Below are 57671 nucleotides of genomic sequence, written 5' to 3'. Positions count from 1 at the left end.
ACAAGGTTAAAGTTGGTTGATTAAGAACCCTATCTGGTAGTGTGTGACTTGATTATTGAAGATGCAAAAAATATTTACCTTTGGTATATGGAAAAAAATCAGACCACTCAATTGCCCAAAATCTGGCTCGACTTTGAGGTAAGGGCTTATGAGGTAGATATTTATAACCGGGTATCGCCAGTAACGATTGCCAACTATTTGCAAGAAGCTGCCGGGCAACACGCTGACCATCTGGGGGTGGGGGTGACCGACTTACTAAAACATCGCCTGACGTGGGTGCTTACTCGTATAAAAATTGACATGCAGCAATACCCTTCCCGGTATGAACCAGTGCGGGTACTTACTTACCCCATCGGCTATGACAAGTATTTTGTATACAGAAACTTTCAGTTGTATAATGCACAAGGCAAGCAAATAGGGCAAGCTACCAGTACTTGGGCAGTCATGGACATACAAGCCCGCAAAATGGTGGGTGTACCCCAATTAATCACGAGTTTGCCTATCCCTGATGATGAAGATTTTATAACCCGTACCAAGGGTAAAATTGCCAAAGTAAATGCTCCACTCTCTGAAACACTTTTTAGGGTACGTTGGAACGACCTGGACACCAACCAACACACCAATAATGCTTATTACTTGCAGTGGGCTATAGAGTCGTTGCCCGAAGAGGTGCTCAAATCACGGCAGTTGGCATCTATTGATTTATTGTATCGCCTCGAAACCACCTGGAAAGAGGGTGTAGTGGCTCGTACCGAACAAACCAGTACCCAACCATTGTCTTTTATTCATCAACTCATCCGCGAAAGCGATCAAAAAGAGTTGGCACAAGCCACTACGGTTTGGGTATAATATGCCAATAGTCCATAGTATTTAGTCGATAGTCCATAGCCGATTCGAGTAAATGTTCACCTTGTTAAATACTGTAAACCAGTATTTTATATTAAGATTGAGTACTCACTTTATTTTTAAAAGTGTTTCGGTTGTATGCCTAAACACCCAATTAAATAGTTTTTAAATTCATCAATAACTGATAACCAGCAAATAACTTTGACTAAAATCACTGCGGAGTATTGATATGCAAAAGAAACTGTTTGATCGCCCAGGCAACAAATACCCTACTTGCACCCACTATTTTATCATTGAAATAACACTGCTAAGTGTTTACTACAAAAAAAATTGGACTATTTGCCCAAAAACAGAGATACGAAAGCTTTGAAAACTAATTTTTACCCTGCAAAATTTCTATACTTGCAAATTAGTAATTTTGGCAAAACCATTTGCCCACACTAATACCGATGAACTGTTGCTTGTTGCAACCCCAATACTTGTAGGCAACCACTATGCATCAATGGTGTTTTTGTTGCTTGCTATTAGAAGCTAATTTGAAAGAAAATGGATAAGAAAGTAATTTTAATGATTTTGGATGGCTGGGGCATTGCCACCAACCCTAAAGTATCGGCAGTAGACCACGCCAACACTCCATTTATCGACCAACTATATACCCAATACCCATATAGCCGCCTGGAGGCTTCAGGGCTTGCCGTAGGACTGCCCGAAGGTCAAATGGGCAACTCTGAAGTAGGTCACATGAACATAGGTGCAGGCAGGGTGGTTTACCAAGACCTGGTACGAATTAACCGGGCTGTTGAAAATAAAGAACTGAACGAGAATACTACGCTTAAAGAAGCTTTTGATTATGCTAAAACCCACCACAAAAAGATACACTTGATGGGGTTGCTCTCTGACGGTGGGGTGCATTCGCATATCGACCACCTCAAAGGTTTATGTAGCATTGCCCATGAGCAAGGAGTAGAGGAGTTGTTTATTCATGCATTTACCGATGGGCGCGACACTGACCCTAAGGGAGGCAAGGCATATCTTACTGACTTGCAAAAGCATTTAGGCCAAACTACCGGACAGGTGGCTTCTATCATTGGGCGATATTATGCCATGGACAGGGACAAGCGCTGGGAACGGGTAAAGTTAGCGTATGATTTGTTGGTAAATGGCAAAGGCAAACCAAGCCAAAAAATGACAGAGGCCATACAAGCGTCTTACAATGAGGAGGTAACAGATGAGTTTATCAAACCTATAGTAAAGGTTAACGACGAAGGGACACCCATTGCAACTGTTGATGAGGGTGATGTGGTGCTATGCTTTAACTTCAGAACTGACCGGGGAAGACAAATTACCCAAGTGCTTACCCAAGAAGATTTTCCAGACGAAGGAATGCATAAACTGTCGCTTCAATACCTTACAATGACTAATTATGATGATACTTTTGAGGGAGTAAAGGTATTGTTTGACAAGCCCAAACTGGTCAATACATTGGGCGAAGTATTGGAAAAAGCCCAAAAACAACAAATAAGAATTGCTGAAACCGAAAAGTACCCTCATGTTACTTTCTTTTTTTCGGGAGGGCGCGAAAATGAATTTAAAGGAGAAAGTCGCATTTTGTGTCCATCGCCCAAAGTAGCCACTTATGACCTGCAACCCGAAATGAGCGCAGCAGATATTCGTGATGCCATTGTGCCTGAGCTTCACCAAAAAGCGGTTGATTTTGTATGTCTTAACTTTGCCAACCCTGACATGGTAGGACATACGGGGGTATTTGAGGCAGCGGTAAAAGCCTGTGAAACAGTAGACCAATGTGCCAAAGTGGTAATAGATACTGCACTGGCAAATGACTATGCCACCATTGTTATAGCTGACCATGGCAACTCCGACATTATGCAAAACCCTGATGGATCGCCGCATACAGCCCATACAACTAACCTGGTACCTTGCATTTTGATAGATAAAAACAATGATGCTACATTAAAAGATGGTAAATTAGGTGATATTGCTCCAACTATATTAAATTTGATGGGCATCAATCCACCTGAAGATATGACAGGAGACAATTTATTGCAGTGATATTACCCTCCTACAAACAAGCTTTTGGTCATTGACCTGGGGCGTATCAGAAAAAGGAGTGCCACTTTAGGCTCAGAAACACCACACCCACCTGAGGTGGCTACTTTGCCAGCAATGAAGACTTGCCAACCAGTAAGCTCTAGTGCTTTGGGTACTAAACCCCTTACACTTCTTTCGGTCTCTTTTGCCTGCTGACTTCACCTAAAAAAACTCACGTAGCTTAGGCTATGCTCGTTTTTTGTAGGTTTGACAGCCACCAAAATAAACTCGAAATAATGTAGAATTTACTTAGTTCCTAAAGCACTAGTAAAACGATATAAATTTAATCATACAATTAATCATACCTAATGAAACGTATTGTCGTTTTTATTTTACTGGTAGCCAATGTATACCTGGCTATCAATCAATACCTAAAATACCGCAGGTACAACCCAGGGCGGGATTATAACTATATTGCAAAAACCAAAGAAATAGATGCCAACTATCACGATACAAAGCTGGTAACCGAATATTTTGAGTTGGCACACAAAGCCGGAAGTTTTGCTCGCAAAGTATGGTATAACGAAGGTATAGACGTGTTGTATGAAGACCAAACCAACCCCCAGAGCCAAAATGCAGTGCAGGCATACAACCAAATGCTGGCAAGGATAAAACACCTGGAAGCTAAACTCATTGCGTCAAAGAAAATGAAAGCCCAGGGACTGGACAATAAAGCGATTAAATTTGTAGAAAAAAAAGGCATTACTCCCAAAAACTATGAGCTTTTTCAACGCATAGAAAAGCAACCAATCATCAAGGGAGATACTACTTTGCTTACCTGGGAGGTACAAAATCAATTGATAAAAAAAGGGTATAAAATACCACTTGATGGTAAGTATCGCGATGTAACAGAAGAGGCCATTATGAAGTTTCAGATAAAGAACAAAATATTTGCTTCGGGAAAGGTGGATGAACGTACATTACGTTTGTTATTAAAATAATTATTGTATTTTTGAATCAAATTCGTTATTGTATAGCATAACTACCAATAGAAGTTTATTTTAAGTTGGGTATTGTTAATTAATACTCCACTGCTTTTTTCGGTTGGTTAGTTTCTTTAGTCAAACACATAGCACTTTACCACAATTTGGCTATCAAACTATCAACAACAAACTACCGACTAAACGCTGTGGGTGATTGTTCAATGCTTTGCTTAACGAAACGCTAATTGTAATTGAAAAAGGATGGAAAACGTAAACGAGCCAAAAACTAAACTAGACGAGGTAAAAGATCTGATATTTGGGCCAGATATTAAGAGTTACAATGATCAGATTTCGGAGCTTAAAAATCATATTGGGCAAAACCGCGAAGAGGTAATGTCTAAAATTGAGGAAGTACGCAACAAGCTCATTGAAGCTATTCAAACTACTGAAAAAAACCTTAACCAACAAATAGCTGATTTGCAAAAAGCAACCGAAGCTGCGCTCGATAAACAAAAACAATCCCACGTAAGCAAGCGTGCATTGAACGATGTATTGGTTAAAATATCTGAGGGTTTGCGTTCCGACGCCGAATAAGTTTACCTCTTGGGTATTTGAGGTTTATTTATAACATACTTGTAGCCCCTACATGCCACATCGTCTAATTGATTGGGTACTACTTATATGTTCAAAAACTATCATTGTTCGGAAGCCGGGCTCGTGCTCGTTTGACTGAAAAACAACCTGACAACAGGCTAACCTGCAAAGCAGTCAAAAGATGAGCAAAATCTGCAAACGACACCGGACATTTACAACATATCTCCTAAAATATTTTTAAAGAGTCGTCATGGAAGATAAAGACAAAAAACAGGAAGAAAATATTGAAGAGCTGGGAAGCGAAGAAAAGGTGAATACCTTTAGAGAACTGATTGTAGGACCCGATAAACGAGAAATTGAAGGTCAGTTGCAAGGAATGAAAGAATTGTTTGCTACCATGTTGGTTGAAAACAAAAAAGACTATGACAATCAGGTAAATGATATGAGAAGCCTGTTTGTAAATGTGTTGGAAGAAAACCGCCGGGTTTTTCAAATGCAATTACAGGACTTGTACAAAAATCTTCCTTCTTTGATTAACAACTCTTTGCGCGAACAACAAGAAGATGGTTTTATTCTGCTTGCCGACCAACCCGAACATCAGGTAACTGATAAAAATGGGGTAGATCGTTATTCACGTTTAGACGCAGTCAAAGAAATTATTGTGGGTGGCAATATGCGCGACCTGAAACTAAACCTGGCAAGTGCCCAAAAAGAATTACTTCAAAACTACGAAGAAGACAAGAAGAAGATTCTGGACATGGCACAGGAAATTTCTGGAATGGTAGACGAAATGGAAAACCGAATCAATGAACAACTGAAGGCTTTGATCGAAGAAATCACCAAAAACGTATCTGAGTACGCGCAATCTTATGCCAACAAGCATACTGCAGCCAATAAATTGCGGGATTTATCGCAACAACTGTAAGACTCGTTTTAACGTTTTACGATTATGGACGATGTACTCAAGAAATTGAAAGAAATCTTACTGGAAGAAGATCGTAAAACTCAGGAGAAAATTACCCGAAAGGTAGATGATCTGCAAAACAACATAGATGAGTTGCGGAATGAAAATCTGAAGCCGGTCATTGAAAAAACAGTGAGAACTGAGCTCAAAGAATCAAAAGATGCCCTGATAGAGGCTATTTACCCCCTCATAGGCAAGCTTATTCGAAAGTTTGTTCAGGTAGAGTTCGAAAAACTATCAGAAAACGTAGACAAGCAATTAGATCGCACATTTTCGGTGCAAAATATAAGAAAACAACTCATTGCTTTATGGGAAGGGATAAGTCACAAAGACCTGATCATTAAGGAACTTATCCCTCCAGTAGTAGAAGAGGTTTTTGTGATAGACCAGGAGTCGGGCATTTTGCACGGCAAATACTCGCACAACAACACCATAGACCAAGACGTAATTGCAGGCATGCTCACCGCGATCAAGTCATTTATTGAAGATGCGTTTCAACAAAAAACCGGATCTTTGGACATGATTGAGTATGGTACCTTCAAAATTATGATTCAAAACTCTTATAAGTTTTATCTAACCGCCATTGTTTCGGGTTCGGTAAACACTAAATACAAAACTCAGTTATTAGACTACCTGGAGTTGTTTGCTGAACAAAACCTCACTCAATCTTTAGATAATTTGTCGGAAACTGATATATCAGAAAAGCTTAAAACATATTTTGACCAATTCAATGCAACAAATAAGTAAAAAGGTTATTTTAGTAGGGAATTTTGGCGTAGGGAAAACCTCATTGGTACGTCGCTTTGTTCATCAAACTTTTTCGGACGAATACCTCACTACACTTGGGGTACGTATAGACAAGAAAGTGGTAAATCTTGCCAATATAACGGTCAATATGATTTTGTGGGATGTAGCAGGAGAAGTATCTCAAACAAAGGTGCCCGCCTCTTATTATTTAGGGTCACACGGAGTTATTTATGTATTTGACCTGCAGCGTCCTTCATCGTTTGAAAATATAACTTCAGACATTGACTTTATCCGTTCTAAGTTGCCCAATGCCCCAATATGCGTTATTGGCAACAAAAAAGATTTATTGAGTGATGCTGAACTCAGTTCTATTCAGCAAAAGCTCTCGGTTAAAGCAAGTTATTTTACCAGTGCCAAAACTGGCGAAAATGTAGAAGCCATGTTCGAAATGATTGCCAAACAAATGACAGAATGAGTACAAAAAAGCGAACATTTTTACAGCAGTTCAAAAGCCAGTTTTCCCCTTCTGGCTTTCAATTCGTTCTTTTAGACAACCAAGGAGTGATTGTTGAAAGCTGTAATAGTTTGTTCAATTTGAACTTATACCAGGGGTTATCAGCTTTTACTTTTATCCCCTTTCTGGAAAGCATAGAAGAAACTCTGGTACAAATCACAACCAACGATGCACCTATTTACTTTCCTCGTTTAGACATTCCTTTCTTTAGTCATAGCAAAATTTACGACTTCACCTTTCAACGATTTGAACCTTCCCCTGAACACTCGTTCATTGCCTGGATCATCAGAGATAACACCACCCATTATTATTATTTGAGGCAAATTCAGCAAGAACGCAATATGGTGATTGTACAAAATGAGAGAAGCACTGCAGGTAGATAACTTTATTGACCACTGCAGTGATAACCAAGGGCTTGTAGTAACATATAATGGTGGCTTCTATCATCACTTACCACTACTCACTCAACGATAATTTTTGCTTAAGTTCAGCTACGGCAAGTTGATAAATATCTTCTACCTCTTGCAGCAATGTAGGCAACTGGTCTATATTGATCGTTTGCTTGGCGTAATTTTGTAGCTTTTCGAGGTTTTTCTCTGCCGGTTTTATACCCAATAGTTTAAAAGTTGGTTTTACTTTGTGTACCGCAAGCGCCATGTCTTCCCAGTTTTGAGCCGTCATCAAAGCTCGAACTTTATCAATGTCAGTACAGGTTTGGTGGATAAAGAGTTCTGCGATGTCGAGAATAAAACTAGAATCACCTATAGACACCTCTTCAAGGTAACTCATATCTATATAAGTCTCGCTCTTGGTAATTTGGGTCATTTGTACAATTTTGGCGTACAAATCTTCTTTTTTGAAAGGCTTAATCAAATAGTCATCCATCAGATCAAGTACCCCTTCGTTTCGCTCTTGCTGAGACACAGATGCAGTGAGCGCTATAATAGGCAATTGATCTGGCGATATTTGTAACACTTTTCTTATATAGTGAGTAGCCTCTGTGCCAGTCATTTCGGGCATATACACATCCATCAATACCAGGTCAAACGCTTCTTTTGCCTCCCCTTTTTTCAATAACTCTACCGCTTCTTTGCCATTCGAGACAGTGATCACTTTACAGTTCCACTCCTGCAGTATTTGTCGGGCAAACAATAAGTTTACATCGTTGTCGTCAGCAAGTAAAACCTTGAGAGGTACATCGAACGGAGTAAGAATAGAATGCCGGAAATCGGGCGAATTGGTCAAGGGTTCTATCTCTGGTGCAAGCTTAAGTGGCAATACAAAATTAAATATAGTGCCTTCGCCCCAACGACTGTTCACGCTAATATGTCCCCCTTGTAGTTCTATGAGTTGTCTTACGATGCTTAAACCCAGTCCAGTACCTCCATACAATCGAGTAGTTTGCTTGCTGGCTTGCTGATAGGGTTCAAAAATCTGTTGTAAACGTTCTTTCTTGATGCCTATGCCAGAGTCTTTTACTATAAAATCTAACTGTATTTGTTCTGCTTGATCAGCAGAAGGTACAGGAGCAACAAATGTTATCTCTATACTTACTTCTCCCTCACTGGTAAACTTAATGGCATTGCCTACCAGGTTATACAAGATTTGAGTTAGCCGGACTTTGTCTCCCAACACCTCTTCTGGCACATCGGTAGCTAATACTGTATTGACTTGTATGCCTTTTTGCATAAATTTTTGTTTGAAACTCAATACAATATTTTGTAACATTTCGGGCAGGTTAATATGTGTTTCTTCAAACTGCATCTGTCCTGACTCTATTTTTGACATATCTAACACATCGTTTACAATGGTTACCAGATGATTGCCGGATGATTGAATGGCTTTTAAGTAATCGGCGTGGTGTGGGTTGGTCATTACTTCCAGTAACAAATCTGTCAACCCAATGATGCCATTGAGTGGGGTACGCAACTCGTGGCTGATTTCGGCAAAAAAGTTAGACTTAAATTGTTCTATCCGTTTAAGTTCTTCATTTTTGAGTTGAAGTAGTTCTTTTTCAAGTTCGATGGAACGGTTTTGTACTGCTAACAGTTCTTTTTGAATGGCAGATTCTTTTCCTTCTTGTTGAATCTGAAAAATATACTGATGTGCGTCAGGGTGATGCTCTATTACCAGCAACAGTGTAGGTACTTGATTGTTTAAGATACATTCTATGCGACAATCCAACACTTTGAAACTGGTATCTATGCCACTGACAAAGTTTTCGAGGCGAGGAAACTCCAACGGAGGCTGTCCGGGCTCAAGCAACGCCAGGGTATCTTGCAGGCTTTCTAAAAATGGAAAAACAGGAAAAATAGATTGGTTGAGGTAAACGTTGAGGTCTAGCAATGTATTGCAGGTTTGTACAAGCTTACCCTCTGGGGTAAACAATATAAACTGGCAACGGTCGGCTAAATAACGTGCTTTATAAATATCTAAATTTTCCATACTGAACAATTCTTCGGTATGCCGTGGTGGCAAGAAGGGCGTGCAAGTTTGAGAATATCCCCTATATTATAACATTGAATTGATAAATTTAAAGCTTTTGAATATGAAAATGAAAAATTGGTCGCATAATTCATTCCTGCTTTGGTCAATTGTGACATTATGTGGGCTCATGGCTTGCGAAAATCCGAATAAAACAGCAGCGGGTACTGCCCAGCCTTACTTTGACCTGAAGGGTTTTGTTCAAACACAAATAACCTGGCTCAACCAACAACAACCTAAAGTAAAAAAACAGGTGCGCAATGAGGGTAAACTTGTAACCAAGACCCTGGCGATTAAAAACTGGGAAAAAGAGTTACGTATGTTTATCAATGCTGATATAAACAAAGCTGCTCTGATTGGTACTTATGACATTGTTAAAAAAGGGAAAATTATCAAGTATACTACAAAAGAGGAAAAGAATTCGGTAAAAGAGATGACTGTAGAATTGGGCAATGATAAAAAAGTAGCTAAATCAGTGAAAATTATTGTGGGCAATGACAATGCGCTATTTGCTTCTGGCACCAAACTTATTATCCAGTGCCAAAACAAAGGCAATGATTATCGAATTACAACATATACAATCGATGGTTTTCAGAAAATTATTATGCGCGACAAACGCCCCTATTTTATCCATGCAAAAGTGCTTTAGACCTTCACAGGGGCGAGCTTCAAGTCTTTAGGTACCAGGCAAGCTGGTACCCAAGGGCTTAAAGCTCAACACTTGTTCTTTATACTACTCTTACTCGTCTTTGAGCACTTCTATGGGGTTTACCTGCGACACTTTGAACACTTGCACACTTACTGTAAGCAAGGCAATAAGCAAGGCAAGTAAGGCAGAGAAGATAAACACAAACCAATGTTTGTATATGGGCAAATGATAGGCAAAGTTTTGCAGCCAACCATGCATCATCCAGGCACCAAAAATGCCCCCAAACAAACTTGCCCACACCACCAAACGCAAAAAGTCAAACGACATGAGGCGTAAAATACTGGGAATAGATGCCCCTAAAACCTTGCGTATGCCTATTTCTTTGACCCGTTGTTCGGCAGTAAACGAGGCAAGCCCCAATAACCCCAAACAAGCAATGAAAATGGTAATGCCGGAAAATGCCATAAATATCTGCCCTCGCACTTCATCGGCCTGGTATTGTTTATTAAACTTCTTATCCAGAAAATAGCTCTCATACGCATATTTTTTCTCGTATTTATTCCAGGTTTTTTTGATAAAATCAAGGGTTTTACCTACCCCTCCCGATTTGAGCCTTACCAACAGATACCCCATGTGCCCTTGTTTGCGTGGAGATATCAGTCTAAGGGCTAAAGGTTGTATTTTTTTATGCAACGATGTCAGGTGAAAATTCTTGACTACCCCTACTATTTTAGCATCATACCCTTTTACAAGTTTACCCAGGCTATCGGTACGCAAATAGACCTTTTTTCCCAAGGCTTTTTTCCAACCCATTTTTTTTATAAAAGCCTCATTTACCACCAAGGCTTTAGAAGTATCAGTAGTAATAGCACGTGAATAAAAACGACCTTTTTTCATTTCGATGCCCATCATATCTAAATAATCATAACCTACTGCCAATACGTGCGCCAGCGTAATCCGCATTTTGCCTTGAGCGTTTTCTACCGGAAAAGCATCAGTACCACTGCCACCATCTTGCCCTGGCACGTTACTCGTAAAAGCTACTTCTTTGACTCCTTGATGCTTGATCAAGTCTTTCCTTATCAAGGCATTTCGCTGAAGGTTGGTAGTATCACCAAAGGTTCTGATCACCACTACCCGTTCTTTGTTAAACCCCAGGTCTTTGTTACGGATAAACTGTAGTTGATTATATACTATCCAGGTACCTATGATCATGGTAATAGAAATAGAGAACTGGAAAATGACCAATCCACGGCGTAAAAAGGCGGCATTCCGACTGCTCACATACTTGCCTTTAAGCACCCTTACCGGATGAAAACTAGACAAGAAAAAAGCTGGATAGCTGCCACTAATGAGCCCCACCAACAACATAATAAGCGTCAACAGACCAAAGACTGAAGGGTCGCTGTACTCTACGACCAACTGCTTGCCTGATACATAGTTGAAATAAGGCAATGATAGCTCTACCAGGGTAATACTAATGACTAACGAGATAAGGGTAAGCAGTACTGATTCGAGCAAAAACTGTAAGATAAGTTGACTTCGGTATGACCCTACCACTTTGCGAATGCCCACCTCTTTGGCTCGCCCCGCCGATCGTGCAGTGGCTAAGTTCATGTAGTTGATGGCAGCAATGAGCAGCATAAATATAGCCACTGCCGCCAATATGTATAAGTAAGCTTTGTTTCCTTTAATGGTTTCATCATCTTCGTAGGCAAACTCAGACAAATGTATGTCTACCAAAGGGTCTACCCTAAAACCTGCAGTTGCCTTAAAATGCTTAAAATCTTTTACCATATATTTAGTAAAAACCGTTTGAACATTTTTGCGAAAGCTTTCAATTTTTGCCTTGGGTTTTAGCAATACATAGGTGTAGTAATTGGCGCTACCCCAACGATTTACATCCTTGGGGTCGTAAATGGTCGCATAAGACACCAACGCAGGAAACCGCAAATGTGAATTTTTTGGCAGGTCTTCCATTACTCCAGTCACTTTATTGCTTTGGTTGTCAAACACCTTGATTACCTTACCTATAGCGTTGCCTGCCCTGCCAAAAAACTGCTTTGCAACCGTCTTGGTCAGTACTATAGAATTGGGTTGGGTCAATACTTTGTTAGGATCACCTTTGATAAGTTTATGAGAAAACACTTTGAAATAGTTGGAGTCGGCATAGTGAATCCCGTTCAGGTATAGTTTTTTGTCTTTGTATCTGATAGGTTTTTTTTCGGTGCCCCTAAATAGCCTTACAGATTGGGCTACTTCGTTGGGAAACTCTTTAGGCAATACTGGGGCGAGGCGCTCCGACGAACTGGCAAAGTACTGTGGGGCTTTACCCTCTAACTTAAACCAGGTAGACACCCGATAAATGCGGTCGGCTTTTTCGTGGTAACGATCAAAGCTCAGCTCATCGTTGATATATAAGTACAACAACAACGCACAGGCCATTCCAATAGAAAGTCCGGCAATGTTGATAAAAGTATATATTTTGTGACGGCTAAGGTTACGTAGAGATATTTTCAGGTAATTTTTTAACATTCAATTATTTAATCCAAGGTTATCAATGGTTTTCTATGGTACTAATGGTAATTGTTGTATAAATAAGTATTGGGCTTGATTTACTTTCATTAAGTAAGTGTTTAACTTCCAATGTACTTGCACATACATAATAGATGCTAAAGTTACCCACTTGGACGCATACCTTCGCAAACATTTATTTGCTAGATTATCCACAAAAACATAACCAACTGATTATCAAATATTTTAAATAAAAAAAAAGAGATAAATTAGTTATGATTTTAAAATACGCAAAAATGCCCTCTTTCTGGTAAAATCAAGCAACAAGTTTCATTTTTATGAAAAACTGACAGGTTTAACAGTTGCTTCCATAACGTCTCATTTTTTCATAAGCTACTTTATAACCTAACGAATAGCCGTATCATTGGTTTTTTGCTCCCTTCTACTCTTACCCTGTTGCAAACAATTTTTTAGTAAGATCAATTCTTTCTTTCGTTTTTTTTATAGATTAGCAACATGGAGCACGAAAAAATTCAACAATTTATAGACTGGCTGCAATACGCCGATTTGCTGATGGTACATACGGGTGCAGGTATGAGTAAAGATTCGGGGGTACCTACTTACCGCGAAGATGGAGCTGGGGAATGGGGCAAGGTATCGGGCGAACGGGAAGGAAGTATTTTTGAGATTATGAACCCCACTTATATGGATGAACACCCTGTGTATATGTGGAAAAGATTTACCCGACGCAGTCAGCAGTTTAAAGACTTGGTACCACACCAGGGATACTTTATCTTGATGGATTGGATTAAGCGGTTTAACCTTGACTATTTTTTTATTACCTCTAACATAGATGGGCAACACCTAAAAGCAGGTGCCACTAAAGATAAGGTGCGTGAGGTACATGGCTCTATTTTTCACCTGCAGTGCTCGGTGCCTTGCCATCAGGAAGTGTGGGAAGGAGATACAAATGAGGCAATAGATGTCAATAATGAAAACCTACAACTCGAAGATTTGCCCAAATGTCCCAAATGCGGCAAAATGTCGCGCCCTAATGTGTATATGTTTCGTGACCATACCTATGTACCAGCCCGGTCGAAGTGGCAAAAAAGCAACTTGGAAAAAACCCTTGCTGCACACAAAAAAGTCTTGGTACTTGAGATTGGCTCTGGTCCTCATGTACAAACCATTCGCGCAATGACGCGCAAAATAGTACGAGAGAAAAACGCAAAACTAATAAGAATAAACCCTGATTACTCTGATGTAAGAGCCCCTCATATGGGCATTGCCGATGGTGCTATGGCTACTTTGAGCGTAGTGCACAATGAAGTGGTAAAAATGTTTTGATAATGGATGACACCATACGTATAGTGCAAATAACTGATCCTTATCTTTTAGCCAACATTCATTACCCGGAGGTGCTTCCAATACAAGTGTTTGAGAATATACTTACACACATCAACCTATTGCCCCACCCTCCCGACTTGCTGATACTTACCAGTGAAGTACTGCAGCAACGAAGAAATGACACTCTCCGGCTTTTACAAAGGTTAGATATCCCTTTTTATTGGGTGGCACATGAGCAAAACGCGTCTTTCAATGTCAAAGGCACCCACTTTATTATGCTCAATAGTTGCTCAAAAAATCATAGCCAGGGTTACTTAGGCAATGATACATTGGATTTTTTGCAAAACGACCTTGAAAACTCCTGGGCTTATCCTTGTATTGTTACTTTGCGTCATCATCCGCTGGCTATTCGTACTCTGACCCCACCTAAAGATACGCTCAAAGATGCTGGGCAATTTCTAAGTATTCTTGATCAATTTTACCACATCAAAGCAGTACTGTTTGGACATATTCACCACGACTTTATGCTCGAGCGAAACGACATTTGGTTTTTTGCCTCACCAGCCATTTGCCCGATCAGCCCCAATAACCCTGCTGTAGTCTTTCAGTACCGTCTGCTTGACTTAACCAGTGAGGGGGAGGTAGAAGTGAGCTTGATGAAGGTGTAGAGTAGTAAGTAGTTAGCAATAAGTCCTTAGATATCGATGCTACAAGTAAGACTCACCCATAGCATACCCACTTGTTAGATATATTGAATTTTGAGTGAAATAACCATACATCTTTAAAAGTCAGTACAATTGGCACTGGGTGACAAGCCAACACATATTACATATTGGTGCATAATGACCAATTAAACACAACCCTTGTTCATTTAAAAAGCTTCTCCTATCTCTAAATAAAACCCAGCTGACCCATCGCTACCTCTGCCATAGTCTACCCGGATATTGGTGCGGTTTTGTTTATCTATTTCAAAGCGCAAACCTATGCCATACGACATTTTTGCATTGGCAATGTCAAACTTACTAATGTCACTGGCTACATCGCCTACTCCAGTAAAAGCAGTCATTCCAATCCATCGCCATATTGGAAGCCTGTACTCTACTTGAGCCGCCATATAGTCATTTTGGCGGTAACGCCCCTGATAAAACCCACGCATGATAGTGCCTCCGCCAAACTCTGACAGTTCTTTATAAGGAGCGGTGCCAGTAATAAAGTTGCCATACCCCTGAATAGCAAGAATATGCTTGCGGTGGGCAAAAAGCTTGAAGTATTTCCGCAAATCAACCGTAACCGTGCTATAATCAAACTCTCCACCCAGATCAGATCCATAATTATAGTTGGAAAGCTCAAGATAAGCTCCCTTATAAGGTGCCAGAATGTTGTCGCGGCTATCGTATACTACCGCAGCTCCTAAACCTGATACTCTGGAGCCATTATAGCCAGGTACCTGACTGGTTTCGAGCAAACCACCTTCAGTAGGTCTTACCTGAAACATTTCCACATAACGATACTGCAAACCAACAAAAAGTTTTTGGGTGATTTTGCGCAATACCCTGTTTTCTACCCTTACCCTACGATAACTTACCAGTTCTTCGTTTTCTTTGGGTAGCCGATTGCCTATGCCATAATAAAACTCAGGAAAAAACAGGTAGGAAAAGCGCCCATTGATGACATATTTTTCTTCGTTGGTAAAAAGAGTATACCTGGCTGTACCATCTATTTGCCCTTGTGCAGTGTATAAAAAATAGGTTTGAAGGTTGGAAGCTCGGGTAGCTTTTTTGTTTTTACCCATCTTAAAACTCAACGAGGCAAGCGCCCCTAGCCCAAACCTGGTTTCGGGTGAGTAGTACAACACGGGTAAAGTAATCATTTTCACATTTTTTTCTTTCTTTTTTTGGGTAGTAGTATCAGTTTGCGCCTGAGACAAATTGACTTTGGTAAAGACTATCCAAACCAATAATAACACTGACAAAGCTATTCTAAATTTCATTTGTATATGGTTTTACTTCCAATAATGGTTTCTAAATCTTAGTTTTAAATTTTAGTCAACATATAAGCTACTTTTCTGAATGAAAAAACGTTTTTTCAGAAAAGCATTGCTTATGGTATAGTAAAAGTACATTTTTTTTATAGAATGTGCTTTTGTTCAAGTATTAAATTCAACATTGCTTAAAATCACTCTTTAGGTACAAAGTATTGCTTTATGTGTTGTACCTGGTTACAAAAAAACTTGTGTAACTATGGCGAATTGATGTTTTTTTGTGCCTTGTGTAACCTCAACACCAACCGGTAAAGACTTTGATGATACGCTAGACCATTGGCTTTATAAGATAATTTTCAAACCTCAGATAGTATGAACAGTATTTGTGTTTTTTGTGGTTCCAGATCTGGAGCTAACCCTATTTACCGCGAGAAAGCTACGCACGTCGGACATATTTTAGCAAAAAAAGGTCTAAAACTGGTCTATGGAGCCGGCAAGGTAGGGCTCATGGGAGCTGTAGCCGACGCAATGTTAGACAAAGGTGGAGAGGTGGTTGGGGTAATTCCACAGTTTTTGGTAGACAAAGAGGTAGCCCACGACGGTATCAATGAATTAATTATTGTGGAGTCTATGCATGAACGGAAGCAAAAAATGACCAAAATGGCAGATGCTTTCTTGATTTTGCCAGGAGGTATAGGTACTATGGAAGAGTTTTTTGAAGTATACACCTGGGGACAATTGGGTTTGCATCAAAAACCCATTGGCATACTCAATGTAGGAAGTTATTATGATTTAATGATTCAGTTTTTGAATCATACCGTAGGTCAAGGGTTTATGAGTCAATCTACTAAAGACATAGTTTTTACTGACACCAACCCTGAGGCTTTGTTAAGAAAAATGCGTAGTTATAAAGCCCCTGACATAGATAAGTTATTGAATATTGAGCGAACCTAGTACACTATTTTTTGGCGATTTATTATATCAATACTTTGCAGTGATTTTAGTCAAAGTTGTTTGCTGGTTATCAGTTATTGATGAATTTAAAAACTATTTAATTGGGTGTTTAGGCATACAACCGAAACACTTTTAAAAATAAAGTGGGTGCACAATCTTAATATAAAATACTGGTTTACAGCATTTAACAAGGTGAACATTTACTCGAATCAGCTATGAACTATTGTATATACAAGTACAAGGTAAACTTGAAATGAAATAAATGATTCGAAGAGATTACATTTTAAAGTTGATTGACCAATTGGTAATGGCGCTCAAAAAAATAAGGGGTTTAAAAGACCGTGAGTTTTACGAAGAAGCACTAGAACTGATTGCAGAAAAAAAAGAAGCTTTCCTAAAAATTGATGCAACATACCTTGATCAACTGTCGGTAGAGGATTTACAGGTATTGTTAGATAATGACATTGACCGAGGTAAGGAATTATGGACGTTTGGGGTAGATTTGTTATTTGAAGAAGCATCTATTTATGACCTGCTAGACAACGAACCACAAGTGTTTCGTGCTTACCATCAAGCGTTAACAATTTTAACCCATTTGATAAAAAAATACCGGGAGGTAAACATCAACTTGTTTGACAAATTAGCCGTTGCAGTGGCTTACTTGCGCGACTTTAGGCTACCCTGGCAAAGTTATGAGAAGATCATTGATTATTACAAAGCTACCCAACAATTTGCTCACGCCGAGGATATGCTATTTCAAATGGCTACTACCCACATTGATCAGGCAACTGCTTTGTTACAATTAGGACAAATGTTTTATGCCGAACTGCTCGCTATGGATGATCAGGTGCTTAACACAGGTAAACTGCCTCGCTCAGAGGTTGAAAGTGGCTTAAAAGCTTTTAAACAAAAAATAGGCGGATTTTAGTCCGCCTGTTTGTTTTACTTAGTAATCAAGTATACAACAGTGATTACCAATAATGCTTTACATATATATGTGTGTTATTGTTGATTGGTCGCTTCTTGTCTATAAATTTCGCGTACCTCCTGTAATGAGCTCTCAGTCAGGGGTTTGGTTACAAACTTTATTACGTGGTCATTGTCTACAATACGGGCAATGTCACGCTTGTTGTTTGAACTTGACAAAATCACAATGTTACACTTTTTCTTTACCTCTTCGGGGAAAAGTTCAAACTCAAACAAAAATACAAAGCCATCTACAATGGGCATGTTAATGTCAAGAAAAATAATATCGGGTAAATTAGATGGGTCATCCTGGTATTGTTCAAGGTACTGCAGTGCGCTTTTTCCTGAATTTCTTACTTCAACTCTTTGAGCAAATTTGGTGATTTCAATAATTCGTTTGCTGATAAAGTTGTCAGTATCATTATCATCAACCAGCAATACTAAATCTATATCTTTTTCCATTGTAATGGTTATTTAAAACTGATCGTAATATATGTAATATTTGAAGGTTTCTCTAAGGCATTCGAAATATCTAGTGACTGATAATACATAAATAGAAAATTTAACTTAGAAAAACAATTTTCAAAACACATTTCCACGGTGTTATAAGTTACGCTAATTTGCCTTAATTTTTCTGAAATAACGGCATTATTTTATCAAAAACAAAAAATATACCTATAAATCCCCTCCTTGATTTTTCCCTCATTTTCTTAAAAAAAACGAGCCATTATATCTATGTTTTAACAGCATTTTTATAAGAAATTTATATGGTTTGACAAGAAGTAAAGGTATACGTTGACCGGACAAAAGCAGTAGTAATATTTTCTGTGTTTTTTATCATTTTTGTTCTCTTCTAATTGCCTTTGTATAAACAAAGTGAAATAAATAATTAGCTGATTTATAAATAAAAAATGTATTTTTTCAACAATATCCTGCAAAGAACACCTCTATATTGAAATTCATTTTAATAAAAATCATAAAATAACTAAAATTAGAATGTATGCATTGTACAACCAATTATTCAATATTGGGATCAGGGTATGTCTAAAAATTAGTTCATGGTTTTGTTTTCAAAGGTGAAAAAAAGCAATTTTCAACTCTGAAGACAACATTTAAACATACCCTCATGACCAAAACTGATTCACTCCAAAACAATCAAAAGTACTCAAATGATACATTCCAATTACAAATTACACATTTACTTTATAGTTATCTTGCTGGCAAGCAACCTGTTTTTAGGCTGTACTAAAAAAGAAACCCTTTTACCCAAACCTAAAACTCCTGCCTCGACCAAACTAACCACAATCGCAAGCACACGGTCAGGGTCAGGTAGCGACATCATGTTGCAAGGCTTCCACTGGAACTCCTGGCAGTATGGTACTTGGAACATTGTCAAAAACAAGGCAAATGAGATCAAAAATGCAGGCTTTTCTATGGTTTGGCTTCCGCCCGTATCTAAGTCTACCGGAGGCACTGGTTACCTGCCCAACGAGTGGTATCAGATAAACTCTGACCATGGTGCAGGTAGTGAGCTAAGGGCAGCGATCAACGCCTTGAACAGCCACAACATCAAACCGATTGCCGATATTGTAGTAAACCACCGAGTGGGTACTACCAACTGGGCAGATTTTACTAACCCTTCTTTTGGCAACAATGCCAACGCTGTAACCAAAGACGATGAATGGGGACAAGGTACAGGAAACTACGACACAGGCGATAGTTATAACGCGGGGCGAGACCTTGACCATACCAACGGTTCGGTAAGAAATGAGATTAGAAACTGGCTCAACTGGCTTAAAAATGATGTAGGTTTTGCAGGATGGCGTTACGATTATGTAAAAGGCTACAGTGCGTCTTATACCGGGTTATATAATGACCAAACCACTCCTTATTTTTCGGTAGGAGAACTTTGGCCTGACATTACTGGCAATTATTATGCGTCGGGCAATGGGGTGAACTATCACCGCCAGAAAATTATGGATTGGATCAACGGTACTGGCAATAAATCTACTGCTTTTGACTTTACAACTAAATGGCAGTTGATGCTTGCCGTAGAACGAGGAGAGTACTGGCGATTGAGAGATGCTCAAGGTAAACCTATAGGCGCCATTGGTTGGTGGCCACAAATGTCGGTTACTTTTGTAGATAATCACGATACGGGGCCATCGCCCAATGGTGGACAAGACTACTGGCCTTTTCCAGCTGATAAAATAGAAGAAGGTTATGCGTATATTTTGACTCACCCTGGCATTCCCTGTGTATACTGGCCTCATTACTTTGACTGGGGTGCCCAACTGAAAAACAAGATCAAATCGTTGATTTCAATCCGAAAGTCTCAGGGGATTACGGCCACTAGTTCGGTAGTTATTCGGGCAGCCGATGGAAATAAATACGCTGCTATTGTTAACAACAACACCGCAGTAAAAATAGGAGGAGGCGATTGGTTGCCAGGCAGTGGTTGGTCGCTTGCAGAAAGTGGCCGCAACTGGGCAGTATGGAAACGATAAATTTATAATTTTTGTGCATGCATACGACACCGGGTAAACTTATTGCCCGGTTTTTTGTTGTATGTAGGCAAGCACACATTGCCTGATGAGTTTGCATTAAAAGAGGTGGAAAAGTAATTTGGAAGCCTTTTTTTGTAATTTTTATTTTTTTTAATTATGTATATATTGACCACAAATTAAATGGAAAGATAAAACAGATATTCTCCATTTTTTTAACATCAATACTGTATATTTAAAACATAAGTAGTAAGTTTCCATTATTCCTTTGAGCGCCCACAAAGCCTCAGCGAGTTTTTACGAACACGATGGAACACATTTCAAACAATTTAAAAACCAAAATTTTAAATGATGAATCAAATGAAGAAAAACTTACCAAATTTAATGTTGTCCTTATTAGTAATTTTTGCTGTAGGCTGTAAAGATCCTTTGGCAGAAATGGCAAAAATAATGGAGCAACAGCAACTTACAGTAGAGCCTAATCCTCTTGAACTGCACGGCGGCAACGTAGGATTTACTTTGTCGGCAAAACTGCCTGTAAAGATGATGAAAAAGGGGATTACTTACGGGTTGGAAGTTGACTATGTATCAGGAGATATTACTAAATTTACCAAAGGTAAAGATGGTAACAAGCCTGACGGTGTAACCAAAGCTGGGGTTATTGAGCTTGAAGGTGACAAGTATGCTGGTGGAACTGAAGAGCCAAAAGTGAGCAAAAAAATGAACTTTGCTTACGAAGACAAGCACGAACAAGGTTTTGTCATTATTACTGGTGTAGCCAGCAAAGGTAAAAAAAGTAAAAGATTTGGACCTATTGGTGTAATGAGCGCTGGTAACCCTGTAGTAGGTGTAGCTACTACCAGCCGTTTGGTGAGAAACCCTGTAGATGGTATTTCTAACGCTGCTGGTAAAAGCCCATTTGCTTATGCTCAGGATGGTTGGACAAAAGAAAGCGATAAAACTACTTCTTACAACATCAACTTTGAGCAAGGAAGCGCTCGCGTAACCGCCACCACTGGTGACAATAAAAATACAATTGATCTTGCCAAAGCTACTTTCAAAGCAATGGCTTCTCAATTTGCCAAGGTTGATAATATCCCTGAGTTCAAAGCAAACGGGGCAAGCTCTCACTCTCCTGAAGGACGTGTAGCCATCAACCAAAACTTGCCAGGTCAGCGTTCAAGCGCAGTTGGTAATCAAATGAAGATGATGATGAAAGCTTTTGACTATGGCAAGAAAGTAAAGAAGTTTGACTTTCAGTTTGATAACAAAACTTTGGAAGCTACCTGGCCAGAATTCAAAACTTTGGTACAAGGAAGTTCTTTGAACGAAGATCAAAAGACTGAGGTAGTAGGTATCGTAGACGGAAGCGGTGGATTTGTAGAAAAAGAAAAGAAACTACAAGGCCTTGCTTACTACAATACAATGATGGACGAGATTTACCCAAAAATGCGTTACGCAAAAATGGACATCACTGTACCAGGTCAGGCCAAGACTAAGGCTGACATGGAGAACATGTTGGATAAAATTGTAAAAGGTGAAGAGCCAGCAGACAAATTGACTGAGACTGAGTTCTTGTATATGGCTGCCAACAACCCTAACTACACCAACCGTGTAAAATGGTTAGAAAAAGCAGTAACTAAATATGATACCTGGAAAGTAAACAACAACTTGGGTGCTGCTTACTTAGATGTAGCCTTATTGACCAAAGACAACTCTTATGTTGATAAAGCATTGGCTTCTTTTGAAAAGGCAAAGGGTAAAAAAGAATCAGGTGAGATTTACTACAACATGGGAATGGCTTACTTGATGAAAGGTGACAATGCCAAAGCAGAAGAGTCTTTTAAGAAAGCCGTAGAAATAGGAGCGGGTGACAACCCTGCGATGACTGGATTGTTGAATGGAATCAAAGGTTACTATGCGATTCAGCAGGCTACTTCTCGCGACGATGGCAAATACAAAGAAGCTTATGAGTTGTTAGCCAGTGCAGCCAGTACTGTACCTAACTATTTCAACAAAGGTTTGGCTTACTTGTTAGAGGCCAACGACTACGAGCAAGCAAAGGCTTCGTTCAATGCTGCGGCAAAAATGAATGACAAAGATGCCACTACTTTCTATGCATTGGCAGTAGTAGCTGCTCGTCAGGGCAACGAAGGAGAGCTTACTCAAAACTTGAAAAAAGCAGTAGAGTTGAAGAGTGACTTGAAGGCAAAAGCGTTGAAAGATGCAGAATTCTTTAAGTACAAAACCAAGGCTTCATTTATGGATGCTATCAAGTAATGTTGATTTTAAAGGGGCATTTACAAACTGGATACTTTGATAAATTATTTACTTGAAGCATACCATTTGTAACTTGCTACTTAAAATATACAAAGCCTGTTCTGAAAAGAGCAGGCTTTTTTTAGTACTATTGCTCGTCATCACTTTACTCTAACAAGTGCGTATACTGAGATTTGCTCAAGTGCCCATTTATCCATTCGGCGTCAAGTTCGGCACCTAGTTTTTTGTAAAACTTAATCGCCGGTTCGTTCCAGTCAAGTACTTGCCAACTAATACGATGACAGTTTTCGTCTTGTGCCTTTTGAGCAATCGCCTTAAATAAATGAAAGCCTGCTTTGTACTGCCGATACTTCTCTTTTACATACAAGTCTTCCAGGTACATACTTTTGCCTTTCCAGGTAGAATAACGGTAATAATACAACGCCATTCCTACTACTTTGTCCTCCAACTCTGCCAGAAAAAAACCATACAATGGCTGACTACCAAACCCATCGGCAAGTAATTGCTCCTCAGTAGTTTTCACCTCATCCAAAGCTTTTTCGTACAGCGCCAACTCTTTAATCATTTCAAGCAAGGCACCTACATCTTCGGGTTTACCTGCCCTTACTTTTATACTGTGATTGCTCATAAAATTTTGTGGGTCAAAATACCATTAAAACATATCAGCAAGTTTGTTGTTTTTTCAGAGAAAGACAAGTTTTAAACGTTTGGTCACGAGTACTCAGCTTGTGGCCAATTATTCAAGAAAATAATAAAAAATGCCTGAATTACCCGAAGTAGAACGATTCAAACAATATTTTGAAGGTACAGCCTTGCACCAAAAAGTAGTACAAGTGGAAATTGCAGATGCAGGAGTACTTGCCTGTACCGCTGAAACCCTAAAGGAGGTAGCCGAAAAGCACACATTTGATAAAACCGACCGAATTGGCAAGTACTTGTTTATAGAAACGAGTGCTGACAAGGTGTTGATGATTCATTTTGGAATGAGTGGTTCACTTAAGTATTACCGCGACGATCCTCCTCGTTTTGGGCGGGTAGTTTTTCACCTTGCCAACGGTTTTCACCTTGCCTTTGACTGTCCCCGCAAATTTGGCCGTATAGATGTGGCAGACAACGTAAAGGCTTATCAAGCCAAAAAGAAACTGTCAACCGACGCTTATAAAATGAGTTGGGAAGAGTTTGAGCAAAATACCGCTGGGCGCAAAGGATTGATTAAACCGCTGCTGCTCAACCAGCAAGTAGCCGCAGGAGTAGGTAACTGGATCGCCGACGAAATATTGTTTCAGGCGAGGGTACACCCCGAAACCCGTACCAATAAGTTGAGTAAAAACGAGCTACGCCTGGTGTATGATAAAATGCGCGATATTTTACAAACTGCCGTCAGTCATGAAGCCAATTATAACCATTATCCTAAAGACTATTTTATTCATCGCCGAGGCTGGACTGATCAGAACACCGAAAACTGCCCCAATTGTGGCACCAAAGTGCATTATATGAAAGTAGGAGGACGCGCTACCTATTTGTGTGAGGTGTGCCAAGAACCACAGGAGGTATAGCATTTTTGCTATTGCAACAGACACACAGCAAGTGAACAATGACTTAACTGTTTTTTATGAAAAAAAAAACAACAACTTCGAACAGTTGGTGACACAGTGTATTGAACTAAACCAATATGTTGGGCTGGGAAACCCTATGTCTCATGTCTTGTTGATAGGTAAAGAGGCTGGTTTTGACCCAAATGACAAAAAAAGTATGGAAGAACACAAACAAAACGCCACCTACTTTCGGCAAAACCTATGTGGGGGTGTATACGCAGAGCAATATGTTCCTCCTGAAGGGTCAAACCTGAGAAACTATAACCATACCTGGCAAAAGTACCAAAAGCTTTATGATATAATCAAGGGCAGGAAAGACCCTTTACCCAACTATACAATAGATTTTGTAAGTAAAGTGTTTACTATCGAATTGAGTGACTTACCGTCTCTCAACACAAGTGATGCAAAGAAAGACCCGAATTTTAAACCCCAACTTGCTAAGAGGAAAAAATCTTTTTTTGAAAGTGATTTTATCCGTAGTTTTCGGGTAGTAGTAATCACCGCTTTAGATGCTGATTATATCATTAACCAAGGAGAAGGAGATGCCAGGGAAATAGACCGTATTTTTGAAGTAAACTTTGATAAAGAAGTACCCTTGGAAAATAGCAAGAATAAATTTTGGATTCACTACAGTAACAACACCAATCAGCCTAAGCTAGTTATTCATACCCGACAGTTTACAAATGGGGCTTCTAATGAGTTGTTAGAGAAAATAGGAGAAACAATTCAAAAGTTTATGTGTGAAAACAAGATACCATTCACTGTTTAAACTTATTGGGATGCTTATGATAAAAACCAAGGCAAAGGGTGATTGGGTGCAGTGAGCGTATTTGTATATTTACAGAAAAATACAATTTAAACATTTTGATTAAAAATATACTAGTCATAGCAATGGATTGCTTAACTTTGGGTAACCAAAAGCTATTGTATGAGTAACCAATATGACAAGATATTTAAAGAGAATGTAGGAGAGTTCTTTTTATCGTTGAGCGAAACTTACCTCAACATAAAGGTAGAAAAAAGCGAAGAGCTGAAAGACAAACTGCAAACTACGCTGGAGCGGGAAGCTGATTTTTTGAGAAAAATCACTACACCCCAAGGCGAACAAATGATTGTTCAGTTGGAGTTTCAAACCAACGACGAACAGGGAATGGTGGAACGAATGCAGTTGTATTTTGCTATTTTGCAACAAAAATATAAACTTTCCATACGCCAGTTTGTAATTTATGTCGGGAACAAACCACCCAAAATGCGTACTCGCCTAAATCCAGAAGAGATTTTTACAGGGTTTGAATTGCTTGACTTAAGTCAAATCAAGTATAAGCAATGGCTTGCGTCAAACATACCAGAAGAAATACTGCTCGCGGTACTGGGTGACTTTCAGCAAGCAGATGCTTTACAAGTTTTGAAACAAATAATTTCAAGACTTCTGGTACTAATTAAAGATCCTGGCACGTTACAAAAGTATATCAGGCAACTTGCTATACTTGCCCGATTGAGAAATTTAACTATTGAAACCGAACAAACATTAGATGATATGGCACTTACTTATGACATTGAAAAAGATGCTTTTTACCTAAAAGGTGTAAAAAAAGGCAAGGAAGAAGGAAAAGAAGAAGGGATAAAAAAAGGAAAAGAAGAAGGCGTAAAAGAAGGGATAAAAAAAGGTCGGGAAGAAGGTAAACAAGAAGAGAAAACAGCATTGATACTTGGTTTGTTGAAGTCAGGCAAAATGACATTGCAAGAAATCGCCAGCCTAACAAAAGTCACCGTAGCAGAGGTTCAAAAGATGGCTGATCAAATCAAGTAAAGTTTTCTTATGGCACTTACTTATGACATTGAAAAAGATGTTTTTTACCTAAAAGGAGTAAAAAGAGGAAAACAAGAAGGAATCGAAGAAGGGATAAAAAAAGGCAAAACAGAAATGGTGCTTGGCTTGATCAAATCTGGTAAACTTACCTTAAATGAAATTGCCCAGCTTGCACAAATTAGCCTGGAACAAGTGAAAAAAAATGCTGATCAAATCAAATAAAGTTTTCTTATGGCACTTACTTATGACATTGAAAAAGATGCTTTTTACCTAAAAGGTGTAAAAAAAGGAAAAGAAGAAGGCGTAAAAGAAGGGATAAAAAAAGGCCGGGAAGAAGGTAAACAAGAAGAGAAAACAGCATTGATACTTGGTTTGTTGAAGTCAGGTAAAATGACGTTGCAAGAAATTGCCAGCCTAACAAAAGTCACCGTAGCAGAGATTCAAAAGATGGCTGATCAAAAAAAACACCGATAAATTATCAAAAATAAGAATTTATCGGTGTCATATATAATAATTTACTTAGTACCCCATCTAAGCCTGCGCCAACTCCCCATCCATGTGGCGACCCAACGTATTTTGGTACATATCTTTGGCGTCTTCGGTCGTTATCAGCACATGAGTATCTACCTTAAAGTCGCTTATTGTAACCACTCCTACCTCAAAGAAAGGCACTGATTGCTCTTTCATAAAATCTTCAAAACGATCTTGGTCTTCAGCTTTGATAGTAACTACTACCCGGCTTTGCGACTCTCCAAACAAGAAAGCATCCTTGCGCACATCAATTTCGTCAAAAGTAGTCAATATAGAAAAACCTAAATCGCGCGGCATTGCCGACTCTGCCAAGGTTACAAACAAACCTCCGTCTGAGATGTCGTGTGCCGACTGTATTTGCTTGTCGCGAATCAACGCTTTCACTGTTTGCTGCAAGTCATACTCTGCCTCAAGGTCAAAGTGAGGAGCCGAAGACTCTTTGAAGTTGTGATAAGAAGTCAAATACTCAGATCCGGCAATATCATTTTTAGGTTCACCAATCACATAAATAATGTCACCCACATTTTTAAAGTCAAGCGTCATGCGGTGTTCAAGGTTATCCATCAACCCCAACATACCAATGGTAGGTGTGGGCAATACTGCGTTGGTTACATTGCCTCCCTCTTTGCTTACCGTAGATGCCTGGTTGTAAAAACTCACATTCCCACCCGTTACTGGGGTTTCCAGCTTTTCGCAAGCGTCAATAATGCCCTTCACACTTTGAACAAACTGCCAGTATACCTCTTGGTTGTAAGGGTTGCCAAAGTTTAGGTTGTTGGTAATTGCCACTGGATTGCCACCTGCACATACTACGTTTCTTGCCGATTCGCACACAGCAATCATTGCCCCTATTTTAGGGTCGGCCTGTACATAACGTCCATTGCAATCTACGCTAATCACAATTGCCTGATCAGCTCCTTTTATGTGTACTACAGCAGCATCAGCGGGCGAGTTGGTAGAGGCGTTGGCAGTGCCTACCATAGAGTCGTACTGCTCATAAATCCATTGGCGGGAAACAATATTAGGGTGTTTCATCAAAAACTGCGCAACCGCTGCATAATCGGTAGGCTCAGGAACATCTTCAGTCTTAAAATGCTTGTATTGCTGAAAATAGTCTGGCTCGGTATAGCTGTGTTCGTAGATAGGTGCATCGCCCCCCAATACCAAGGCGTTGGCAGGTACATCGGCCACCAACTCCCCTTTTTGAAAGAAACGCACATTGTTAGACTCCGTCACGGTTCCTATTTCAGCACAATTCAAATCCCACTTATCAAAAATATCAAGAATTTCCTGCTCTTTGCCCTTTTCAACCACTACCAGCATTCGCTCTTGCGACTCTGACAACAAAATTTCAAAAGGCAACATATTTTCCTGGCGCAAAGGCACCTTGTCAAGGTCAATGTCCATACCGTGCTCACCTTTGGCACTCATTTCAGACGACGAACATATAATACCAGCCGCACCCATATCCTGAATACCTACCACATTTCCGGTGGCAATTACCTCAAGGGTAGCTTCCAGCAATAGCTTTTCCTGAAAAGGATCTCCTACTTGTACCGAGGGCAAATCTTTGGCAGAATCTTCGGTAATGTCTTTAGACGCAAACGCCGCCCCGTGAATACCGTCTTTACCCGTAGCCGAACCTACAATAAATACCGGATTGCCCACCCCTAGAGCAATGGCGCTGGCAATCTTATCGGTTTCTACAATACCTGCCGAAAAAGCGTTTACCAATGGGTTGGTATTGTAAGAAGAGTCAAAATATACTTCACCACCTACAGTAGGTACTCCAAAAGCATTGCCATAATCGCCAATTCCTTTGACTACCCCACGCAACAAGTGTTTGGTTTTTTCGAGGTCAATATCGCCAAAACGCAAAGTATTGAGTTGGGCAATGGGACGCGCCCCCATAGTGAAAATATCGCGGTTGATCCCTCCTACTCCAGTAGCAGCCCCTTGGTAAGGCTCAATGGCTGAGGGGTGGTTGTGCGACTCAATCTTAAAAGCACACGCCAAGCCATTGCCAATGTCTACCAATCCAGCGTTTTCTTCGCCCGCTTCGGCAAGCATACGAGGTGAGCTTTTGGGAAGCTTCTTAAGCCACAAAATAGAGCTTTTGTAGCAGCAGTGTTCCGACCACATCACCGAAAAAGCACTGAGTTCGGTAAAATTAGGAGTTCGCCCCAATAGCTCCTTTATTTTCTCAAATTCTTCAATCAACAAGCCAAGTTGCATGGCAGTTTCTACGGTAGTGAGTTGCTCTTCCAAAGTAACAGTTTTATAGTTTAATATCTTTACAATCAGTTGATAAGCGGTAAAAATATACTAGGATTAAAGTGATTTTAGGATTTACAGGATTGATTAATGTTGGTATTCAGACAATTAGTCAAAATCCATCCTCAAAACCATTTTTGTTTAAGTATAAGAGAAGGTGAGCCGTTTATCAAATTATCAATAACGCAGCAAAAATACGGTAATTGGCTTAATATTATAAAGTCAGTCGGTTTTTTTTTAGCGGCAAGCTTTTAAACGTATAGGCAATAGCGTGGTGGAGGCTTTGTTTTTTAGTGACCTGGGTGACATTTGCACCAATCGATAGGGTAATCATCAAAAGGCTTGAATCTACTCCAAGCCTTTTTTCATCATTTATACGTGTTCAATCCGACTATATAGTAGTATAACTTTCTTCAGCTCCCCACAAAGCTTCTCTATCTCCTCTTCGGTATTGTAATAATGTACCGATGACCGCACCAAGGGGGGCAACTCACGCTCTTGCATATCTAGCAAAGTACCACTTTCCAGAATAAGTGAAGTATTGATTTGTACCTCTCTCAGTTTTTCAACAACAAACTCCGCCGGAATGCCCTCAATGCCCCACGAAACAATGCCACCTTTTACCAGCCCCAAGTCATACACTTGTACATTGGGCAACTCAACCAAACGCTGACGCAGTAAATTACCCAGCTGTTGAATCCGCTGCCAAATGTTCTCCATTCCCAGGTCAAGGGCGTATTGTACCGCCTCCGAAAGCCCCAGTCGGTTTGCCCGGTTATATTCATAGTTTTCAAAACGTACCCCATCGGTACGCATCTCATAGGCACTTTTTGCCGTCCATTTTGCCGAAGTCAAATCCAATACTTTGGGCTCTAAGTCTTGCAAAATACGTTCGCTTACATACAAAAAACCTGTGCCGCGAGGAGCACGCAAGTACTTTCGCCCAGTAGCCGAAAGCATATCACAACCAATTTGCTGCACGTCTACTGGCAACTGCCCTACAGACTGACAAGCATCTAATAAATACAAAACGCCATATTTTTTGGCAAGTTTACCTACTTCCTCGGCAGGGTTTACCAACCCTCCATTGGTGGGCACATGGGTAATACTTATTAGTTTTATCTTCCCTTCACTTGCTTTGTCTTCGGCAAGCAACTGCTCTAATGCCTCTAGCGATAGTTGCCCGTGTTTGTCATTAGGCACTACTTCTATTTTTATCCCATGTGTTTTTTGTGCTTGCAAATAATTGATATAGTTAGAAGCATACTCTGCCATAGCTGTTGCTACCCGATCGCCTGGCTGCAAGTCGAGCGCAAAAAAAGCTTTTCCCCAGGCAACCGTAGCACTTTCTACAAGGGCTATTTCGCTGGGTTGGGCATTTATCAGGCGGGCAACCCGTGTATAAGTAGTCTGGAGCTCATCGGCAAACTTAGCGGCTGTTTCATAGCCCCCATAGTTTGCTTCCTGGTTCATATAATCGCGCTGAACATCGATTACCGCTTGAGGTATGAGCGCTGCTCCTGCATTATTTAAATGAGTTACCTGAAGGCATCCTGGAGTATCAGCACGTAGTTTTTGTATATCCATATATTCTGTCAATTGTTTGGTTAGTAATTTTTTTCAATGTTTAATATCATTCCCTAAAATACTTCTATTTGCCACTGATCCAACTCCTTGTCCAGTCCGCGCCCATTGCCCGACACCTTGTCCATCAAATCCCAAAAATCCTGGCTATGGTTTTTTACTTGCGTATGACATAGTTCATGCAAAATCACATAATCGCGCAGGTGAGCTGGCAAACGCATCAAGTGCAAATTCAAATTAATTTTATTGTCATAACTGCAACTCCCCCAGCGGGTTTTCGCATTTTTGACATGTACCGATCTAAATTTAAACTGGTGTAAGGTAGCCAACTCACGCACCCTGCCCGGCAAAAAAACTTTCGCTTCCCGGCGGTAGGTTTCTACAATACAATGGCGAATAAAATCCTGGGTTTCGATACTCGCAAAATCAGTGTCAGGTGGGTATATAATGGTCAGCTTGGTTTGGTCAGCTTTGGCACGCAATTCCGACGAGGCATCTACTACAAATACTAACTCGTGTGAGAAAGTAGTAAACTGGGTATCGGGGGTAAACAGGGTAAGCTTGCCTTCCAGTTTTTGCATATTGGGTATGTGCTTCATCAACCAGCTTTTTTTCTCAAGCACCAGTTTTTCGGCATTGGCAAAGGTTACCCTGTGAGGTACCGTTACCCTTACTCCCTTCAAAGGCGCTATTTTTATATTTACTCGTTTGGCACGTTTACTCTTTACAAGCAACACCTCGCCTACACCTGCTATATGTATGGTTTTTTCTATCATTTTTTTAAAAGCTTCAAGCATCAAGTGTTCACCCCAAGTGTTAGCCTTCTTGCAGCTTATCGCTTGCACCTTGGGGCTAATACTTAAATATTCATTACCTGCCAAGCCAAACGCTGTGACAGTTGCTCAAACTCCTTGAGTGCCGCTGTAGCCTCTGGGGTCTCCATCTGGCCATTTTCCATCCACCCCTTCAGTTTTGCCTTTAGCGCCGATGCCCTACGCAATGGTTGTTCGCTGGTTTCGTAACTTTCGGCAGTTAGCCCAAACAACTGCTGCAAAACCTCATCCCACCGCAATGCTTTGGGGTGTGGCGTATAATTGTCTATGTGGTTGGCACCCTTATAATAAGGCTTTCGTTCTACAAAGCCTGTTTCGTCAAATTGCAACTCTACAATTTCCCAAGGGTCAAAGCTTGAGGCAATCAAGGGCGAATGAGTAGCAAATAAAAACTGTGCCTGTGGAGCAAGTCGAGTATAATAATCAATGGCCATACTTTGCATATTGGGGTACAACGACCGCTCTGGCTCATCCATCAACACGACCGTATTGCGCATGTTGAGCTTAAACAAAGGCGTGGCGGTCAAAATAATTTGCTTGGTACCCGTACTCCACTTACTATAAGGTACATTATCGCCTGCCAAGGTATTGACCTGAATAAATTTGACTTCTTCGCTAAATTTATACTCTGCCTTGGTGTTTACTTCTAGTTGAAACTGGTTCAAAATAGGATTCAACAAATTGCCCAAAGCCTCCAGCGGGTTGGGATTGTCGTTTTTCCATTGCCTAAACTGATCGCGTAGGTTTTCTATGGGCATGTCATCGTTTTCGAGCAAAGCTTCTGAAATTTGTCGACTGTAGTAGTTTCGGGCGTCTTCGTATTCTTGCAAATCCAGTAAGATCGACTTCCACAACTCCAGCGGATTATCGCTGGCAAAATTATACACCGTTTTGGTGGCAAGCTTTTCCCTTTCGGCAATAATTTTCTCTTTCATATTATCGCTCGTACGAATGTTCCGCAAAGGGTTTTCTACCACTTGGTTTTGCAAAATGTTGTTGATACTATCAATGGTTTCTGCCGGAAAATTCACCAATTTGTTATGGTATTTGTCATAATAGCCCTGCTCTACCAAGCCCGCAAAAAAAGTAGGTAAATCAATCTCAAAATCGTCTTGAGGGTCATAAATCAACACTTCTTTGTTGGCAATAAAGACCTCTACCGAGCGCATTTGGTCAAAGCTTGCCTTGATAGAAAAGTTAAAATTGCTGGGTGGCTTGGCGGTGTACAACTCGGCTTGAGTGCCATAAAAAAAATGAAGCAATACATTGTATAACTGGTTCAAAATGGTTGTTTTTCCGGTACCACTTTGGCCAATCAAACACACCTTGTCGAGCGGTTGGCCAGCCTTGGCGTGCCCTTGTGGGTAGGTGAGGTCAAGCCTGAAATCTTTGAATTGTTGAAAGTTAGGAATATTGATATGACTGATTTTCATAGACGCAAATATAATAGTTTATGGTAAAAAAATAACAGATATTGTCCAAGTGTGAAGTAAGATTTGGTATATACCATTAGAAGGTTGATCAACCAACCTGTTTTCTCATAAATGATAATTTTCAGATAAGAAATCAACATGCAAAAAGTGAAAATTTATTTAGCGGTCTTTGTTGGCTGTATGTGTACTATGGTAGCTTGTAAAAAGAAGGATGAGGTAGCCCCTAAAACAGCTGGAAAGTTTGGGCTTACCCAAATGCACGCCAACCAAAGAGTGCGCAAACAAGTGATTGATGGGGTAACTTATGTGCCTTACGAAACGGCTAAAAATCAGCGAACTACCGAGGTGGCAAACTTTGATTTGGGCAACCTTAAGGCGAGTAAATCATTTTATTTTATCCTAAGCAACAATGGTGATCGAGCCATCACCGATGTAACTATAGAGTCTAACAATCCTCAGTTTGAGATTTTCCCAAAATCGATTGATAAACTCGCCGGAGCTTCAGAAGACGGCATTGTACCTTTGCTTGAACTAGGGGTCATCCATGGCAACCGATTAAATGGAATAGGCTTTCAAAGCTTGTTGCCTATGGGCGACAACACTGTAGAGGTAACCATCAAAGGAAAAACCCAAGGCGAAAACGGCGAGGAAACAGTAGAGTTAAAAGCTGAAGTGAAACTATTTGCTCAGGTGATGGATATAAAACTATTTAAGGCCAATAATGAAGTAGACCTCAACAAAGTATCATATAGTATGCCTGTAGTCGAGCAATTAAATGGATTAGGTCGGATACGGGGCTATAGTGTTGGAAATAGTATAGTGACTATTGAAAACTCCGGCAACGTAAATATAACGTTAGAAATTCAACCAACAAATACTGATGAAGGTGATCCAATAATTACTCACACCCTAAGTGTAGGAGCCAAGTTAGAATTGGGTGTAATGTCAAAAAATAAAGTTTTTGCACTAGAAGGAGGTGGAGCAACCACTGACTATAAAAGAATAGCGATTGGGGATGATGGCAAAGGATACTTTGCAGTATCAAACATCTTTTAAATCTACCTTAAAACCTTACCCCCCCTCTATCCCATAAAACAAAACCAAGACACCTAGCACGCTAACAAAATGTATAGCGTGCTATTTTTTGCAATGGGTGGTTATCTTTCTTGTAAAAAATCAAGAAATTACGTCCATTTGAAGTCATCGTGTTTGGTATATACCATTAGAAGGTTTATCAACCAACCTGTTTTCTCATAAATGATAATTTTCAGATAAGAAATCAACATGCAAAAAGTAAAAATTTATTTAGCGGTCTTTGTTGGGTTAATGACTGCAGTTGTAGCTTGTAAAAAGAAGGATGCTGTAAACCCTTCTACACCAGTTACTCCCGACCCTGTGGAAGAAGTAAAAGTAAAAACGGCTGGAAAGTTTGGGCTTACCCAAATGCACGCCAACCAAAGGGTACGCAAACAAGTGATTGATGGGGTAACTTATGTGCCTTACGAAACGGCTAAAAATCAGCGAACTACCGAGGTGGCAAACTTTGATTTGGGCAACCTTAAGGCGAGTAAATCATTTTATTTTATCCTAAGCAACAATGGTGATCGAGCCATCACCGATGTAACTATAGAGTCTAACAATCCTCAGTTTGAGATTTTCCCAAAATCGATTGATAAACTCGCCGGAGCTTCAGAAGACGGCATTGTACCTTTGCTTGAGCTAGGGGTCATCCATGGCAACCGATTAAATGGAATAGGCTTTCAAAGCTTGCTGCCTATGGGCGACAATACGGTAGAGGTAACCATCAAAGGAAAAACCCAAGGTGAAAATGGGGAGGAAGCTGTAGAGTTAAAGGCTCAGGTGAAACTTTTTGCTCAAGTGATGGATGTGGAATTTTATGTAGATGGGCAAAAGATAGACTATGTTTCAAAACTCACTGTAGTAGGTTATAATGCCGGAGGTTTGGGAAGTCTATTTCGCTATATAACACCTACGGATGGTAAATTTGAGATTAAGAATGTTGGTAATGTAAAGCTTAACCTTGAATATAAAGGAACAAACTCTAACACGACTGATACTCAAGAGTTAGCAATTGGGCAATTTTTTAGTATTACACAAACACTTCATGCATCGCCTAATTATCTAGTTTCCATCAACGCTAATGGTACAGTCATAAACCCCAAACATGTTCCTATGGGTAACGATGGTAAAGGATATTTCTCTATAATATATCTTGATTAATTTACCTTTCAAACCTTACACCCCCTCTACCCCATAAAACAAAACCAAGACACCTAGCACGCTAACAAAATGTATAGCGTGCTATTTTTTTTGGCAAACTCAGGTTACCTTTCGGCAAGAGGCTGTATATACCCACGCAATTATCTTCTTGCTTTTGTGCAAAAATGAAAAAGTAGAAAAAATCAAAACCTTTTCGGAATAGTTGCGTAACAACAAACAAAGCAGTAAAGAAGTTCAATACTTCATATTATTAAAATACTGAAAATCAATTAATTGTAAATTAATTTAAAATTATTCGCAATTAATTTTGGAAACATAAAACTCTTTACACTACCTTTGTAGCACAAACCAAAAAAGAATAACAACTTTCAAAAATGAAATATTTAAACACACATATCGTCGAATTTAGAGCATCTCTTGGGATGGGCAGTCAGGATTGGGATTGCGCTCGTTCGGGTGTGTTTAAGTCAAAGTACAGGTACTGAAATAGAACTATACTAAGATATAAACCAAACCCGAACTCAAAAAAGTTCGGGTTTTTTTGTGCCTATACCCCAAGGCTTGACGGGTTTGGCGACAATCTTACACCAAAAAACAAGTACTCACACTTGTTAAAATCTAAGATTGGATTAAAAAAGTTCAAGTCATCACCCAAAACGAAACCGCAACAAAACGATGAAGTTTAACACAAAAGCAAAAGGCTCAAACCAAATCACCAATTATGAGGGGGCACCAGCCTACAAAATTTCGGCTACCCTCGAACTCTACACTGCCGTAGTAACCACTTCGTTGAGTAAGACTTTTTACGAAGGGGATGGTTTGAAGCGAATAGCGCGCTTACGTGAGTTGATCAAAAAAAACGATCCGTTGTTTGTAGCTCAACTTGCTGTGTATGCCAGAGAAAAAATGTACTTGCGGTCGGTACCGCTAGTGCTTGTTGTAGAACTAGCCAAGGTACACAACGGTGATGACTTGATAAGCCGTCTGGTGAGCCGGGTAGTGAAACGTGCCGACGAAATTGCCGAGTTGCTTGCTTACTACCAAGCCGCAAATCAACGCCAAGGCACTAAAAAATTGAACCGATTGTCTAAACAGTTGCAGCGTGGTTTGGCACTGGCTTTCAACAAGTTCGATGAATACCAATTTGCCAAATACAACCGACCCAACGAGGTAAAACTGCGCGATGCTTTGTTTTTGGTGCACCCAAAAGCAAAAGACGATGCCCAACAAAGCTTGTTTGACAAGATTGTAAACGATGGGTTGGAGATTCCCTACACTTGGGAAACCCAACTGTCGGAACTAGGGCAACAAAAATTTGCCAACGACAGCGAAAAAGCTTCGGCTTTTCGTGCCAAATGGCAAGAATTGATTGACAGCCAACGATTGGGGTATATGGCACTGATGCGAAATCTACGCAATATGCTGGAGGCAGGCATCAGCACCGAACACCTAGCCAAGGTGGCAACCCGATTGAGCGACCCAGCCCAAGTGGCACGCGCTAAGCAACTGCCATTCAGGTTTTTATCGGCATACCGCGAACTCAAAAGCGTAAAGTCGCCTAGAGTGAGCAAGGTGCTAGAAGCACTGGAAGCGGCTATTTTGGCAAGTACTCAAAACCTAAAAGGGTTTGACGAAAACACAGATGTGTTGATTGCCTGCGATACTTCGGGCTCGATGTGTGGACCGATTTCTCCACGAAGCTCGGTGCAAATGTATGACATAGGGCTAGTGTTGGGCATGTTGCTACAGTCAAATTGTCAATCGGTGATGTCAGGTATTTTTGGCGATCGCTGGAAAATCATCAACCTACCGCGTAAGCAGGTATTGGCAAATGCCGATGCCCTACGCAACCGAATGGGTGAGGTGGGTTACTCTACGAATGGCTACCTGGTGATCAAGGATTTGATCAAGCGTAAGCAAAAAGTAGACAAGGTGATGATTTTTACAGATTGTCAATTGTGGAACAGTCACTACTCGGGCGAGTCTATTGCCAAATACTGGGCTCAGTACAAAAAAATAGCGCCTAACGCCAAATTGTACTTGTTTGATTTGGCAGGGTATGGACAGTCTCCGCTAGAAATCAAAAAGGATGATGTAGCATTGATTGCGGGTTGGTCAGACAAGGTTTTTGAAATATTAGAAGCCCTGGAAAATGGTCAATCAGCGGTAAGCGAAATTAAAAATACGGTAATCTAAAATTCCCCTCTCTCCCCTCATTTTTGAGAAAGAGTGGGGGGATTTTCAAAGCATTAATTCAAATAGAGTTTATCGCCTTCAAACGCAAACGAGGGTTTGTCGGAACGATTTAATATTGAATTAATTGAAATTATTGAAAATTTCATAAATACAAAACTGTGTTTATATAGGCACAAACGTTCTTTGATAAGTTGTTGATTGTTAATGATTTGTTTTTTGATTGAAAAAATCAGAAACGCGAAAAACATTACAAAATACTAAAACCAAAAGTAAAAAGAGTGTCGTAGGCGAGTCATCCTTCGGTAGATTTGTCATCTATTCTCCCTTCACGGGGAGTATGTGGGACTTGTCGTTTGTTGCCTCTTTTTCTCAATATTGCGAGTTAGCTTAAGGGGAGAGCGCTTGACTCATAATCAAGTAAGTGTGGGTTCGAATCCCATGCTCGCTACTCATTTGGCGAGGTGGCTTAGTGGTCTAGAGCACTTGACTCATAATCAAGAAATCGCAGGTTCGAATCCTGCCTTCGCTACTGGTTTTGTAATGTGTTTGGAGGCAGTACTATTTTTCAAATGGCTGACTTTCAAGGCATAAGTTGGTCGTTGGGGGGCGCAAGTGCGTCCTCATGACCGCTTAATTAACAAAAGTAAAAATTTGAGTGTCGTAAAAAAGTCTTACTTCGATAGCAAATCTATTGTCTTAGGACGTGCAGGTTCGAGTCCTGCCATTGTCTGGTAACAGTCAGTGTGGCGGAATTGGTAGACGCGATATAGTAGCTTGTTTAGACTTCATCCTTTGGGGTTATTGCGCGACTTTGACTATCATCATTTTGTTAAACTTTTTGTCAATAGCGCTGCTATTAACTCAAAATTTAACGCATGCTAATAGCAAATTCATCACAATCACTCTCAAAAACGAAAATCTAAACAAGCTCTAAGTGACTTTTTGCCTGTTACCTCAAAAAAAATTGAGTGCCGTAGAAGAGTGTTACTTCGTTCGCATTTCTGAGAAGAAATCACAGGTTCGAATCCTGTACGTGCAAGCGTTGGTCGAGTGGTTGAAGACACGAATATAATTATAGTCACTTTTCGCTCGTAGCCTCATTTTTAAAAATATTCAAATTTTGGCGAAAGCCAACAAGAAAAAAAGTGTCGTAAGCAAGTGTTACTTCGCGGGGCAGAGGGTCACAGGTTCGAATCCTGTCTGTCGTCCTCCATAAAATGAATAGCAATACACGACGGCAGTAGCTCAGAGGGTTAGAGCATCTGAACAAACATTTTGTTTATGTCTCACTTGCTGATTGTTACCTTTTTTATAAAACATTAAAATTTTGGCGAAAGCCTCTAACTAAAAAGTGCCGTAGAGCAGCGTTACTTCGCCCGTCACGCCAGAGATGCAGGTTCGAATCCTGCCCTCGCGATTACGTGAGGTCGTCTAATTTGGAGAAGATACTGTAAACAGTCGTTGCTCGTTTGTAGCCTTTTTTTTACTAAGAATTTATTCACCCTAAATACAAACGAATATGCTAAAAGACACACTAAAATACCAACATCCTCCCTAGCCCCGAAAGGGGACTTTTTTAAAAAAGTTCTGGAGGAGTAATAATTGAGTCAAAAACAAAATGGTGGAGTAGCCAAGCGGCAAAGGCAGTTGGTTTACATCCAAATAATCGCAGGTTCGAGTCCTGCCTCCACTACTAATAAAGCTTCAAAGGTTTAGCGATGAGCTATAAGTGAAGCAACCAAGTTTTACATAACTATAAAAGATTGATTATCAGATAGCAATGAGAAAAATCAAAACTATTTTTGACCGAAACTGGGAGACTAACCGAAAGGTAAACGCCCAACTAGCAGTGGATTTTGACTTTGAAAATGCCACGGCTACCGAAAAGCTGGATGGAATGAACATCCGACTGACGGTAAGAAACCATACTGTAGTAAGGGTAGAAAAACGGCGAAATCCTAACAAGGTACAAAAGCAACAGGGCATTAGCGAGCCCTGGTATATAGACGCTGACGAGTTTGGCAGTGCCGATCAATGGATTTTTGACGCGGTGCGCAATACAGACTTTACAACAGTGCCCGACGGCGAGTGGTCGGCAGAGGCATTAGGCAAAAATATTCAAGGCAATCCGCTCAATTTGAGCAACAACCAAGTGTTTATTTTCTCATTGCCCAAGTGGCGAGAGAAAATCACACTGGCAAATGTGCCTACTACTTTTGAAGCACTAAAAGCTTGGTTGCCTCAGCAAAAAAGCAGGTTAGGCAACAATACAGGCATAGAAGGTATTGTGTGGCATCATCCCAATGGAGAGATGGTAAAAATCAAGGTAAAAGACTTTGAATGAAGCTTTGAACGGGTGAGTTAACCCAAAAAACTGATTTTTTAATGGTTATATGGTTTCCGCTTCGCTCATTGTTGAGTGATTGGGTGATGATAACACCCTCTGAGCGGTTTTTAGTACCGTTTACAGCATCTATTACAGTGCAACAACAACTATGAATACTATAAAAAAGACCAATACAAAAAATGCCATGGTATTGGTCGAATTGTGGGGTTAGTTCAATTGGCGAGAACCTCTGTTTTGCATACAGAAAATAACGGTTCAATTCCGTTACCCTACACTACTTGGTTTGCCATAAGGGTAAACTTTTACATGACATAAAAGACCAATACACCTATACTGTTTTGCCAGGGAGTAAAAGGGTGTAGTATCTGACTAAAAAAAGTATTGGTCGAATTGTGGGGTTAGTTCAATTGGCAAGAACTCCTGCCTTGCACGCAGAAAATAACGGTTCAAATCCGTTACCCTACACCATTCGCTTACCATAAGGGTAGGCGGTTTTTTGGGTGATTATTTACATAAATATAAGGATGTCGTAGGTGAGTCTTACTTCGTAGACTTTGTATCTATTATCAACAGTGACTTGTCGCTTGTTACTCCTTTGTCTTTATAATGCACCTAAAAAATATTCTTTGACATATTGATAATGAAAAAAAGAAATTGAGTGTCGTAGACAAGCGTTACTTCGTAAGTTCGATTCTTATCGGGACCTCGAAAGTTTAATAAACAGGTTCCGTGCCCTATTTAGGTGGGCAATGCGTTTGTCGATTATCACCTCTTTTTTTTCAAACTAAAGAAAAAGAAAGTGTCGTAAAGGAAACTTACTTCGTAACTATAACGATCCTAAGGTAGCGTAATTCGGGCGACCGAATGAGTGAAGTTGGGTTAAAAACCAACCAGGCAAAATGTTTTTACCTTCATAAGTAAAAATGCAAGTCTCTAGTAGATGTAGAATTGCCGGCTCAATGCCCTAAGTTGTTCTAAGTTTTTCTAACTGGGCAAACGGGTAAAAGCGATGGTTTTCTTGATTGTTGCCTTTCTTTTATTATAAGACGTTGAAGGTGAATTGGTTGCACCACTGCCGTGCCAAGGCAGAGTTTGTGGGTTCGAGCCCCATCAGCGTCTCCATCTTTTGCAAAAACGTCCCACCTCTCAATTCCTTCCTATTCTTCATCCAGCTATTTTTATTAGTCGATAGTGTTTAGTCAGGAGTCGGTAGTGTTGCCCAAGTTATGGCGATCAGTACCCATTGAGTAAATACAAACATTGACAATGTATGAAGGATTTTTGAGAAGCTTAATAACGACGTTTTAACACCAAAAGGCATTGAAGGTGAACAGGTTGCACTGCCACACTTCCAATGTGGAGATAGCGGGTTCGAGTCCCGCCAATGCCTCAAAAAAAGAACTGAGTGGGTTTTGCGTTGTTCTTCCAAACAAACAGAAATCTGCCTCATAAGCAGAGTAATGCAAAATGATGCCTGCTCCCCTATCTTTTTTTTTAACACTGGACTTGTAGCATAGTGGCTTAATGCACCCGACTGTCGCTCCCCCTGATGAATATCAGGAAAAGACAAACAAGCAACGTGGGTTCGAATCCCATCAAGTCCGCATTTATAGTGCTGTAGGCAAATTGGTTACGCCACCTGTCTTTCGAATAGGTGATTGCGGGTTCGAACCCCGTTGGCACTACCATAAGAGCACTGAGCGGTTTACAAATTGGCAAAGGTTGCCAGAGTGGTTTACCTACCACTCCTACAAGGGTTCGATTCCCTCATCTGTAAGTTACCTGTTCGTTTGGCTCTACAATATTGAAAATAAGTGATTATAAAACTTTACAAAGAAACTAAAGAACTGAGTAGTTCTTAATTAGAGTATGGTACGCGTGATATGCCGATAACATTACAGGTGGGTTCGATTCCCGCGCTAGTTGAGATTAGCTGCTCTCTTATCTTTTTTTTCAATCTGGACTTGTAGCATAGTGGCTTAATGCACCCGACTGTCTATCGGGAAATCGTGGGTTCGAATCCCATCAAGTCCGCCAAAAGAACTGAGTGGTTCTTAACCAGAGTTTGGACAACGTTTTATGCCAAGAACATAAAAAGGCAGGTTCGACTCCTGTGCTGGCTAAGGTTAGCTGCTCTCTTATCTTTTTTTTCTAAATGGTGCTGTGGACAAGTTGGTTAAGTCGTCTGTCTTTCACGCAGAAGATCGCGGGTTCGAACCCCGTCGGCACTACCATAATTGAATCACTTATTTTCATTATCAATATAGACTTAAGAAATTAAAAGAACTGAATGGGTTTTGTCACGTTCTGCCAAACGAATATGCTCGCAAAAGAGCAACGACAAGCTTATACCTGTTCCCTTATCTTTTTTATATAACTATGGGGCAAAAAAAGAAACAAATACGGCGTCGTTTCAGAGACGAAGTATTCGAACGGGATGGGCACACTTGTGTTTTTTGTGACATGACCGAAAGCCTCGATGCACACCACATTACCGACCGTAGCGAAATGCCTCACGGCGGGTATGTCAAAGAAAATGGCATTACGCTATGCTCGCATCATCATTTGCTTGCTGAGCAATACCATATTTCTAATGGAACAACATGGGAAGCAGGAATGCACCCGAACGATTTGTACCAAATGATTGGAACAACTAAAGAAGTGGCTGTGAGACAGTCCGAAAAACTTAACCAATTTACCTAGTTATAGGTCAGTCTGTGTAGAGGCTTTGACTTGTCGCTAGTAATTTAAATAACCTAACAAAAAAATGGACAAGCAAACTATTAATCAACTGATTAAGCAAGTAGTGCAAGACCAGATGCCTTTATCTGAAACCTCGCATAACACCTTGCTAGAGCACAATCGGATGTTGTATGCATCTTTGCTAAACTTACCCAGTTTGAGCGTTGAAGATAGTATGCAAATTATCCAACGACTGTTAGCTGTCACCGAACAAGATGGCAAACCTGTTTCGCTTGATGCCAAGCGCACAGAAGACCGCCTGATGAGCGAAGTATTACCCTTTTTGGAGGTCACCAAGGTATTGGAAGGTTTCGGGAAACTGGTCACGCTTAAGGTAAACAACCAACGCACGGCAACCTGGATCAAAACCTATATTTTGGGCTCACCCCACCTAGAACAATGGGCAGTAAGTCACCGCGCATTGATTGCCAAACTATTGACTCACGCATTGGGTAAGCAAGCAACCCAAACTTGTGTTCACTTTATGTTGTTGAGCAAGACCAAACGCAACGACCGTCAAAACGCGTATCTCGATAAATATATTTACCACTGCGCAGGTAACAATACTCCTGCCTTGGTAAAAGATGTGTACTTGTTTTTGTTTGGCAAATTGAGTGAAACTTCGCACAAACAGCTGAATGCTTACTTGCAGTCTCGCAAAAAACTGGAAAATGGTAAAGGCTTGCCTTACAAAGTATTGAGAGGTTTAGCGGCTACTTTCCACCCTAAAACCGAGGCATCGCAAGTGAGACGATTGGCGGGTAAAAACAAAGTAAAACGAGAGTATATCGTAGGAGGCGAATTGGTGGGGGCAAACTCAACCAATTTGGTAGATCGTATCCGAAAACAATACATAGAGGGTATGCAAGATGAATGGGTTGCCCAGAAAATTCTTGCCGAATCAAGCAAAATACCCCACTGGGATGCTAAAGTAGCACTGGTGTTGGATACGTCTTACTCTATGCTAGGGTTTGGCGCGCGTATGTATAACAACTTATCCATTGCGACAGCCTTGACTCAAGTATTAGAGAAACGAACCTCTGAGTTAACTATAGTACAAGTAGGCAATCAACAAACGACTGATTTCCCACAGGCACAGGGAGTTACCACCCTTGCCGAGGGCATTTTAGAAGCCATGGAGCATCAGCCCGATGCAGTATTGGTAGTAAGCGATGGTTATGAAAATGTGGAGCAAGGCGATGCTGAAATGGTATTGCAAGGCTTGAAAAATTTAGGGGTAGAAACTCCTTTTGTACACATTTTACCTGCTTTTACAGTACGTGAGGCTTACGAGCACCGTCAGGCGTTGGGCAAAGATACGCCATTGATATTAGAAACCGGAGAAAAAGGTTTAATGCCTACTTGGTTGAATATACAGTTTGCATTGCGACCCAATCGTATCGTGGATGTATTGCAAAATTCGATGCAGATGTTTTTGAATTAATTAGCAGCAAGCCACCAGTTTCAAGCGACAAGTGTAGTATACTTGCCGCTTGTGACTCACCGCTTGACGCTTATAAAATATACCTAACACTATGAAAATGAATTTGTGGAAAAACTTGACTGACCAACATCCCACGCAAGCGAAGGAAAACCAGTTGGGACGTTTACTAAAAGACCGAAAAGTAGGGCAACCATTGCGCTATGGTCATTTAGGAATGATTCCGCTGTTTGGCAGTGAATGCACCAAGGCACAATATGCCTTGCCCGAAACCGCTTTGTCGCTGACCAAGGTGACTAACTATGGGCAAATGATTTTGAAAAACTCAGGCAATCGCCCCGCCATTGTGCCCCTTAATTTGGGGTATTTTCAGTTGGGTGCACAAAACCACGCCATGTGTACCTCTTGGGTGCTAAACGCGGGCGAAGAAAGAGAGTTTAAGGATGCATGTTGTATCCAAGAATCTCAGGGTGGTTATATCAAAGAGTCGGACGACCGATTTATTGTATTGCCGCATAGTTTGCGTAAAGCCGCTTTAGCGCTGAAAGGCAAAGAAGAATACGGCAAGTTGTGGCAGTCTATTACTACCTTTAATACCCAGCTGGGCTTGAAGGCACGTGGACACTTGGATGAAATGAAACAGGCTTTTCAGCCCGAATTGTTACAAACGGTGTATCACTTAGAGCCACAACCTGAGCAAACGGGGGCTATCTTTTTGCTCAACGATGAGATTGTGGGGATAGAGTTGGCACCTGATGCGGCATTTTGGGCAGAACTACACACCCCGTTGGTGATGTATTGTTATGCACCTTTGCGCCTTGCCGAAGCCTACGCTCAGCGATCTGCTACCAAAGGAGAAGCGTTGAATGTACAGGGTTTGACTTCTTTTAAGATGCTGAAAGAACGCTACGAGGCTTTGCAACACAAACGGGTAAAAACTGCCGAAACCATGTTGAACGACTTGGGCGAGGTAACCTACAGTTCTACCAAAGAGCAGGAAAACAAGGAACACCGCTTGTTTACTGTTCGTGCTGGGGCTTTTGCTGGACAAATGGTGATGCATGGCAACCAAATGGCTTATGCGTCATTGTTTAACGAAAAGGTGGCGGTGGTTTAGGAGCGACAAGGTGTAAGCAACACGTGTAAAAACCAGTACGGTTGTTTGCTGCTTGAGCCTTCATTATTAAGTAATTTAGACAGATGACAATAGAAGGAGCTATAGGTTACAAGCGAAAAATAAGTGTTAAGATGTTGTATATCAGCATCTTTCAGATTGTATCTTGCCACCTGTAGCTTATAAATAAACTAATGAAATACGCACAAATCACCAAGAAATATTATCCAGACAACAAGGCAGTAGAAAACCTGGTGTGGCGGCTTAGTAGTGGTACTTTGCCTCAATCAGAATGGGGACATTCGGCAAGGCTTACGCTGATACTATGGGCAGTGCGCCATTATGCCCATCACGATGCTTTGCATTTTGTTCGTGAGACTTTTAAAAAGTATCACCGCAAAACGTTGGGTTTTGTGGCGAGTAAACGCAAAGGCTACCACGAAACCCGCACTTTGTTTTGGGTGTGGGCAGTACGCAAATATGCGTTGGTTTATGACGAAGGACAGGATATCAGTGAGTTTGCCAACGATTTGGTAAACAGCGATTTGTCAGACGAAACCTTGATCAATGCATATTACAACAGTGTTACTCTGGAGTCTGAAGAAGCCCGTAGACATTGGGTACAACCCGATTTGCGGGCTTTAGATTAAATAGATACAAGCTTTAAGCGACAAGTAGCAACAACCACTTGTCGCTTGAAGTTCATAGCTTACTGCTATTGAAATTGAAAAAACTAAAAGGTGCCGTAAAAGAGCGTTACTTCGGTTAGAACGTTTGATTCATCATCAAAAGGACTTTTTCTTTCAATTTAAAACACTGTATATCAATAACTTATAAATAAAAACAAGTGTTTGGTAACCTATATGGTAAACATTTAAAACTAATAGTTATACTTATAAAAAACTATTAATATTAGGTAAGCCTGCCATCAAAACGACTATTTATAAAGCCCAAACTCAATTATGACAAAAGATCAAACCCCCACTCCCGAAGCCCTCCGCTCCCGTATTTTAGGATTAGAGATGATTGACTGGAAGGCAATGCAGTTTATCCAGCATGACAACTTCAAGGTATCTACCGATGAACAGTACCAAAAAGTGGTCAGCTCGTTAGTCAATAACCAGTTCGTAGCCCCTTTTTATGTCTGGCAAGATCAAGCGGGCAAACACTGGTGTGTAGACGGCAAACGCCGTGATACCGTACTGCGTCGCATTGAACAAGAGGGTGGGGCAACAGTACGCGATGCCGATACCGGGCAGGATCAATTCTATGAAATTACCATCCCCGCAGAACTGCCTGCGCTCATCATCGAGGCAGACTCCAAAGAAGAAGCGGCCAAGTTGGTGCTCCTTTATTCTTCCGGCTACGGCGAGGTGACCCAACAAGGGCTTGCTGAATTCATTGAACAGTACGACCTCAACTTTCCTCAGCTCAAGTTTGAAATCAACCTCCCTGAGTTTTCTATGCCCCGCTTTGAGCAAACCTTTGATACTTTCGGACTGGGTGGTAATGGCAGTGAAGGAGGCGAGGCTCCCTACGCCGAAGAACACGAAGACTTTATGCCTGACGAAGAAGCCGAGGTAGTCGTACAAAAAGGAGATGTATATGAACTCAATGGCAAACACCGCCTCATCTGTGGGGACAGCCTTTTGGCAGCAACCTTTGAAACCCTAATGAATGGATCATTAGCAAGGATTCTTATTACCGACCCACCTTATAACATCCCTTACAGTCTATTTGGGGGATTAGGCAAGGTACAGCACGAAGACTTCTCGATGGCAGCGGGCGAAATGGATGACCAGGAGTTCGTGGAGTTTCTTGCTACCTATATGCGTCACGCCGTACAACACACCGTAGATGGTAGTATCCATTTCCACTTTATGGACTTTCGCCACGCCTGGCACATGTGCGAAGCTGGAGGCAAAGTATATGGCAGCCGTGAACCCAAACAAGTCTGCGTTTGGAACAAATCTATTCAGGCAAATGGCAGCTTCTATAGGGCAAAACACGAATTCTGTTTTATCTTCAAATCAGGGGAGGCAAAACACTTGTCTCATTTGGAACTTAAAGACCGTTTCCGTTCCAATGTATGGGACTACAAATCAGCCAACGACTTCTCTAATGAAGAACGCAAAGAGTTTGGCAAGTTGGGAGCTTTGGAAAACCACCCTACTCCCAAGCCCGTCCGGATGATTGCTGATGCCCTGCTTGATACCACCAACGAGGGAGACATTGTGTTGGACTGCTTTTTGGGTTCGGGTACCACCCTGATGGCAGCTGAACGCACCCGCCGTATTTGCTATGGTGTTGAGTACGAACCGGGCTATATGCAAGGCATTCTTACCCGGTTTATTCATCATTGCCAAACCGAAAACAAACCATTTGAGATCACACGCAATGGTGAGTTAATGACGGAGGAAGCCCTTGCCCCTCTGATGCCTAAATAATCTAAAGCCGTGTCTGATCAGTTAGGCACGGCTTTGCTGACCCACTCCCTTCACCTTTATTTTTTGCTTTAGGCAAATTATACCACCACGCCTTGCCTATTTCTCCATTCTCATAACAAACTGCTGTTTACGCTTTTTCAATTGCGCACTTTTGTAACTACCCAATGCATGCAGGCTATTACTAAGTAACAACAACTTACATTGGGCAAATTGTACACGCCCATGCGCGGGCGCGCGCGAAGCAAAATGAGCAAAGATAAAAAAAACATATCGCCCCAAAGGAAAAGCAAGGCTACCGAACACTACACGACTCCTGACAAGCAAAAGGCTTTTGTGGAGGCACTCGTGCATACCGGAGGTAACCGCCAACTTGCCTGTGAACGCGCCAGCCAACAATTGGGAGTCAAGGTATCGCGCAGCTCGGTTTATCACTGGCTTAAAAACAATCAAAGCTTTGCCAAAAAAGTAGCCGAAGCCAACCAGATTGGGGATTCCATTACCGTAGACCTTGCCCAAAGTACCCTGGTACAACGCACCCAGGGGATGTACTACAAAGAGCAGGTGGTGGTAAAGGTGAAGGTAGATAAGTACAAAGAACGGGTAGAAGTAAAGGAAGTGAAAAAGTACCTGCCACCTGATTATCACGCGGCAAAGATACTGCTGAGTGCCAAGGCGCAACACCTGGGGTACGGTACCCAAAAGGTGGAGCATTCGGGTGAAATCACCACCAAAAATGTACAGGTGGTGATTGCCAACCCTTATGAGAATGAAATAGACGATAACGAAAACAAGGAGGGAGCCGCCACCGATGACGAGTAAAAAGAAAGGGCAAGCAGTGACTGTCCGCCCCAGTAAACCCCAGTTTGATATTTATGTATCCGACACCCCGGTAAACCTGTTTATGGCGGGGCAAGGGGCAGGCAAAACGCACGGGGCTGGTTTAATCTCGTTTCGTTTGATTAGCAATTTTCCCGGAGTGTTTGGTTTTATGGGCGCCAACACCGATATGCAGCTCACTGATTCAACGCTTTACCGGGTCTTTTTGGTTTGGAAAGACCTGGGGTTGGAAGAATATGATGAACATACGGGGGAGGGCGACTATGTGGTGGGCACCCAACCTCCCAGGCATTTTAGCCGCGAAGGGCACGCTTTTAAAAGCTACCGCAACAAAATCAGCTTTTGGAATGGCTGCGTGGTGTTCATTGGTAGCCTGGAAAACTACAAAGCCCACGACGGGAAAGAATTTGCCTGGGCGATTTTGGATGAAACCAAGGACACCCGTGAGGAAGCCGTGCAGGAGGTGATTTTAGGAAGGCTTCGCCAACAAGGTTTGTATATTAGTATTGTTAGTAAAGCCCTAACGGATAAGGAGTATGACGAGGGGAACACAGTTGCCAACCAACCCTTTAACCCTTTATATATTTTTACATCACCTGCCAAGGTGCCTTGGATCAACGATTGGTTTGAGTTGAATGAGTATGAAGAAGAAATCAAGGCAAAGATTTATGACCCGCCTCGTTATTTTAAAAAACAGGTCAGCGGAGGGTCTAAGTTTGTGGTGATTTCGGCGACTCATTTGAACCTCAAAAACCTGCCCTCTAACTATATCGAAAAACAAGAAACCAACCTTGCCTCTCATCGGCACGGGATGCTGATTTATGGTGACCCCCTGGCCAAAAGCGGGGGAGAGTTTTGGAAACAATGGGACGCCAGCGTGCATACGGGGCATTATTATGAAGCTGTGTATGACCCTGCCCACCCCCTGGATATTACCTGGGATTTCAATGTGCACCCTTATGTAACTTGCGTAGTCATTCAGGTATTTGTACGCCCCGAAGAAGGGATGATTGATGTGTATATTTTAGACGAGATACTTAATAAAACCCCTCGCAACACCACCCCTCATACTTGTGAGGATTTTTTGAAAATATACCAATCCCACCAGGGGCGAATTTATGTCCACGGTGATCCATCGGGCAAAAACCAGCAAACCAAAACCAGAGACAAGCGCTCCGATTTTAAGGTAATTTTTGAGCAGCTCAAACCTTACTTTACCAGCCTGCGTGATATGGTGCTGACCAAGGCACCAGGGGTTTCGGAGAGTGGGGATTTTATCAACCTGATCTTAGAAAAGCAGAGCTATGGCATTCGGGTGCACGTAGACAAAGCTCGTTGCAAAACCGTGATTCGGGAATTTGAATACACCAAAGAAGCGGAGGATGGCACCATCAGCAAGAAAACGATCGAAGACACCAAACTCAAAATTCGCTACCAACCCTTTGGGCACATTTCAGATGCCTTGCGCTACTTTTTTGTGGCAAAATTTGCGAAAGCATACAAGAAGTTCAGAGGGAAGGGCACCAGTCAACGCAAAACGCAAACTGTACCACGAAAACGATCAAAAGATGCATTCTAACTTTTTACACCGCTACGACTACCGCCGAAGGTTAAGCGAGGCGGACTTGCTTGATTTTATAGAAGGGGACTGGGGCAAGCTTGCCGAAGCCCAAAAGTCGGCCATTGAAGAAATGGGGGAGTATATGGCTGCCCGGTCTTCGTTGCCAAAAATATTTATCCGGCTGTTTGCCTATAACGGCGCTGGCCAAACTTTCGCAGCGGGGGAACTGGTGTGGGTAAACGCTGTGGGGGACACCAACCTGCCTCCAGAGGTGAAATACTATAGAGCCATCAAAGCCAACCAAGGCATTGCCCCAGAAGCAAACTCTAATTACTGGCAGCCCCTTGCCACCGATCCCCGCAGTACCATTGTACGTGATTTTGCGGTAGACATTGCTCTTTATAGAGTAGTTCCTGCCAATAGCCCGGTAGAGATTGCCAGTCAGTTTAGGCAATTCTATGACGATGCCATTGCCTGGTGCAAGGTGTATATGAAAAACGAGCGTCCTACACAGTTGCCTCAAGAACCTCCGGGGGACCGGGGGATACTTATTGCGGGTGGGAAAGTGAAACCTGGTAACGACAGGCAGGATAGCCGGGGGAATGATTATAAAGGGTGGTAGAGTTTAAAAGTTACATACACATTACAAATGATTGCCAAATGTCTAAAAAAACAAAAAAACGATCTACTGCTGCCCATCATCTGAGCGCTTTTGCCTCAGTGTTTCAATACGGCAGGGACCGGGTAACCATTGCCGACTGGATGCAAGCCTGGCGCATTGCCGAAAGCCCGGTCATGCCCCGCACCTATCCTTTGATGGAAGTCTATGATATGGTGTGCATCGATGCCGAAGTGATCACCGCCATCAACAACCGCAAAAACAAAGTACTGGGCGAGCCTTTTCTGGTGCTGGATTCGGAGGGCAATTATCAGGAGGTTGCCACCAAAAAATTAAGAGGCAGTTGGTTCGATGATTTCATCAATGCGGTGCTCGATGCCGAGTTCTATGGTTATTCGCTCATTGAAATAGGGCAAACCCTGAACGATGATGATTATTCAATCAAAGAAATCAACACCGTAGAACGACGTAACATCATTCCAGGGCGAAAACTGGTACTGCCTTACCCTTTCTCTGCCTATCAGGAAGGCATTGATTTTAGCGCCGATTATCTGAAGCGTTGGTACATCTTCTGCCATAGCAAACGCTTTCCTCTGGGCTTGCTTTTGTACGCTGCTCCTTATGCCATTCTCAGCAGAGATGCCCTGGTAAAGCACGCCGAATTTAATCGTGATTATGGCAAGCCTTATAAAATAGTGCATACTGACAAGGAAGGAGAAGAACGTCGTGAGGTATTGGATGCCTTACTGAATGTAGAAGAAGAGCTCAATGGAGTGTTTGATATTGAAGAAAAGGTAGAGGTTGCTTTTCCCTCCGGTGGCGGTGGTACCGTTGATACCTTTGACAAAATGGATGAGAAGGCAAGCAAGAAGCTGCTCAAAATCATTCAGGGGCACGTCAAGTTAAGCAATGATACCGATGGCGGTGCCCAAACCTACATGAATAAAGACAGCATTGCCAAAACGCCCAGCGAAGAAATCAGAGAATACGATATGGCAAGGGTAGAGTCAGTGGTGAATGAAGAACTTTTTCCCCGCCTGCTGGACTTCAATTACCCGTTGGCAGGGCACTCCTTTATTTTTCTGGATACTTACCTGCGTGAACTCCAGCGCCAAAAGAAAACCATTTCGGAGAAAGCACTGGAACTTGCTTTGAACCATTTTGAGGTAAGCGGGACCGAGTTTGAAAAAGCTACGGGAATCAAGGTAAAAAAGAAGGCAACATTGCCAGTAGACCAAAATGTGAAGGCAGTAGTAAAAAAGAATGCTGAGAATGATACAAACACTAACACTGCCACGGAGTCTGAAGCTAATCAGGAAACGGGCAACCAAGTGGATAGTACGGGTAATCTTGATACTAATGTCGAAGTTGCCAAAAACCAGGACTTTTTTAAGTATGGATCGGTGATCCTGCCCATTAGAGATAAAAAATTATGGGCAAGCCTACTGCCAGACATCGCAGTAAGTGACTTGTATATCAACCCCAGGGCAGGTGTCTACGGCTACGAAGACACGCCTCACATCACTGCCTTGTATGGGCTACACGCTTTGCCCAATGCCTTAAAAAAACTTGAAGCCTTACTTGCTACCCAACAAGAGATGGAGGTACAACTTACCGCGATTTCGGTATTTGAACAAAAAGGCAAAGACTATGAAGTACTCAAGTTTGAAGTAACCAGCCCTGCCCTGGTAGCGCTCCACGAAGCCTTAAAAACGAAGTTCAGGCACACCCTGATGTATGATACTTATGTGCCCCACGCCACCATTGCTTTTATCAAAAAAGGAGCAGCAAAGAAATACACGACTGCCAAAATAGAGCAGCCGATCAAGCTATCTCTCAACGAAGCGATATACAGCGATGGTAAAGGAAACAAAACCTTGATTAAGTTTTAAACGGCGCTTTACGCTAACCATAAAGCCATTGAACCATACAACAACCATAGAATTTAAATGCTGATGATCAACGAACGAAAGTTTAGAAAAGTGATCCACCAAATACCCCAGGGGATAGGACGACTAATGTTACGTTACGTTCAAAGCAATTTTGCCAACGAGTCGTACCGGGGCAGCGCCTGGCAGCCCCGCCAAAAACCCAACAACAACCGCAAACCCTTGCTTACTGACACAGGCAAACTCAAAGCTTCTTTTAAAGTAAGAGAAGCCAATTGGCGGGTAATTAGAGTGGGCAGCGATCGGCAGGCAGCAAGTGGCAACGCTCACCTTGCCCAACTCCACAACGAAGGAGCTAAAGGCGCTGCGACCGTACGTACTTATACCAGACGAGGACGCAACGGCTCGGTGAGGGTACGTAGCCACCGTAGGTACGCCCACCTGCCCCAACGACAGTTTATGCCCATCCCAAGCAAAGAACCACTCCCTCCGGAACTTTGGGCAGCCATTGAAGATTTTATAAGCACGGAACTAGATACAATATTCAAGTAAAGAATCTAACTGTTTATGATTGATTTATACAACGAACTAGAAGCCCGCCTCAAAACACCCACAGTAGGCATTCGTCATTTTAACTTGTGGGAAGGACAATTTGATAATACCAGCGAAAAATTTCCTTATCCCTTGCCCGCTGCTTATTTAGAAATCACCCGCGAAGACACCAGTCCGCTGGGTGACAAGGTGCTGCTGGTCAAATCCAGCTTTACCCTACATCTGGGATGCAAAGACTATCGACCTGCCAAAACTGGAGCAAAAATTACTACGGGTAAAGGTATTCTTTTGCTCTCCCAAGTCATCACCGCCCAGCTCCACGGTTGGCAATCGGGTAAGTTTGGTACGCTTACTCAAGTGAGTAGGCGTACTGTGAATGGCAATGGTTATTTATACCGGGTGGAGCAAAGCTATGAAATGAGTTATAAGGATTATACAGCTCAGATAAAACGGGAAAGGGTTGGTGGGGTTGCGGTAAAAATTTAATAGTTTTTTAAGTCTAACAAACATTGCAATATCCTCACCTCATTTATACGTTGCAAACGTAACGCTCTTCTTTAAGTCACGTTATGAACATTATGGCAGAGTATAGTTTAGACGATATTATTAAATCATTTTTTTCTGGGCAAATAGAAGAACAGGGAGTTAAGGCGTACTTTAGAGCTAGGGGGGCAGACGGTTAATATTTATCCAATTGGAGACCTAAAACTACAAGCTAGGCATTATTCTGGATGGATTTTCAGAATATACACCAATGGTAAAATAGAATCTATCACCCCATCAGGTACTTATAACTCAACTGAAACCTATAAACAAATGATTAAAGAGTATCTGAAAAATAACTAGTATAAACACCATATTAATCAAGAATATGAAAAATAACCAGTCAGAAGAAAAACAATTACAAGAAACTGCGCATCTCAGTGAAACCGTCGCAAGAACTATACTTCCTTTCGTGCCAGTTCTAGGGAGTATTATAAAAGAATGGAGTATAGACTATCCTTCCAGAATAGTTCAAAAACGAGTGAATAGTCTTGTAGAGAAACTCAATCAACAGCTAGAAGGATTAGCTCAAAATGCCATTGATAAAGAATATTTAATGAGTGAAGATTTTTACGACTTCTTGCTCTCAATACTTCATAAAACTCAAAAAACATCCCTTGATGAAAAACATAGTAGCTATGCGAAACTACTTTTTGAAATAGTCACACAGAAAAAAGAATTTAATTACAGTGATGAGGGGTTTTTTGTTGAATATGTGGATGAGCTAACCCCAAAGCATTTATCCTTACTCTGGTTTCTATTTGATAACCAACAAAATATTCAAGGCTTGAAGGGGTATGATAGTCTACATGATCTGTTTTCGAGACATATAATGCCAAAAAAGATAGAAAAATCTTTGTTCATCAAACTGTGTGAAGATTTAGGTACAAGAGGATTAATATACATAAACATGGACTCCACATTTGATGGTCTTATGAGAGGATTCTCAATTCCACAATTAGGACACAACTTTTTGGATTACATTAATAAGTTCAACTCAAAAGAACATTTTAGACATCATTAGACGATAGTAATACTTTAAAAAACTATGAATCCATTCATTATACTGGCAAATAAACTCAGCCCCCTTGTATAGTCTAATAATAACACTGTATATTTATAAGATAGTTTAACTATTTTGATTTTACCTCGGATACTGCACCACTTTTAAATTATAAACACTATTTATTGAATACTATCATACAAAGTTTAGTATTCCTCCTCAAACATCCACCCACCCCTCCACCGAATACCTCGATACCTGGGTTTTGCCACAGCGGGTACAGCGCCTTTTGAGGCTGTCGCCCTGCCATTTGTGCCCCCATATTTTGCAGGCAAATGGGGTAGACTTGCCTTTATCTCCTGTCTTCTTATTCATGCGCGGTGTCATTCTTTGGTTAATAATGAGTAAAATAATAGCTACTCGTAGCTACTTGCTCTTATAATTCACTTCTTTCAACAACTGACGTACGGTTTCAGGGCGGTAATAAAACATATAACCCAGCAAACGACACAAAAAGCTAATGTCGCCCAGATTTTGCCATTTTCTAAAAGCAGCCCGCACTGCCTCGTGGCGGCGCGTGCTCTCCATCCAATAAAGTGACTTGACCTGTTGCCGGATGTACATCAACTCGTCCACCCCCACTTTAAGTTCCTCCAGTTCAGCGTCTTTGAGCCGATTGGCGTTGCGTAAAACCAACGCATACACCGAACGGGGGCGGTAATAATACTTGTAGGCAAGGGTTTGGCAAATGACCTCCATCGACCCATATTTGATTCTTTGCAGGTATTTGAAACTGCCCAATACATCATCGCGGCGGCGCACAGCGGGTTCTTTGGTTTCGTCTGCCTGGTATAGCTTTTCAATCATTGCTTCCAGGGCTACTACCTCCCAGGGAGGCAGGGTAGGGTATGTAGTGCTCATAGTGTTTTGCTGTTTTTGCCTACTAAATTACAAAAAAGTTATCAAACCCTAATTCACTCTCTATCATACAGTTAAATGTATCTATCCTGAAAAAGTGCCCCAAAAACGGCACACTTGATTCTCTTAGCTTTCGCCTTGTTCAAAAATCAAAACAATGCAAACATTGATGAAACAAATCACACGTAAACACCTGGTAGTCCTACTGGGCTTGTTGTTATTAGGAACCAGCCTGGTGGTAGGCTGTAACAAAATTATTCGGGTAAGCAAAGCCCCGGATGAAAAGCTCAGTCCCGAAAAAATGGTACTGCCTCGTTTTGTGGCGGGCAAGCTCACCCAAAAGCTGCGGGAGGTACTGCCTGATACATTTGCCCGTGTGGAGACCAGACAAATACTGCCCCTGGGCGACACCAAAACCATCCTCATTGAAAATAAGTATGCCGTAGGTGGCCTTCGGTTTTCAAAGGAATCAGCAGATAAAGTGGGGGTAGTGGTTTCTTATGACCTGGGGCAGTTTTTTGCTTTTGTGGCAGCCAAACTCAAAGAAGAACTGGAGAGCAAGGGCAAGGCAAGCCCGGAAATAATAGAAGCCCTGAATTTATCGCTGGACATTTTGTTTGCTTATTACGAAACCAAAGCGAAAATACCCGTGCAAGGCAAACTCAAAACAGCTTTCCCTCATTCTGAGGCTGCCACTGCCCAGGTGTTTTTGTCTAAACTCCGCCTGCTCTACTTTCAGGTAGCAAGCCGTGCTGATGGGGATGGCGATGGGGTGGTGCTAAAAATGGGTTGGAATGCAAAGGTGTTTGAAGCCTTTCTGACTGACGTATTGGCGGGGAAATATAAAGTAAAGGTAGTGGAGAAGGAGTGAGTATTGAGTTGCTCTAAAGCAAAAAAAACCTGAAGGAAAGCAGATACAAATCTACTCATCCCCCAAGATTCTTCAACCAGCTATGCACTACAAAGGTATGTTCCTTTTTGATAATTTAAAATAGCGCCGCTGATTTTTTAACGTTTTAATCAAAAAAACTGGAGTCTAAAACTCCAGTTCCTCTTCCTGATAGTACAGCCTGAATAATTCGCCCTCTTGCAGGCTAAAGTTCCAGTCAACCTCACGAGTTGCCAGTTCCTGCATCAGCTCACTTACTTTTTCCTGAGTTGCCCAGTAGCCTGCCTCACGTAATGCCCTTTTTAGATGCAGGGTGGTGAGTATTTTATGTTGGTCGAAGTAAGCTGTGGCTTGTTGTTTCACTACTTCATAGCTCAGTTTTTTGAAGCGCAGGGTGTGGTATTCAAACTCCTCATTTACCGGGTTCAACTCAAATAAGATATTCAATTCTTTTAAACGGTCGATGTGCAGTTTGCGCCACTCGCCCTTGTCGAGGTCGTAATAGTTAACCCAACCTTTGTCTTTGGGTGGGTTATACTCCGCGCCGTTTGGGTGATCTTTTAACGGGATCAGGCTAAAATTTAAAGTTGCTTTCCGCACGTTTAGGGTGCCGTCTAACTTGGTGTAGGCTACCTGTACGATACCTTTTCTTAAATCTTGTGTTAGTTCATCCCTGGTAAGGGGGTTGGCGATGTTGGTTTCAATGGTTGTTGTCATTGTAGTAAGCGTTTTAGTTGTTGATTAATTTATAAAACAAAGTACGACAAACAAATGCCCACTATCCAGTACTTAATCCCTTGATAGTGAGCTAAATAAGATTAGTTGCCAAAGCGTACATTTTGCCCTGAAACCTTCCATATTGCCCCCAATATGTCCTCGTTTACCCCAAAACACCCCTGATTTTTTTATGATTTGATCAAATACAGCTACTGCGTAGGCTCACCATTGCACTACTCCTATCCAAATCGCCCCAAACCCGCCCAAAAACGGTACTTTTCCAAGGGTACAAAACACCTCAAAATATCGCTTTTCGCAGACAATATTACGCCATAATTACCTGTGTCACAGTGAGTTGCTAAGGGAACACAATTAGTCGTTCTTTGTATCATAATAATTAAACAAGTAAACAAAAACATTAAAAAAGATGAATCAGATAAAACAAAGAACAATTGTAGCATTAAGCAGCGGAATAGTTCAAATTACCCTCAACGGAAAGATTGAAAAAACCACCTTAAACCTTGATTTGATCCCAGCTAAAAAGCAACAGCAAATCGGTAAAGAAAACCACCAGGGCAAGCAGCTCACCTTTTACAGCCTCAGCGAAGAAAAATGGAAAGTAATTGATTTTGAACAGGTAAGCGAAATAAGAGTTCTTACCTTTTTCACCCAGACAATGCCCGTAACCATTTTCAAGAAATTAATATAAAGCCAGACAAAACCAAGCCCTTGCCCTACCTCTACAGGTGGGGCGTTGCTTGTTGGTGCAAACTATGAGCAGGTTGCTAATGACCGTTCGTTTTTTTATCTTTTTTGGTTGCTCTAAAGCAATGCCCCACTGACTTCGTGTAAAATCAGTGGGGCTTTTTTTGTTGGCTTATATTGCATCCACTCTTTCTATTGAAAAGTCAATCACTGCCATGCAAGGCTTTTTCTCCCAGAATGCTTTCCCGTAATGGCTTATCAAATAAGTTTTAACGCTCTCCTGTGAGTCAGTTAAATCATAAGCACCAGTTGAATAATTTTTATACAAATACTGGTTTCTTGGGTAGTTATATTGATCTACAGCCTTGAATACCTTAGAGTCAATATAATTTATATCCAGGAGACTCAGTATATGGCAAAACTTTCGAACCTTTAGAGTGGTCAGTTTAATAATCAAGGAAAGGTTGGTTCCTT

General features: G+C 41.2%; 52 protein-coding genes and 11 tRNA genes (2 of these 63 cut by a window edge). 50 read left to right on the top strand and 13 right to left on the bottom strand.

The features are described from left to right. The 9 genes from M23134_RS16860 to M23134_RS16820 form a co-directional block, all read left to right on the top strand. Nucleotides 1-10, top strand: partial view of a leucine-rich repeat domain-containing protein gene (locus M23134_RS16860; RefSeq protein ID WP_002698214.1) — the final stretch only. It extends 1172 nt beyond the left edge of the window; 10 of the gene's 1182 nt are visible here — the last part of the coding sequence; the start codon falls outside the window, past its left edge; it ends in the stop codon at nucleotides 8-10. A 77-nt stretch (nucleotides 11-87) separates the two neighbouring features. Beyond that, nucleotides 88-849 carry an acyl-[acyl-carrier-protein] thioesterase gene (locus M23134_RS16855; protein ID WP_045113736.1) on the top strand — a complete coding sequence of 254 codons (762 nt, stop codon included), beginning with the start codon at nucleotides 88-90 and terminating at the stop codon, nucleotides 847-849. A 543-nt stretch (nucleotides 850-1392) separates the two neighbouring features. Then, entirely contained in the window at nucleotides 1393-2916 is a 1524-nt protein-coding gene (gene gpmI / locus M23134_RS16850; RefSeq protein WP_002698207.1) for a 2,3-bisphosphoglycerate-independent phosphoglycerate mutase, read from the top strand. Between the two features lie 347 nt (nucleotides 2917-3263). Then, entirely contained in the window at nucleotides 3264-3896 is a 633-nt protein-coding gene (locus M23134_RS16845) for a peptidoglycan-binding domain-containing protein (RefSeq protein WP_002698205.1), read from the top strand. A gap of 243 nt (nucleotides 3897-4139) precedes the next feature. Continuing rightward, nucleotides 4140-4472, top strand: a complete 333-nt coding sequence (locus M23134_RS16840) for a hypothetical protein (protein ID WP_002698203.1) — start codon at nucleotides 4140-4142, stop codon at nucleotides 4470-4472. Nucleotides 4473-4722: 250 nt separating this feature from the next. Further along, complete coding sequence (locus M23134_RS16835; RefSeq protein ID WP_002698202.1) at nucleotides 4723-5397, top strand: hypothetical protein; 675 nt, start codon at nucleotides 4723-4725, stop codon at nucleotides 5395-5397. A gap of 24 nt (nucleotides 5398-5421) precedes the next feature. Then, nucleotides 5422-6183 carry a hypothetical protein gene (locus tag M23134_RS16830; protein WP_002698200.1) on the top strand — a complete coding sequence of 254 codons (762 nt, stop codon included), beginning with the start codon at nucleotides 5422-5424 and terminating at the stop codon, nucleotides 6181-6183. Next, nucleotides 6167-6658, top strand: coding sequence for a Rab family GTPase (locus M23134_RS16825; RefSeq protein WP_002698198.1), 492 nt, complete (start codon nucleotides 6167-6169; stop codon nucleotides 6656-6658). Before M23134_RS16830 ends, M23134_RS16825 begins: the two co-directional genes overlap by 17 nt. Continuing rightward, a complete protein-coding gene (locus M23134_RS16820) occupies nucleotides 6655-7080 on the top strand; it encodes a hypothetical protein (RefSeq protein WP_002698195.1) in 426 nt (141 codons plus the stop codon). The genes M23134_RS16825 and M23134_RS16820 overlap by 4 nt, the downstream gene beginning before the upstream one ends. A 73-nt stretch (nucleotides 7081-7153) precedes the next feature. Here M23134_RS16820 and M23134_RS16815 read toward each other — a convergent pair whose 3' ends face one another. After that, entirely contained in the window at nucleotides 7154-9142 is a 1989-nt protein-coding gene (locus tag M23134_RS16815) for an ATP-binding protein (protein WP_002698194.1), read from the bottom strand. A gap of 103 nt (nucleotides 9143-9245) precedes the next feature. Between M23134_RS16815 and M23134_RS38330 the strand changes: the two genes are divergently transcribed. Further along, complete coding sequence (locus M23134_RS38330) at nucleotides 9246-9830, top strand: hypothetical protein (protein ID WP_053337318.1); 585 nt, start codon at nucleotides 9246-9248, stop codon at nucleotides 9828-9830. A gap of 90 nt (nucleotides 9831-9920) precedes the next feature. Here the strand turns inward: M23134_RS38330 and M23134_RS16805 are convergent, their stop codons facing one another. Beyond that, nucleotides 9921-12365 (bottom strand): ABC transporter permease, encoded by a 2445-nt coding sequence (locus M23134_RS16805; RefSeq protein ID WP_002698192.1) that lies wholly within the window; start codon nucleotides 12363-12365, stop codon nucleotides 9921-9923. A 495-nt stretch (nucleotides 12366-12860) separates the two neighbouring features. Between M23134_RS16805 and M23134_RS16800 the strand changes: the two genes are divergently transcribed. After that, nucleotides 12861-13691 (top strand): SIR2 family NAD-dependent protein deacylase, encoded by an 831-nt coding sequence (locus M23134_RS16800; RefSeq protein WP_002698191.1) that lies wholly within the window; start codon nucleotides 12861-12863, stop codon nucleotides 13689-13691. Between the two features lie 2 nt (nucleotides 13692-13693). Then, a complete protein-coding gene (locus M23134_RS16795) occupies nucleotides 13694-14359 on the top strand; it encodes a metallophosphoesterase family protein (protein ID WP_002698190.1) in 666 nt (221 codons plus the stop codon). A gap of 203 nt (nucleotides 14360-14562) precedes the next feature. On the opposite strand, the gene M23134_RS16790 is transcribed toward M23134_RS16795, so the two are convergent. Further along, nucleotides 14563-15681 carry a BamA/TamA family outer membrane protein gene (locus M23134_RS16790; RefSeq protein WP_002698189.1) on the bottom strand — a complete coding sequence of 373 codons (1119 nt, stop codon included), beginning with the start codon at nucleotides 15679-15681 and terminating at the stop codon, nucleotides 14563-14565. 363 nt (nucleotides 15682-16044) lie between these two features. On the opposite strand from M23134_RS16790, the gene M23134_RS16785 reads away from it, so the two are divergent. Continuing rightward, the gene (locus M23134_RS16785) at nucleotides 16045-16626 is read left to right on the top strand and encodes an LOG family protein (protein WP_002698188.1); all 582 of its coding nucleotides are present in this window, start codon (nucleotides 16045-16047) and stop codon (nucleotides 16624-16626) included. Nucleotides 16627-16888: 262 nt separating this feature from the next. Beyond that, entirely contained in the window at nucleotides 16889-17554 is a 666-nt protein-coding gene (locus M23134_RS16780) for a DUF6483 family protein (protein WP_002698187.1), read from the top strand. Nucleotides 17555-17628: 74 nt separating this feature from the next. On the opposite strand, the gene M23134_RS16775 is transcribed toward M23134_RS16780, so the two are convergent. After that, nucleotides 17629-18054, bottom strand: a complete 426-nt coding sequence (locus M23134_RS16775) for a response regulator (RefSeq protein ID WP_002698185.1) — start codon at nucleotides 18052-18054, stop codon at nucleotides 17629-17631. Nucleotides 18055-18761: 707 nt separating this feature from the next. Here M23134_RS16775 and M23134_RS16770 point away from each other — a divergent pair. Further along, a complete protein-coding gene (locus M23134_RS16770; protein ID WP_082226588.1) occupies nucleotides 18762-20099 on the top strand; it encodes an alpha-amylase C-terminal beta-sheet domain-containing protein in 1338 nt (445 codons plus the stop codon). Between the two features lie 357 nt (nucleotides 20100-20456). After that, on the top strand, nucleotides 20457-22376 hold the full coding sequence (locus M23134_RS16765; RefSeq protein WP_232296811.1) for a tetratricopeptide repeat protein: 1920 nt from the start codon (nucleotides 20457-20459) through the stop codon (nucleotides 22374-22376). Between the two features lie 145 nt (nucleotides 22377-22521). Here the strand turns inward: M23134_RS16765 and M23134_RS16760 are convergent, their stop codons facing one another. Further along, nucleotides 22522-23004, bottom strand: coding sequence for a GNAT family N-acetyltransferase (locus M23134_RS16760; protein ID WP_002698178.1), 483 nt, complete (start codon nucleotides 23002-23004; stop codon nucleotides 22522-22524). A gap of 130 nt (nucleotides 23005-23134) precedes the next feature. On the opposite strand from M23134_RS16760, the gene M23134_RS16755 reads away from it, so the two are divergent. The 5 genes from M23134_RS16755 to M23134_RS16735 all read left to right on the top strand — a co-directional run bounded on the left by M23134_RS16755 (nucleotide 23135) and on the right by M23134_RS16735 (nucleotide 26255). Next, on the top strand, nucleotides 23135-23932 hold the full coding sequence (locus tag M23134_RS16755; RefSeq protein ID WP_002698177.1) for an Fpg/Nei family DNA glycosylase: 798 nt from the start codon (nucleotides 23135-23137) through the stop codon (nucleotides 23930-23932). 31 nt (nucleotides 23933-23963) lie between these two features. Further along, nucleotides 23964-24740 carry a hypothetical protein gene (locus M23134_RS16750; protein ID WP_002698176.1) on the top strand — a complete coding sequence of 259 codons (777 nt, stop codon included), beginning with the start codon at nucleotides 23964-23966 and terminating at the stop codon, nucleotides 24738-24740. A 159-nt stretch (nucleotides 24741-24899) separates the two neighbouring features. Continuing rightward, complete coding sequence (locus M23134_RS42120; RefSeq protein ID WP_002698175.1) at nucleotides 24900-25781, top strand: RpnC/YadD family protein; 882 nt, start codon at nucleotides 24900-24902, stop codon at nucleotides 25779-25781. 9 nt (nucleotides 25782-25790) lie between these two features. Next, the gene (locus M23134_RS16740) at nucleotides 25791-26003 is read left to right on the top strand and encodes a hypothetical protein (protein WP_002698174.1); all 213 of its coding nucleotides are present in this window, start codon (nucleotides 25791-25793) and stop codon (nucleotides 26001-26003) included. Nucleotides 26004-26012: 9 nt separating this feature from the next. Next, nucleotides 26013-26255: a hypothetical protein gene (locus tag M23134_RS16735; RefSeq protein WP_002698173.1), complete on the top strand. Its 243-nt coding sequence runs from the start codon at nucleotides 26013-26015 to the stop codon at nucleotides 26253-26255. 57 nt (nucleotides 26256-26312) lie between these two features. Here the strand turns inward: M23134_RS16735 and purL are convergent, their stop codons facing one another. From purL to M23134_RS16715, 4 genes are all read right to left on the bottom strand, one after another. Further along, nucleotides 26313-28580, bottom strand: coding sequence for a phosphoribosylformylglycinamidine synthase subunit PurL (purL, locus tag M23134_RS16730; RefSeq protein WP_002698172.1), 2268 nt, complete (start codon nucleotides 28578-28580; stop codon nucleotides 26313-26315). A 378-nt stretch (nucleotides 28581-28958) separates the two neighbouring features. Continuing rightward, a complete protein-coding gene (locus tag M23134_RS16725; protein WP_002698170.1) occupies nucleotides 28959-30173 on the bottom strand; it encodes a cysteine desulfurase in 1215 nt (404 codons plus the stop codon). 53 nt (nucleotides 30174-30226) lie between these two features. Beyond that, complete coding sequence (locus M23134_RS16720; RefSeq protein ID WP_045113754.1) at nucleotides 30227-30946, bottom strand: M48 family metallopeptidase; 720 nt, start codon at nucleotides 30944-30946, stop codon at nucleotides 30227-30229. A gap of 83 nt (nucleotides 30947-31029) precedes the next feature. After that, on the bottom strand, nucleotides 31030-32436 hold the full coding sequence (locus tag M23134_RS16715; protein WP_002698167.1) for an ATP-binding protein: 1407 nt from the start codon (nucleotides 32434-32436) through the stop codon (nucleotides 31030-31032). Nucleotides 32437-32574: 138 nt separating this feature from the next. Between M23134_RS16715 and M23134_RS16710 the strand changes: the two genes are divergently transcribed. The 27 genes from M23134_RS16710 to M23134_RS16585 all read left to right on the top strand — a co-directional run bounded on the left by M23134_RS16710 (nucleotide 32575) and on the right by M23134_RS16585 (nucleotide 53989). After that, on the top strand, nucleotides 32575-33492 hold the full coding sequence (locus tag M23134_RS16710; RefSeq protein ID WP_157558514.1) for a hypothetical protein: 918 nt from the start codon (nucleotides 32575-32577) through the stop codon (nucleotides 33490-33492). Between the two features lie 228 nt (nucleotides 33493-33720). Further along, nucleotides 33721-34677 (top strand): hypothetical protein, encoded by a 957-nt coding sequence (locus M23134_RS16705; protein WP_002698164.1) that lies wholly within the window; start codon nucleotides 33721-33723, stop codon nucleotides 34675-34677. 675 nt (nucleotides 34678-35352) lie between these two features. Continuing rightward, nucleotides 35353-36873: a TROVE domain-containing protein gene (locus M23134_RS16700; protein ID WP_002698162.1), complete on the top strand. Its 1521-nt coding sequence runs from the start codon at nucleotides 35353-35355 to the stop codon at nucleotides 36871-36873. 376 nt (nucleotides 36874-37249) lie between these two features. After that, nucleotides 37250-37321, top strand: a tRNA-Ile gene (locus M23134_RS16695). Between the two features lie 7 nt (nucleotides 37322-37328). Continuing rightward, nucleotides 37329-37402 (top strand) — tRNA-Met (locus M23134_RS16690). A gap of 1091 nt (nucleotides 37403-38493) precedes the next feature. Then, nucleotides 38494-38566: transfer RNA gene (locus M23134_RS16685), tRNA-Val, on the top strand. Nucleotides 38567-38653: 87 nt separating this feature from the next. Beyond that, nucleotides 38654-39217 carry an RNA ligase 1 family protein gene (locus M23134_RS16680; RefSeq protein WP_002698160.1) on the top strand — a complete coding sequence of 188 codons (564 nt, stop codon included), beginning with the start codon at nucleotides 38654-38656 and terminating at the stop codon, nucleotides 39215-39217. A gap of 204 nt (nucleotides 39218-39421) precedes the next feature. Beyond that, a tRNA-Ala gene (locus M23134_RS16675) sits at nucleotides 39422-39494 on the top strand. A 118-nt stretch (nucleotides 39495-39612) separates the two neighbouring features. Next, nucleotides 39613-39688, top strand: a tRNA-Ala gene (locus M23134_RS16670). A 577-nt stretch (nucleotides 39689-40265) separates the two neighbouring features. Next, a tRNA-Gly gene (locus M23134_RS16665) sits at nucleotides 40266-40342 on the top strand. Nucleotides 40343-40536: 194 nt separating this feature from the next. Beyond that, nucleotides 40537-40610, top strand: a tRNA-Gly gene (locus M23134_RS16660). A gap of 112 nt (nucleotides 40611-40722) precedes the next feature. Next, a tRNA-OTHER gene (locus M23134_RS41195) sits at nucleotides 40723-40824 on the top strand. Between the two features lie 7 nt (nucleotides 40825-40831). After that, nucleotides 40832-40908 (top strand) — tRNA-Glu (locus tag M23134_RS16655). A gap of 272 nt (nucleotides 40909-41180) precedes the next feature. Then, nucleotides 41181-41257: transfer RNA gene (locus tag M23134_RS16650), tRNA-Asp, on the top strand. Nucleotides 41258-41377: 120 nt separating this feature from the next. Then, nucleotides 41378-41454: transfer RNA gene (locus M23134_RS16645), tRNA-Glu, on the top strand. 145 nt (nucleotides 41455-41599) lie between these two features. Then, nucleotides 41600-41923, top strand: coding sequence for an HNH endonuclease (locus tag M23134_RS16640; RefSeq protein WP_002698159.1), 324 nt, complete (start codon nucleotides 41600-41602; stop codon nucleotides 41921-41923). A gap of 64 nt (nucleotides 41924-41987) precedes the next feature. Next, nucleotides 41988-43406: a vWA domain-containing protein gene (locus M23134_RS16635; RefSeq protein WP_002698158.1), complete on the top strand. Its 1419-nt coding sequence runs from the start codon at nucleotides 41988-41990 to the stop codon at nucleotides 43404-43406. A 91-nt stretch (nucleotides 43407-43497) separates the two neighbouring features. Next, nucleotides 43498-44520 (top strand): ARPP-1 family domain-containing protein, encoded by a 1023-nt coding sequence (locus M23134_RS16630; protein ID WP_002698157.1) that lies wholly within the window; start codon nucleotides 43498-43500, stop codon nucleotides 44518-44520. Between the two features lie 191 nt (nucleotides 44521-44711). Continuing rightward, nucleotides 44712-45167 carry a hypothetical protein gene (locus tag M23134_RS16625; RefSeq protein ID WP_002698156.1) on the top strand — a complete coding sequence of 152 codons (456 nt, stop codon included), beginning with the start codon at nucleotides 44712-44714 and terminating at the stop codon, nucleotides 45165-45167. 312 nt (nucleotides 45168-45479) lie between these two features. Then, complete coding sequence (locus M23134_RS38325) at nucleotides 45480-46964, top strand: DNA-methyltransferase (protein ID WP_002698155.1); 1485 nt, start codon at nucleotides 45480-45482, stop codon at nucleotides 46962-46964. A 246-nt stretch (nucleotides 46965-47210) separates the two neighbouring features. After that, nucleotides 47211-47783, top strand: a complete 573-nt coding sequence (locus tag M23134_RS16615) for a hypothetical protein (protein ID WP_002698154.1) — start codon at nucleotides 47211-47213, stop codon at nucleotides 47781-47783. Further along, on the top strand, nucleotides 47773-49380 hold the full coding sequence (locus M23134_RS16610) for a hypothetical protein (RefSeq protein WP_002698152.1): 1608 nt from the start codon (nucleotides 47773-47775) through the stop codon (nucleotides 49378-49380). Before M23134_RS16615 ends, M23134_RS16610 begins: the two co-directional genes overlap by 11 nt. Further along, nucleotides 49370-49984, top strand: a complete 615-nt coding sequence (locus M23134_RS16605; protein WP_002698151.1) for a hypothetical protein — start codon at nucleotides 49370-49372, stop codon at nucleotides 49982-49984. Before M23134_RS16610 ends, M23134_RS16605 begins: the two co-directional genes overlap by 11 nt. A 38-nt stretch (nucleotides 49985-50022) precedes the next feature. Continuing rightward, nucleotides 50023-51873, top strand: a complete 1851-nt coding sequence (locus M23134_RS16600) for a phage portal protein family protein (RefSeq protein WP_002698150.1) — start codon at nucleotides 50023-50025, stop codon at nucleotides 51871-51873. 57 nt (nucleotides 51874-51930) lie between these two features. Then, a complete protein-coding gene (locus tag M23134_RS16595) occupies nucleotides 51931-52422 on the top strand; it encodes a phage virion morphogenesis protein (protein WP_002698149.1) in 492 nt (163 codons plus the stop codon). A gap of 15 nt (nucleotides 52423-52437) precedes the next feature. Continuing rightward, a complete protein-coding gene (locus M23134_RS16590; RefSeq protein ID WP_002698148.1) occupies nucleotides 52438-52908 on the top strand; it encodes a hypothetical protein in 471 nt (156 codons plus the stop codon). A gap of 385 nt (nucleotides 52909-53293) precedes the next feature. Then, nucleotides 53294-53989, top strand: a complete 696-nt coding sequence (locus M23134_RS16585; RefSeq protein WP_002698146.1) for a hypothetical protein — start codon at nucleotides 53294-53296, stop codon at nucleotides 53987-53989. 198 nt (nucleotides 53990-54187) lie between these two features. Here the strand turns inward: M23134_RS16585 and M23134_RS41805 are convergent, their stop codons facing one another. Further along, nucleotides 54188-54343, bottom strand: a complete 156-nt coding sequence (locus M23134_RS41805; RefSeq protein ID WP_002698145.1) for a DUF1660 family phage protein — start codon at nucleotides 54341-54343, stop codon at nucleotides 54188-54190. A 51-nt stretch (nucleotides 54344-54394) separates the two neighbouring features. After that, the gene (locus tag M23134_RS16580) at nucleotides 54395-54889 is read right to left on the bottom strand and encodes a hypothetical protein (protein ID WP_002698144.1); all 495 of its coding nucleotides are present in this window, start codon (nucleotides 54887-54889) and stop codon (nucleotides 54395-54397) included. A gap of 166 nt (nucleotides 54890-55055) precedes the next feature. Here M23134_RS16580 and M23134_RS16575 point away from each other — a divergent pair, with 166 nt between their 5' ends. After that, nucleotides 55056-55757, top strand: coding sequence for a hypothetical protein (locus M23134_RS16575; protein WP_157558513.1), 702 nt, complete (start codon nucleotides 55056-55058; stop codon nucleotides 55755-55757). A gap of 165 nt (nucleotides 55758-55922) precedes the next feature. On the opposite strand, the gene M23134_RS16570 is transcribed toward M23134_RS16575, so the two are convergent. After that, on the bottom strand, nucleotides 55923-56492 hold the full coding sequence (locus M23134_RS16570; RefSeq protein ID WP_002698142.1) for an SH3 beta-barrel fold-containing protein: 570 nt from the start codon (nucleotides 56490-56492) through the stop codon (nucleotides 55923-55925). Between the two features lie 427 nt (nucleotides 56493-56919). Here M23134_RS16570 and M23134_RS16565 point away from each other — a divergent pair, with 427 nt between their 5' ends. Further along, nucleotides 56920-57201, top strand: a complete 282-nt coding sequence (locus M23134_RS16565) for a hypothetical protein (protein ID WP_002694175.1) — start codon at nucleotides 56920-56922, stop codon at nucleotides 57199-57201. Nucleotides 57202-57369: 168 nt separating this feature from the next. Here the strand turns inward: M23134_RS16565 and M23134_RS16560 are convergent, their stop codons facing one another. Further along, on the bottom strand, nucleotides 57370-57671 hold the 3' portion of the coding sequence (locus tag M23134_RS16560) for a hypothetical protein (RefSeq protein ID WP_002694174.1). The gene runs 196 nt beyond the window's last position; the window shows 302 of its 498 coding nt (coding positions 197-498); its start codon lies beyond the right edge, outside the window; it ends in the stop codon at nucleotides 57370-57372.

The sequence above is a fragment of the Microscilla marina ATCC 23134 genome (genome assembly GCF_000169175.1).
GTDB lineage: Bacteria > Bacteroidota > Bacteroidia > Cytophagales > Microscillaceae > Microscilla > Microscilla marina.
The sequence above is the reverse complement of the archived record's forward strand: the minus strand, read 5'-3'. Positions and strand labels throughout refer to the sequence as shown.

Excerpts from the sequence above, each read along its gene's own strand:
- M23134_RS16855 (WP_045113736.1), top strand. The coding sequence starts at position 88 with ATGGAAAAAAATCAGACCACTCAATTGCCCAAAATCTGGCTCGACTTT.
- gpmI (WP_002698207.1), top strand. The coding sequence starts at position 1,393 with ATGGATAAGAAAGTAATTTTAATGATTTTGGATGGCTGGGGCATTGCC.
- M23134_RS16845 (WP_002698205.1), top strand. The coding sequence starts at position 3,264 with ATGAAACGTATTGTCGTTTTTATTTTACTGGTAGCCAATGTATACCTG.
- M23134_RS16840 (WP_002698203.1), top strand. The coding sequence starts at position 4,140 with ATGGAAAACGTAAACGAGCCAAAAACTAAACTAGACGAGGTAAAAGAT.
- M23134_RS16835 (WP_002698202.1), top strand. The coding sequence starts at position 4,723 with ATGGAAGATAAAGACAAAAAACAGGAAGAAAATATTGAAGAGCTGGGA.
- M23134_RS16830 (WP_002698200.1), top strand. The coding sequence starts at position 5,422 with ATGGACGATGTACTCAAGAAATTGAAAGAAATCTTACTGGAAGAAGAT.
- M23134_RS16825 (WP_002698198.1), top strand. The coding sequence starts at position 6,167 with ATGCAACAAATAAGTAAAAAGGTTATTTTAGTAGGGAATTTTGGCGTA.
- M23134_RS16820 (WP_002698195.1), top strand. The coding sequence starts at position 6,655 with ATGAGTACAAAAAAGCGAACATTTTTACAGCAGTTCAAAAGCCAGTTT.
- M23134_RS16815 (WP_002698194.1), bottom strand. The coding sequence starts at position 9,142 with ATGGAAAATTTAGATATTTATAAAGCACGTTATTTAGCCGACCGTTGC.
- M23134_RS38330 (WP_053337318.1), top strand. The coding sequence starts at position 9,246 with ATGAAAATGAAAAATTGGTCGCATAATTCATTCCTGCTTTGGTCAATT.
- M23134_RS16805 (WP_002698192.1), bottom strand. The coding sequence starts at position 12,365 with ATGTTAAAAAATTACCTGAAAATATCTCTACGTAACCTTAGCCGTCAC.
- M23134_RS16800 (WP_002698191.1), top strand. The coding sequence starts at position 12,861 with ATGGAGCACGAAAAAATTCAACAATTTATAGACTGGCTGCAATACGCC.
- M23134_RS16795 (WP_002698190.1), top strand. The coding sequence starts at position 13,694 with ATGGATGACACCATACGTATAGTGCAAATAACTGATCCTTATCTTTTA.
- M23134_RS16790 (WP_002698189.1), bottom strand. The coding sequence starts at position 15,681 with ATGAAATTTAGAATAGCTTTGTCAGTGTTATTATTGGTTTGGATAGTC.
- M23134_RS16785 (WP_002698188.1), top strand. The coding sequence starts at position 16,045 with ATGAACAGTATTTGTGTTTTTTGTGGTTCCAGATCTGGAGCTAACCCT.
- M23134_RS16780 (WP_002698187.1), top strand. The coding sequence starts at position 16,889 with ATGATTCGAAGAGATTACATTTTAAAGTTGATTGACCAATTGGTAATG.
- M23134_RS16775 (WP_002698185.1), bottom strand. The coding sequence starts at position 18,054 with ATGGAAAAAGATATAGATTTAGTATTGCTGGTTGATGATAATGATACT.
- M23134_RS16770 (WP_082226588.1), top strand. The coding sequence starts at position 18,762 with ATGATACATTCCAATTACAAATTACACATTTACTTTATAGTTATCTTG.
- M23134_RS16765 (WP_232296811.1), top strand. The coding sequence starts at position 20,457 with ATGAAGAAAAACTTACCAAATTTAATGTTGTCCTTATTAGTAATTTTT.
- M23134_RS16760 (WP_002698178.1), bottom strand. The coding sequence starts at position 23,004 with ATGAGCAATCACAGTATAAAAGTAAGGGCAGGTAAACCCGAAGATGTA.
- M23134_RS16755 (WP_002698177.1), top strand. The coding sequence starts at position 23,135 with ATGCCTGAATTACCCGAAGTAGAACGATTCAAACAATATTTTGAAGGT.
- M23134_RS42120 (WP_002698175.1), top strand. The coding sequence starts at position 24,900 with ATGAGTAACCAATATGACAAGATATTTAAAGAGAATGTAGGAGAGTTC.
- M23134_RS16740 (WP_002698174.1), top strand. The coding sequence starts at position 25,791 with ATGGCACTTACTTATGACATTGAAAAAGATGTTTTTTACCTAAAAGGA.
- M23134_RS16735 (WP_002698173.1), top strand. The coding sequence starts at position 26,013 with ATGGCACTTACTTATGACATTGAAAAAGATGCTTTTTACCTAAAAGGT.
- M23134_RS16725 (WP_002698170.1), bottom strand. The coding sequence starts at position 30,173 with ATGGATATACAAAAACTACGTGCTGATACTCCAGGATGCCTTCAGGTA.
- M23134_RS16720 (WP_045113754.1), bottom strand. The coding sequence starts at position 30,946 with ATGATAGAAAAAACCATACATATAGCAGGTGTAGGCGAGGTGTTGCTT.
- M23134_RS16715 (WP_002698167.1), bottom strand. The coding sequence starts at position 32,436 with ATGAAAATCAGTCATATCAATATTCCTAACTTTCAACAATTCAAAGAT.
- M23134_RS16710 (WP_157558514.1), top strand. The coding sequence starts at position 32,575 with ATGCAAAAAGTGAAAATTTATTTAGCGGTCTTTGTTGGCTGTATGTGT.
- M23134_RS16705 (WP_002698164.1), top strand. The coding sequence starts at position 33,721 with ATGCAAAAAGTAAAAATTTATTTAGCGGTCTTTGTTGGGTTAATGACT.
- M23134_RS16700 (WP_002698162.1), top strand. The coding sequence starts at position 35,353 with ATGAAGTTTAACACAAAAGCAAAAGGCTCAAACCAAATCACCAATTAT.
- M23134_RS16680 (WP_002698160.1), top strand. The coding sequence starts at position 38,654 with ATGAGAAAAATCAAAACTATTTTTGACCGAAACTGGGAGACTAACCGA.
- M23134_RS16640 (WP_002698159.1), top strand. The coding sequence starts at position 41,600 with ATGGGGCAAAAAAAGAAACAAATACGGCGTCGTTTCAGAGACGAAGTA.
- M23134_RS16635 (WP_002698158.1), top strand. The coding sequence starts at position 41,988 with ATGGACAAGCAAACTATTAATCAACTGATTAAGCAAGTAGTGCAAGAC.
- M23134_RS16630 (WP_002698157.1), top strand. The coding sequence starts at position 43,498 with ATGAAAATGAATTTGTGGAAAAACTTGACTGACCAACATCCCACGCAA.
- M23134_RS16625 (WP_002698156.1), top strand. The coding sequence starts at position 44,712 with ATGAAATACGCACAAATCACCAAGAAATATTATCCAGACAACAAGGCA.
- M23134_RS38325 (WP_002698155.1), top strand. The coding sequence starts at position 45,480 with ATGACAAAAGATCAAACCCCCACTCCCGAAGCCCTCCGCTCCCGTATT.
- M23134_RS16615 (WP_002698154.1), top strand. The coding sequence starts at position 47,211 with ATGAGCAAAGATAAAAAAAACATATCGCCCCAAAGGAAAAGCAAGGCT.
- M23134_RS16610 (WP_002698152.1), top strand. The coding sequence starts at position 47,773 with ATGACGAGTAAAAAGAAAGGGCAAGCAGTGACTGTCCGCCCCAGTAAA.
- M23134_RS16605 (WP_002698151.1), top strand. The coding sequence starts at position 49,370 with ATGCATTCTAACTTTTTACACCGCTACGACTACCGCCGAAGGTTAAGC.
- M23134_RS16600 (WP_002698150.1), top strand. The coding sequence starts at position 50,023 with ATGTCTAAAAAAACAAAAAAACGATCTACTGCTGCCCATCATCTGAGC.
- M23134_RS16595 (WP_002698149.1), top strand. The coding sequence starts at position 51,931 with ATGCTGATGATCAACGAACGAAAGTTTAGAAAAGTGATCCACCAAATA.
- M23134_RS16590 (WP_002698148.1), top strand. The coding sequence starts at position 52,438 with ATGATTGATTTATACAACGAACTAGAAGCCCGCCTCAAAACACCCACA.
- M23134_RS16585 (WP_002698146.1), top strand. The coding sequence starts at position 53,294 with ATGAAAAATAACCAGTCAGAAGAAAAACAATTACAAGAAACTGCGCAT.
- M23134_RS41805 (WP_002698145.1), bottom strand. The coding sequence starts at position 54,343 with ATGAATAAGAAGACAGGAGATAAAGGCAAGTCTACCCCATTTGCCTGC.
- M23134_RS16580 (WP_002698144.1), bottom strand. The coding sequence starts at position 54,889 with ATGAGCACTACATACCCTACCCTGCCTCCCTGGGAGGTAGTAGCCCTG.
- M23134_RS16575 (WP_157558513.1), top strand. The coding sequence starts at position 55,056 with ATGAAACAAATCACACGTAAACACCTGGTAGTCCTACTGGGCTTGTTG.
- M23134_RS16570 (WP_002698142.1), bottom strand. The coding sequence starts at position 56,492 with ATGACAACAACCATTGAAACCAACATCGCCAACCCCCTTACCAGGGAT.
- M23134_RS16565 (WP_002694175.1), top strand. The coding sequence starts at position 56,920 with ATGAATCAGATAAAACAAAGAACAATTGTAGCATTAAGCAGCGGAATA.